General features: G+C 66.0%; 42 protein-coding genes, 1 pseudogene and 1 riboswitch (2 of these 44 only partly in view). Of the genes and pseudogenes, 27 read left to right on the top strand and 16 right to left on the bottom strand.

Annotated features, from left to right (window positions below):
* The 7 genes in view from VGM71_RS13955 to VGM71_RS13925 are tightly spaced (at most 4 nt apart) and all read left to right on the top strand, a layout consistent with a single transcriptional unit that may run on beyond the window.
* A protein-coding gene (locus VGM71_RS13955; RefSeq protein WP_331546163.1) for a polysaccharide biosynthesis tyrosine autokinase crosses the window boundary here: on the top strand, positions 1–758 show its 3' end. The gene continues 1,477 nt to the left of window position 1, outside the view; only the last 758 of its 2,235 coding nucleotides appear in the window; its start codon lies beyond the left edge, outside the window; it ends in the stop codon at positions 756–758.
* A gap of 2 nt (positions 759–760) precedes the next feature.
* Positions 761–2,095, top strand: a complete 1,335-nt coding sequence (locus VGM71_RS13950) for a lipopolysaccharide biosynthesis protein (RefSeq protein WP_331546161.1) — start codon at positions 761–763, stop codon at positions 2,093–2,095.
* Positions 2,092–2,937, top strand: a complete 846-nt coding sequence (locus VGM71_RS13945) for a glycosyltransferase family 2 protein (protein WP_331546159.1) — start codon at positions 2,092–2,094, stop codon at positions 2,935–2,937. The genes VGM71_RS13950 and VGM71_RS13945 overlap by 4 nt, the downstream gene beginning before the upstream one ends.
* The gene (locus tag VGM71_RS13940) at positions 2,934–3,971 is read left to right on the top strand and encodes an EpsG family protein (protein WP_331546157.1); all 1,038 of its coding nucleotides are present in this window, start codon (positions 2,934–2,936) and stop codon (positions 3,969–3,971) included. The genes VGM71_RS13945 and VGM71_RS13940 overlap by 4 nt, the downstream gene beginning before the upstream one ends.
* On the top strand, positions 3,968–5,398 hold the full coding sequence (locus tag VGM71_RS13935; RefSeq protein WP_331546155.1) for an asparagine synthase-related protein: 1,431 nt from the start codon (positions 3,968–3,970) through the stop codon (positions 5,396–5,398). The genes VGM71_RS13940 and VGM71_RS13935 overlap by 4 nt, the downstream gene beginning before the upstream one ends.
* A 4-nt stretch (positions 5,399–5,402) precedes the next feature.
* Complete coding sequence (locus VGM71_RS13930) at positions 5,403–6,470, top strand: right-handed parallel beta-helix repeat-containing protein (RefSeq protein ID WP_331546153.1); 1,068 nt, start codon at positions 5,403–5,405, stop codon at positions 6,468–6,470.
* The gene (locus VGM71_RS13925) at positions 6,467–7,648 is read left to right on the top strand and encodes a glycosyltransferase family 4 protein (RefSeq protein WP_331546151.1); all 1,182 of its coding nucleotides are present in this window, start codon (positions 6,467–6,469) and stop codon (positions 7,646–7,648) included. The genes VGM71_RS13930 and VGM71_RS13925 overlap by 4 nt, the downstream gene beginning before the upstream one ends.
* Here VGM71_RS13925 and VGM71_RS13920 read toward each other — a convergent pair.
* Both VGM71_RS13920 and VGM71_RS13915 read right to left on the bottom strand, forming a co-directional pair.
* Positions 7,614–8,684: an MraY family glycosyltransferase gene (locus VGM71_RS13920; protein ID WP_331546149.1), complete on the bottom strand. Its 1,071-nt coding sequence runs from the start codon at positions 8,682–8,684 to the stop codon at positions 7,614–7,616. The two genes, VGM71_RS13925 and VGM71_RS13920, sit on opposite strands and share 35 nt — an antisense overlap.
* A gap of 156 nt (positions 8,685–8,840) precedes the next feature.
* Positions 8,841–9,662 carry a restriction endonuclease gene (locus VGM71_RS13915; RefSeq protein WP_331546147.1) on the bottom strand — a complete coding sequence of 274 codons (822 nt, stop codon included), beginning with the start codon at positions 9,660–9,662 and terminating at the stop codon, positions 8,841–8,843.
* Between the two features lie 258 nt (positions 9,663–9,920).
* Between VGM71_RS13915 and VGM71_RS13910 the strand changes: the two genes are divergently transcribed.
* Both VGM71_RS13910 and VGM71_RS13905 read left to right on the top strand, forming a co-directional pair.
* Positions 9,921–11,270 carry a hypothetical protein gene (locus VGM71_RS13910; protein WP_331546145.1) on the top strand — a complete coding sequence of 450 codons (1,350 nt, stop codon included), beginning with the start codon at positions 9,921–9,923 and terminating at the stop codon, positions 11,268–11,270.
* A 211-nt stretch (positions 11,271–11,481) separates the two neighbouring features.
* Positions 11,482–16,875 (top strand): autotransporter-associated beta strand repeat-containing protein, encoded by a 5,394-nt coding sequence (locus VGM71_RS13905; protein ID WP_331546143.1) that lies wholly within the window; start codon positions 11,482–11,484, stop codon positions 16,873–16,875.
* 217 nt (positions 16,876–17,092) lie between these two features.
* Here the strand turns inward: VGM71_RS13905 and cycA are convergent, their stop codons facing one another.
* A complete protein-coding gene (gene cycA, locus VGM71_RS13900; RefSeq protein ID WP_331546141.1) occupies positions 17,093–18,466 on the bottom strand; it encodes a D-serine/D-alanine/glycine transporter in 1,374 nt (457 codons plus the stop codon).
* A gap of 111 nt (positions 18,467–18,577) precedes the next feature.
* Between cycA and VGM71_RS13895 the strand changes: the two genes are divergently transcribed.
* Positions 18,578–18,961, top strand: coding sequence for a nuclear transport factor 2 family protein (locus tag VGM71_RS13895; RefSeq protein WP_331546139.1), 384 nt, complete (start codon positions 18,578–18,580; stop codon positions 18,959–18,961).
* Between the two features lie 9 nt (positions 18,962–18,970).
* Here the strand turns inward: VGM71_RS13895 and VGM71_RS13890 are convergent, their stop codons facing one another.
* Positions 18,971–19,264: a response regulator gene (locus VGM71_RS13890; protein WP_331546137.1), complete on the bottom strand. Its 294-nt coding sequence runs from the start codon at positions 19,262–19,264 to the stop codon at positions 18,971–18,973.
* 73 nt (positions 19,265–19,337) lie between these two features.
* Here VGM71_RS13890 and VGM71_RS13885 point away from each other — a divergent pair, with 73 nt between their 5' ends.
* Positions 19,338–19,463 (top strand): hypothetical protein, encoded by a 126-nt coding sequence (locus VGM71_RS13885; RefSeq protein WP_331546135.1) that lies wholly within the window; start codon positions 19,338–19,340, stop codon positions 19,461–19,463.
* Between the two features lie 110 nt (positions 19,464–19,573).
* On the opposite strand, the pseudogene VGM71_RS13880 reads toward VGM71_RS13885, so the two are convergent.
* A pseudogene (locus VGM71_RS13880) lies at positions 19,574–19,708 on the bottom strand (zinc-binding alcohol dehydrogenase family protein); the annotation flags it as partial.
* A gap of 313 nt (positions 19,709–20,021) precedes the next feature.
* Between VGM71_RS13880 and VGM71_RS13875 the strand changes: the two are divergent.
* A complete protein-coding gene (locus tag VGM71_RS13875; protein ID WP_331546133.1) occupies positions 20,022–21,260 on the top strand; it encodes a tetratricopeptide repeat protein in 1,239 nt (412 codons plus the stop codon).
* 41 nt (positions 21,261–21,301) lie between these two features.
* Here the strand turns inward: VGM71_RS13875 and VGM71_RS13870 are convergent, their stop codons facing one another.
* Both VGM71_RS13870 and VGM71_RS13865 read right to left on the bottom strand, forming a co-directional pair.
* Positions 21,302–21,982, bottom strand: a complete 681-nt coding sequence (locus tag VGM71_RS13870; protein ID WP_331546131.1) for a Fe2+-dependent dioxygenase — start codon at positions 21,980–21,982, stop codon at positions 21,302–21,304.
* A gap of 17 nt (positions 21,983–21,999) precedes the next feature.
* The gene (locus VGM71_RS13865; protein ID WP_331546129.1) at positions 22,000–24,339 is read right to left on the bottom strand and encodes a catecholate siderophore receptor Fiu; all 2,340 of its coding nucleotides are present in this window, start codon (positions 24,337–24,339) and stop codon (positions 22,000–22,002) included.
* Between the two features lie 297 nt (positions 24,340–24,636).
* Between VGM71_RS13865 and VGM71_RS13860 the strand changes: the two genes are divergently transcribed.
* Positions 24,637–25,740 (top strand): glycosyltransferase family 9 protein, encoded by a 1,104-nt coding sequence (locus VGM71_RS13860; protein WP_331546127.1) that lies wholly within the window; start codon positions 24,637–24,639, stop codon positions 25,738–25,740.
* A gap of 3 nt (positions 25,741–25,743) precedes the next feature.
* On the opposite strand, the gene katG is transcribed toward VGM71_RS13860, so the two are convergent.
* On the bottom strand, positions 25,744–28,029 hold the full coding sequence (gene katG / locus VGM71_RS13855) for a catalase/peroxidase HPI (RefSeq protein ID WP_331546125.1): 2,286 nt from the start codon (positions 28,027–28,029) through the stop codon (positions 25,744–25,746).
* A gap of 385 nt (positions 28,030–28,414) precedes the next feature.
* Between katG and VGM71_RS13850 the strand changes: the two genes are divergently transcribed.
* The 8 genes from VGM71_RS13850 to VGM71_RS13815 all read left to right on the top strand — a co-directional run bounded on the left by VGM71_RS13850 (position 28,415) and on the right by VGM71_RS13815 (position 38,447).
* The gene (locus tag VGM71_RS13850; RefSeq protein ID WP_331546123.1) at positions 28,415–29,719 is read left to right on the top strand and encodes an MFS transporter; all 1,305 of its coding nucleotides are present in this window, start codon (positions 28,415–28,417) and stop codon (positions 29,717–29,719) included.
* Between the two features lie 173 nt (positions 29,720–29,892).
* A complete protein-coding gene (locus VGM71_RS13845; RefSeq protein WP_331546121.1) occupies positions 29,893–30,342 on the top strand; it encodes an ATP-dependent zinc protease in 450 nt (149 codons plus the stop codon).
* Positions 30,339–31,274, top strand: coding sequence for a 30S ribosomal protein S6--L-glutamate ligase (rimK, locus tag VGM71_RS13840; RefSeq protein WP_331546119.1), 936 nt, complete (start codon positions 30,339–30,341; stop codon positions 31,272–31,274). The genes VGM71_RS13845 and rimK overlap by 4 nt, the downstream gene beginning before the upstream one ends.
* 195 nt (positions 31,275–31,469) lie before the next feature.
* Complete coding sequence (locus VGM71_RS13835; protein ID WP_166699672.1) at positions 31,470–32,156, top strand: response regulator transcription factor; 687 nt, start codon at positions 31,470–31,472, stop codon at positions 32,154–32,156.
* Positions 32,140–33,423 (top strand): HAMP domain-containing sensor histidine kinase, encoded by a 1,284-nt coding sequence (locus VGM71_RS13830; RefSeq protein WP_331546104.1) that lies wholly within the window; start codon positions 32,140–32,142, stop codon positions 33,421–33,423. Before VGM71_RS13835 ends, VGM71_RS13830 begins: the two co-directional genes overlap by 17 nt.
* Before the next feature lie 312 nt (positions 33,424–33,735).
* Positions 33,736–36,048: a TonB-dependent receptor gene (locus tag VGM71_RS13825; protein WP_331546193.1), complete on the top strand. Its 2,313-nt coding sequence runs from the start codon at positions 33,736–33,738 to the stop codon at positions 36,046–36,048.
* Complete coding sequence (locus VGM71_RS13820) at positions 36,048–37,559, top strand: esterase-like activity of phytase family protein (RefSeq protein WP_331546102.1); 1,512 nt, start codon at positions 36,048–36,050, stop codon at positions 37,557–37,559. The genes VGM71_RS13825 and VGM71_RS13820 overlap by 1 nt, the downstream gene beginning before the upstream one ends.
* 12 nt (positions 37,560–37,571) lie before the next feature.
* Positions 37,572–38,447, top strand: a complete 876-nt coding sequence (locus tag VGM71_RS13815; protein WP_331546100.1) for a hypothetical protein — start codon at positions 37,572–37,574, stop codon at positions 38,445–38,447.
* Between the two features lie 35 nt (positions 38,448–38,482).
* Here the strand turns inward: VGM71_RS13815 and VGM71_RS13810 are convergent, their stop codons facing one another.
* The 5 genes from VGM71_RS13810 to ahcY all read right to left on the bottom strand — a co-directional run bounded on the left by VGM71_RS13810 (position 38,483) and on the right by ahcY (position 44,776).
* Positions 38,483–39,400: a branched-chain amino acid transaminase gene (locus VGM71_RS13810; RefSeq protein ID WP_331546098.1), complete on the bottom strand. Its 918-nt coding sequence runs from the start codon at positions 39,398–39,400 to the stop codon at positions 38,483–38,485.
* A 158-nt stretch (positions 39,401–39,558) separates the two neighbouring features.
* Positions 39,559–40,047 carry a DUF4124 domain-containing protein gene (locus tag VGM71_RS13805; RefSeq protein WP_331546096.1) on the bottom strand — a complete coding sequence of 163 codons (489 nt, stop codon included), beginning with the start codon at positions 40,045–40,047 and terminating at the stop codon, positions 39,559–39,561.
* A gap of 71 nt (positions 40,048–40,118) precedes the next feature.
* The gene (gene metF / locus VGM71_RS13800; protein ID WP_331546094.1) at positions 40,119–40,949 is read right to left on the bottom strand and encodes a methylenetetrahydrofolate reductase [NAD(P)H]; all 831 of its coding nucleotides are present in this window, start codon (positions 40,947–40,949) and stop codon (positions 40,119–40,121) included.
* 77 nt (positions 40,950–41,026) lie between these two features.
* On the bottom strand, positions 41,027–43,264 hold the full coding sequence (locus VGM71_RS13795; RefSeq protein ID WP_331546092.1) for a glycoside hydrolase: 2,238 nt from the start codon (positions 43,262–43,264) through the stop codon (positions 41,027–41,029).
* 78 nt (positions 43,265–43,342) lie between these two features.
* The gene (ahcY, locus tag VGM71_RS13790) at positions 43,343–44,776 is read right to left on the bottom strand and encodes an adenosylhomocysteinase (RefSeq protein ID WP_331546090.1); all 1,434 of its coding nucleotides are present in this window, start codon (positions 44,774–44,776) and stop codon (positions 43,343–43,345) included.
* A gap of 18 nt (positions 44,777–44,794) precedes the next feature.
* A riboswitch (S-adenosyl-L-homocysteine riboswitch) is annotated at positions 44,795–44,875 on the bottom strand.
* 95 nt (positions 44,876–44,970) lie between these two features.
* Here ahcY and ppc point away from each other — a divergent pair.
* Positions 44,971–47,676: a phosphoenolpyruvate carboxylase gene (gene ppc / locus VGM71_RS13785; protein ID WP_331546088.1), complete on the top strand. Its 2,706-nt coding sequence runs from the start codon at positions 44,971–44,973 to the stop codon at positions 47,674–47,676.
* Positions 47,677–47,787: 111 nt separating this feature from the next.
* On the opposite strand, the gene VGM71_RS13780 is transcribed toward ppc, so the two are convergent.
* The 3 genes from VGM71_RS13780 to VGM71_RS13770 are packed head-to-tail and all read right to left on the bottom strand — an operon-like array spanning position 47,788 to position 51,920.
* Positions 47,788–49,653 carry an ATP-binding cassette domain-containing protein gene (locus VGM71_RS13780; protein WP_331546086.1) on the bottom strand — a complete coding sequence of 622 codons (1,866 nt, stop codon included), beginning with the start codon at positions 49,651–49,653 and terminating at the stop codon, positions 47,788–47,790.
* A gap of 21 nt (positions 49,654–49,674) precedes the next feature.
* The gene (locus VGM71_RS13775; RefSeq protein WP_331546084.1) at positions 49,675–50,718 is read right to left on the bottom strand and encodes an aldose epimerase family protein; all 1,044 of its coding nucleotides are present in this window, start codon (positions 50,716–50,718) and stop codon (positions 49,675–49,677) included.
* A 23-nt stretch (positions 50,719–50,741) separates the two neighbouring features.
* Entirely contained in the window at positions 50,742–51,920 is a 1,179-nt protein-coding gene (locus VGM71_RS13770; protein WP_331546082.1) for a XylR family transcriptional regulator, read from the bottom strand.
* Positions 51,921–52,073: 153 nt separating this feature from the next.
* On the opposite strand from VGM71_RS13770, the gene xylA reads away from it, so the two are divergent.
* The 5 genes in view from xylA to VGM71_RS13745 are tightly spaced (at most 40 nt apart) and all read left to right on the top strand, a layout consistent with a single transcriptional unit that may run on beyond the window.
* Positions 52,074–53,390 (top strand): xylose isomerase, encoded by a 1,317-nt coding sequence (gene xylA / locus VGM71_RS13765; protein ID WP_331546080.1) that lies wholly within the window; start codon positions 52,074–52,076, stop codon positions 53,388–53,390.
* A 12-nt stretch (positions 53,391–53,402) separates the two neighbouring features.
* Positions 53,403–54,923 carry a xylulokinase gene (xylB, locus tag VGM71_RS13760; RefSeq protein WP_345786175.1) on the top strand — a complete coding sequence of 507 codons (1,521 nt, stop codon included), beginning with the start codon at positions 53,403–53,405 and terminating at the stop codon, positions 54,921–54,923.
* A 16-nt stretch (positions 54,924–54,939) separates the two neighbouring features.
* Positions 54,940–55,953 carry a D-xylose ABC transporter substrate-binding protein gene (gene xylF, locus VGM71_RS13755; protein ID WP_331546078.1) on the top strand — a complete coding sequence of 338 codons (1,014 nt, stop codon included), beginning with the start codon at positions 54,940–54,942 and terminating at the stop codon, positions 55,951–55,953.
* A 10-nt stretch (positions 55,954–55,963) separates the two neighbouring features.
* The gene (locus VGM71_RS13750; RefSeq protein WP_331546076.1) at positions 55,964–57,511 is read left to right on the top strand and encodes a xylose ABC transporter ATP-binding protein; all 1,548 of its coding nucleotides are present in this window, start codon (positions 55,964–55,966) and stop codon (positions 57,509–57,511) included.
* A gap of 40 nt (positions 57,512–57,551) precedes the next feature.
* Positions 57,552–57,671, top strand: the 5' end (the start) of a protein-coding gene (locus tag VGM71_RS13745) for a sugar ABC transporter permease (protein ID WP_331546074.1). Its footprint extends 1,026 nt past the window's final position; the window shows 120 of its 1,146 coding nt (coding positions 1–120); the start codon lies at positions 57,552–57,554; the stop codon falls past the right edge of the window.

The following is a 57,671-nucleotide window of genomic DNA, read 5'->3' as shown; positions in this document are numbered from 1 at the left end:
CGGTGTTCGCCTGCATTCCCTGGAGCCGCGCGGGGCGTGCCGCTCCCTCGCGGCGGCTGGCGCGCGATACCCACGCGCCGGCACTTCTCCTTGCCCATCGCCCGAGGGAGGTGGCGGTGGAAGCGTTGCGGGGCCTTCGTACCTGCCTCGATGCCACGCGGCTGGAGGCGCCGAACAACGTGCTGCTGGTGACCAGCGCCTGGGCGGGCAGCGGCAAGAGTTTCGTGAGCGCGAACCTCGCCACCGTCATCGCCAATGCCGGCCAGGAGGTGCTGCTGGTGGACGGCGACATGCGCGGCGGCGAGTTGCATGCCAGCCTGAGCAGCGGCGTCGGCCCGGGATTGTCGGAACTCATCAAGGGTGACACGACCATCGACGAGGCCGTGCGGGCTGTGCCGGGCGTGGCGCGCTTGATGTTCATTCCGCGTGGCGCGCTGCCGCCCAATCCGTCGGAACTGCTCATGCATGAGCGCTTCGCGGCACTGCTGAAGGCGCTCGGCGATCGTTACGGTACCGTCGTGATCGATGCGCCGCCAGCTCTGGCCTTCACCGACGCCACGCTGATCGGCAAGCATGCCGGCACGACCTTGCTGGTGGTGCGCTATGGCGTCGACCAGCCCCGCGACGTGGCGACGGTGTGGCAGCGACTGGCCCAGGGCAGGGCGACGGTGCGCGGCGCGATCTTCAACGCCGTGGAGCGGCCGCGACGTGCGGACGAGGCGGACGCCCGCTACAGCTATCCCCTGGCGCAGGTCTGATCGTGCGTACCTCGGTCGCGACGCTGCGGGCACAATGGTCCCTGCTGCCATCGGCATGGCGCAGGGCCGCCGTGGGGATTTCATTGCTGTGGATGGCGACGGCGCTGGGTGCCGTCCTGACCTTCCTGGTGCAAGTAGTGCTGGCACGCCGGCTCGGGCCGCACGAGTTCGGACGTTTCACGGTGGCGCTCGCGACCGTCGCGATGGTCGCGCCCGTGGCCGGCTTCGGACTGCCGCAGTTGTGGCTGCGCCTGTACGGCGTGGAGGGCTGGCAGGCCGGTCGCTGGATGCTGCCGTCGCTGCGCTTCGTGGCGTGGACCATGGCGTTCGGGTGCGCCGCGGCCATCGCGTGGTCCGTGTTCGCCGCATCCGGTGGGTCGACCTCGCTCACCTGCCTGCTGCTACCGGTGATCCCTTGCACGCTGGTCGTCGGGCTGGTGTCGAGCAAGCTGCGACTGGAGGAGGACGATCGGGGCCTTGCCATGTGGCAGCTTGCATTGCCGGGTTCGCGCTTCGCCTTCGCGCTTGCGGTGCTGGCGTGGCCCGTCGTGGGCGCCGCGACGGCGGCAGCCGGTTTCGGGTTGGTGGGTGCGGCCGTGGCGGTGGCGGGCATTCCCGCGTTGGTGGCGATGTGGCGGGGCGATTTCGCCCTGCGCGGTCACGCGCCGCGCGACGATCGACTCCACGCGCCGGGAAACGAATCGATGGCCGCGGTCTGGCGGCTGGGATGGGCTTACGGTCTGGCGGCGCTGCTCTACCCGATCTTTTTCCAGGTGGGCACAGTGATGCTCGGCCGGATGGAAGGGCCGCGGGAGGCCGGATTGTTCGGCATCGGCCTGGGCGTCATGACGGCGGTTTACCTGCTGCCGGCCACGGTCTACCAGAAATACCTGGGCTCGCGACTGCATCGATGGTCGGTGCATGAGCCCCAGAAGTTCCGTCGTGTCCACCGCCACGGGGCGTGGATCATGTTGTTGGCAGGTCTGGTCTGCGGCGCTCTCGTGGCGGCAGTCGCGCCTGTCTTCGTGCGGGCGGCGTTCGGCACCGCGTTCGCCGGGGCTACCGCTGTCCTCGTCGTGCTCTCGGCCTGTGCGCCTTTGCGCTTCCTCTCCATCGCCATCGCGTCGGCATTGCTGGACGAGCGGCAGGCCCGCCTTCGCGTGTTGACAATGGGTGGAAGCGTCGCCGCGGTCATCCTTTTCAACCTCGTGCTCATTCCGCGTTACCACGCGCTGGGAACGGCGTTTGCCACGGTCGGTGGCGAGGCGGTGATGCTCGCGTCGTCGTGGCTGGCGGTGCGCTATGCGGTTCCCGTGCTGGCGGGGAGGGACGCATGACCCCCGCCTGCGCCCCCGTCAGCACGATCATCCCGTGCTATCGCTGCGTCGATACGATTGACGCAGCCGTGGCCTCGGTATCCGCGCAGCGTTTGCGGCCGGCGGAAGTCCTGCTGGTGGATGACGGAAGCAGGGATGGAACCCTCGAGTACCTGCATACGGTGGCCAGCCGCCACGAGCCGGGGTGGATTCGTGTGCTGGCCGCCGAGGTGAACGCCGGCCCCGCCGCTGCGCGTAACATCGCATGGCGCCATGCCGCGCAACCATACATCGCTTTCCTGGATGCGGACGACACCTGGCATCCGCAGAAGCTGGCCGTGCAGATGGCGGTGATCGGGGATCAGCCCGGCATCGCGTTGCTGGCCCACCGCATGAACGTGCAGCGGCGCGGCGCGCCACCGCCGCCGCAGCGCTATCCACTGAAGGTACGCGTGGTGCGGCCGCACCTGCTGCAGTGGCGAAGCCCCTTCCAGACGCCTTCGATCGTGTTGCGGCGCGACCTGCCATTCCGCTTCGACGAGCGTTTCCGCCGCTCGGAGGACTTCCTGCTCTGGGCGCAGATACTGTTGTCCGGTTGCGGCTGCGCCAAGATCGAGCACGTGCTGGGATCCCTGCACAAGCCCGCGTTCGGCGCGAGCGGGCTCAGCGGCGACTTGCGGGCCATGTACTCGGCCGGCCGGCGGGCCAGGGCGGAACTGTACCGGCGTGGCTTCCTGGGCTGGTGGCACTACCGGGCGGCCGACGTGCTGGCGGACGCGCGCTATGCGCGCCGGCGCGTGATCACGCGGATGCGCGAGCGGTCGTCGGATCGTGTGATGCGCGAAGCGGGAGATGCGTCGTGAACACCGTGGTGCTTCCGTCGCGGCGGATGGCGGCCGCCAACGCATGGGTGGTGCTGGGTACGGCGGCCCTGGTGATGGCGGGATCGGTGGCGTTATGCGCCGTGGCCTGGCGCGCGCCTTGGCAGGGCACCGATACGCCGATCTACGCCGCCTGGTACCTGTCCCTGCGCAGCGGTGTGGTGGTGACCCGTTTCGAGCCGCTGTTCGTGCTGGCCTCGCGCATGGCGAGCGCCGTGGGGCTCGGCGTGCATGCATGGCAGGGCCTGCTGTTCCTGCTTCTGGCCGGCGGCGGCGCCCTGGCCACGCGCGCCTACGCACGGGATCTCGGTTCCACTCCCGCGAGGCTGTTGCCCGCGGCGACGATGGTCCTGCTGCTCTCGCCCGTGTTCGTCAACGCGGCCATCAACGCGACGCGCCAGGGCCTGGCGGCCTTTCCGATCATCGCCGCGCTGCTGGCCTTCCAGCGGCGGAGCTGGTTCGCCTTCGCCGTCATGTCAGCGGTCGCCACCGGGTTTCATTTTTCGGCGCTGCTTTACATCGCGCTGGCGCCGGTCCTGCTGCTGCCGCCGCGCTGGCTGCGAGTGGTGGCCGCGCTGGGCTTCGCCGCGTACGCGACCGGGCTCACCATGATGGCGGTGCGGATCCTGTCGCCCGCCGCCTTTGCGGTGGTGATGGCCTATGGCACCGATGCCACGTACCGCGCCGGTGTACGGCTGGATTTTGCTGCCTTTTCGCTGTTCTGGTACGGGCTGCCGATGCTCCTGGTGCGCACCGTCCGTGAGCCCTGGGCAGGGCGCATCGTGGACCTGCAGGGCGTTTACCTCGTGCTGATGCTGCCTTTCCTGCTGGTGGGGTGGGGAAACTATTCGAACCGGTTCCTGCTGCCGGCCTGGCTGTATGCCTCCCTCGTGCTGGCGGCCCTGTGCGTGCATTCCCGGCTTCCGTTCCTGCGGCATCCCGTGGTGATCGGCCTGGGACTCCTCCTCAGCGGCGTTGTATTCGCCTTTTACGTGAGCAGTGGGGTGGCGCTATGAGCGTTCCGGCGACGGGCCCGGCGAAACGGGGAGTACAGGTTCGCCTCACTCCCGGCACGCGCCGTCCGGATTTCCGCGAATTGGCACAGGGCACCGGGGCCATCGACATCACGTCCCTGGCGGACCTGCTGCGCAATGCCTTCGTTTATCCGCCGCATTCGATCTATGAGGACGTAAAGGTAGCGATTACCGCCGGCTTCGACGATGCAACGGACCTGCATGGCGACGTTCGCTTCCGTTTTCCCTATCTGGCATTGGCGTCCGCTACGGCGGATGTCGACGACGATGCGTTGGTCTCGCGATACCACGCCCTTCTGGCGGAAGCCGCTGCCATGTCCACGTCGCGCATGGTGTCGCCCTGGTTTCTGCAGAGCGGTGGCAAGGATTCGACGTCCATGGCCATCGCCCTTGCCGACGCCCGGCCCGATGCCACCTGCATCACCTACCGCGGCGGCAACGAGGAAGACGAGCTGGACTCGGCGCGCTTCGTGGCGCGACAACTCGGGTTGCGTCATGAATGCCTGGAGTGCGACGCCGGCAGGGCATACGACCGTTACCTCGCGATGGTTCCGCGCATGCCTCTGCTCACGGCGGATTTCGCCATGTTGTCCTACGCGGACATCGTCACGCACGTGGCATCCCACGGCGGCGACGGCGTGATCGATGCGACGGGTTCGGATTCCTATTTCGGCATGCATGCCCACCTTCGCCATCGCGTGCTGGCCTTGCTGGCGCGCGGCATGCGGGTTCCTCGCGGCATCGCCGACTGGCGGCCGCTCACGCAATGGTTCCGCTTGAGCTACGCGCTGGGCACCTTGCAGATGAATGCGTTCGAGCGGCTGTTTCCTGGCTCGCGTTTCAGCGACGGCGAGGTCGATGGCCTGCTAGGTACCTCAGCTCCCGCGCTGGCGTCGCGCCACCGGCTTGAACTGTTCCGGCCCGAGATCGCCGCCGCGACCCGGTTAGAGAAACGTCGTGGGCTTGCGGCGACGATCGTCGAGGCGGCCAGCTTCGGCAAGGGCATGTTCGTTACCGCGGCGACGGGCATGGACGTTGCCTATCCCTATTGCGATCCTGGCGTATCCGGGTTCGTGTTGCGTGAAGTACCGTCTTCATGGCGCATGGGTCCGAACGGGCAGAACAAGCGGCTGGTGCGTGCCCATATCGCACGGCATTTCGAAAGGCTTCCCTACGTGCAGGCCAAGGGCTGCTTCCGCTTCAACGTCCGGCAGCTTGCCCGCGAACGCTTCGACCAGGTGCACGCGTTGTCGGCCGCGTGCGCGGACGTCGTGCCCGGTGCCACGGCGTGGCTGGAACGCCATCGCCGCCGGCTCGACAATAAATACCATGCGTCGAAGTTTTACCTGCTGGCGGTCGTGCTGCCCTGGGTGCACAGCCGGCTGCACGATGCGGATCGCGAGGACTGAGGCGATGGCGGATACCGGCGAAGGTTTTATCTCCGCGCGCCGCCGCCTCCTGATAGGCGCGGCAGCGGCCGTTGCCTGCGCGGCCATTCCCGTCGCGCGCGCCGCCAGAGACGTCAACGCACGCTCGTTCGGTGCTCGTGGTGACGGGCGCACGGACGATACGGCGGCGCTGCAAGCTGCGCTCGATGCGGTGAGTCCCGGCCTCGTGCTGCGTATTCCCGCGGGTCGCTACGTCATCGACGCCCTCCGATCGCTGCGTCCACGGCCGGGATCGTCGGTCTTCCTCGATGAGGGTGCCGTGTTGCAGGCGGCGCCCGATGATGCCGAACGCTCCGCGATCATCGACCTGACGGACGTCAGCGATGTGACCATCCGCGGCGGCCGGCTCGTCGGGAACCGCGACGGGCATGGCGGCGGGGGCGAATGGGGACATGGGATACGCGTCCTGGCGTCCAACCGCATCGCACTGTCCGACATCGTCATTACCGACTGCTGGGGCGACGGTGTGTACGTCGGGGCACGGGGCAAGGCGGGCGCGGCAACACCGAGCAGGCAGGTTCGCCTGCAACGGATCACGTGCAGCCACAACCGCCGGCAAGGCCTTTCCATCACCGTCGCCAGCGACGTGGTCGTCGACGGGTGCACCTTCGTGGACACCATCGGTACACCACCTTCCTCCGGCATCGACATCGAGCCGCAGCGGCAGGGACCCGCGCGAGGCATCCGCATCCTGCGCAGCACGCTGTCGCGAAACGACGGGTGCGGCATCGAATGCAGTGGCGATGTCCACGACCTCGCCATTGTCGACTGCGTCATCGAAGGCAACCGGACCCACGGCATCCTCGCGCGCGGGGTAACCGGCGTCGTTATCCGGGGCTGCACCATCCGGCGCCAGGGCAGGCAGGGCCTGGTGGTGGCGCGCGACGTGCACGACGCCACGCTGGACGCGAACGATGTCCGCGACAACGGCACGCAGTGGCATGCGGAGCCCAGCGGGAAGAATCCGCGGCCGAACGTGCAGATCGACATTCCCCCTGGTGAACTGCACGGTAGCGGGAGCGGGCAGCAATGAAAATCATGCTCTTCGCCAACACGGCGTGGTACCTGTACAACTTCCGCCTCGGCACGGCGATCCGCCTGCGCGAACTGGGTCACGATGTGCTCCTTGCCTCCCCTTCGGATCCTTACGCTTCGCGATTCGAGCGCCACGGCCTGCGCTGGCGGGAAGTGCCGATGTGTCGCGGCCGCGTCGATCCGTTACGCGAAGCGCGCACGGTGCGGGCGATCGTGGCGGCGCTTCGCGACGAGCGGCCGGATGTGTTGCATAACTTCACGCTCCGCTGCGCGGTTTACGGTGCGTTCGCCGCGCGGGTGGTGGGCATTCCCTCGGTGGTGAATGCCATTACCGGCATGGGCTATGTCTATGCGGGCGACGACTCGCTGGCGCGGGTACTCCGCCCGCTGCTGACCTTCCTGATGCGGCGGACCCTGGACCGCCGCTCGTCGCTGCTGGTCCTGCAGAATCCGGACGACGCCGCGGCGGTGGCGCGTGCGGGTCTCGTGGACCTGCTGCGCATCAGGGTGATCCGTGGCTCCGGTGTCGACACGGAGCGGTTCCACCCGGTGCCCCACGAGGAAGGACGTCTGCGTGTGGTGCTTGCCTCGCGGCTGCTGCGGGAAAAGGGCGTGGAGGAATTCGTCGAGGCGGCGCGGTTGCTTCGGCGCGGCGGGCGCGACATCGACGTCGTGCTTTCGGGCGCGCCCGATCCCGGCAATCCGCATTCCATCGCGCCGGAACGCGTGGCCGCATGGCACGCCGAAGGCATCGTACGCTGCGTCGGTCACGTGGACGACATGGCATCGCTGCTCGCCACGGCCGATGTGATGGTCCTGCCGAGCTACTACGGCGAGGGTGTTCCCCGGTCGTTGATCGAGGGTGCCGCGGCAGGGCTTGCCATCGTCACCACCGACATGCCGGGTTGTCGCGAAGTGGTGGTGCGGGACGGGGTGGATGGCCTGCTCGTGCCCTGCAAGGATGCCGCATCTCTCGCGAACGCGATCGCCCGGCTGGATGCGGACCGCCCCCTGTTGCGCCGCCTGGCGTCGCGTGCCCGTGCCAATGCGGTGGCGCACTTCGACCAGTCGATCGTCATCGACCAGACGTTGCGCCTGTATGCGGAATTGCTGGGGTGCCAGCAGCTCCGTGCCGCCGCGGTCAGTCCGGCTCCAGCGGAAGAACCGGCGCGGTGACGGGACGGCTCATGTGCTTCCGCGCGACCGCGCGCCACGCCCATTTTCTTGCGGCGATGTACGCAGCCGCGACAGTGGCTAGGGTCACGAGGCTGCTACCCGGTGCGAGGTGGCGCAACGCATAGCCAGTGGCCGCGAGCGCGGTGGCCAGCCCGACCAGGACCAGGAGAGTCTGCCGCGGGCTGAAACCCACGGCCAGCAGCAGATGGTGGACGTGGCTGCGGTCCGGCGCGAACGGTGAGCGTCCGCTGCGCATGCGCTGGTAGATGACGGCGAGGGTATCGAGCGCGGGAAGGGCGACGCACCATGCCGCGGCGGGCAGGGAGACATCGCGGGGCGTCGCCTGGCTCACGGCGATGAGCGCCCAGGCGATGAGGTAGCCGATCAGCATGCTGCCCGCGTCGCCCAGGAAGATGCGCTGTCCGAAAAAGCCGAGGTTGGCGAGCAGGAACGGAAGGATGCCCGCGGCGAGCACCAGCAGGATATGGACCATCCCGACGTTGCCGTCCGCATAGACGATCATCGCGCCGATGGCCACGAGGGCCATGGCCGCGGCAAGCCCATCGATGCCATCGAGCATGTTGAACGCGTTCACCAGGCCCACCACCGCGATGATCGTCAATGGCACACCGAGGTCCCCGGTGAGCACGACGGCATCACCGACACGGCCGAGGCAGCCGATGTGCGGCGCGCCAGCGACGATCATCCATGCGGCGGCGCAGATCTCGAGGAAAAGCCGCGCCCTCGCGCCCATGCCGAAACGGTCGTCGACCGCGCCCGCCAGCGCCAGGATCGCGGCCGTGGCCACGAGGTGAAGCTGCAGGCTGAGCGAAATCCCAACGAGCGGTAAACCGGCGAGAAGCCCGGTCAGGATGGCCAGGCCGCCAATGAGGGGAATGTCGCCCGCGTGCTTCTTCCGGCCGCCGGGACGGTCGACCATGCCGCATGGTCCCGCGAGGCGGCACATGATGACGATCATGGAGGCGGTGACCGCGGCGGATACCGCGCACGCCAGCATAAGACGTGGCTCCAGCATCGGGCGGGCTCCTCGGGACGATCTTCCCTGCCTTCCTCTTCAGGAAGTGATGGGTTCGCCGTTGCGCCTGCCGCGCGTAGGGTGTGGTGGTCGAATGCTGCGGCGAGGGTGCCTGCCATGTTGTGCAAGGCCAGTGCACGTCGCGCGTTCAGTCATTCACGGCAAAGGCGGCGTCGTCTTCTCGAGGATCCGCATCGATTCCGCGTTCTGCTTTTCCCATGCGGCGATGTCCGCCTTGTTCACCGGTACGTCGTGCAGGATGGCCGGGTGGCCGTTGAGGCTGCTCATGGGTTTCTGCGAAGCCAGTGCAGGGAGGCTGGCCGGCGTCGTCCGGGCCTGCACCACCTGCATGGCGGCACGCGCAACGGTGACGCGCAGCGCCGCGAGTTGGGCCTCATGAATTTCGCGGATGTAATAGCTATAGAGCATCGACAGTGCAACGGCCATCGTGGCGATGGCGCCGGCCGCCGCGACCAGCGGTGTCCGGTTCGATTTCGCGGGCCGCGGGCGACGTGCCTGGTTCTGCCACGAGGGCATGCCATCGATCGTGGCGTGCGGCATCCGCGGTTCCGCGATGGGTCCCAGCATGGCGCGTACGGCCTTGCCGTCGATCAGACGGATATGCCGGAACTTCGCCGCGGCTTCGATGGCCGCGTTGGTGAACTCGCCCGACGTAATCACGATGGCACTGGTGGCCCCCGCGGTATGCATCACGCCAATCAGCTGGTGGACATCGTTATGCGGCACCTTCCAGCAGTTCCAGTGCTTGCACTGGATGACGATGATTTCCTGCTCCCGGAGGAGCTTCAGGTCGATGCCACCGTCCGTGCGGTTCGTTCCTGCGCCGGTGCCGGTGTGCAGCACCTCGTAGCCAAGGTCACGGTAGTGGTCGGCGATCAGGCACTCGAACGCGTCCCACGAGACGCGGGTCAACGCGTCGTCGTGCCGAAAGTCCACGGGCTTGAAGCCGGTCGTCATCGGACCTGCTCCAGGATGTACGGCTGCTTGTGGCGCCGCAGGGCGCCTTTCAGGACTGCCATGTTTTTCTCCCCCGTCCGTTCCTGGCCCCCCGCCCCCCGGCTGGCCATTCGGAACGGTCGAATATAGCGCACCGTAAGGTGGCGCTTCTGTAGGCCCAGGACTACACGGTATGTGACAGGAGGCGCAGGCCCCCTTCAGCCCCGCTCCCTAGAATGGGCGCGATCGCCGGGATGCCGGCTGGATGGAGGTGGGCTCGTGAGGAAGACGATTCGATGGATGCTGGGAACGCCGCTGGTGCTGGCTTCCGCTTTGGCCTGCGGCGCGGGTTTCGATTGTGGGAAGGCCGCCACACTGGTCGAGAAGGCGATCTGCGCCTCGCCCAAGGTATCCGCACTCGATGGACAACTCGGCGATGCCTTTCGAGCAGCCTTGACGAATCATCCCGGCAAGAGCGGCGCGCTGAAGCTCGATCAATTCCACTGGCTGGCGGACCGGGATGCTGCCATCGCGGACTTCCTGCGCGACAACCCCGGCAAGCCGCTTGCTGCCAGTGTCGGGCAGTATCAGGCGCGGATCGACTTCCTGCGCGGACTCGACGCGAAGGCCCCGAAGCCCCTGGATGCGGTGCAGGGCGGGCTGGTCCGGTTGCCCGCAGGTTCTTACGATGTGCTGGCCGACCTCGGCAAAGTGGGCTTACCCATCACGGTCGCTACCGACGTTTCCCTCGACGACGCGACAGCCTTCCCATACGAACCGGATGCCAGGCTGAGTAAGGCGCTGGGCGAACGGGACGCCTCGTCGGGGTACCGCAAGCTGTCCGGCGCGCCGGTGAGTTCGCTCTTCTCCGTGGGCGGCACGGCGCATTGCTGGACGGAGACGCCGTTCCGTATCGACGGGAAGAAGGCGATCGCGGTCAATGCACCCGACGCCTGGGATGGCGACTGCATGACGATGCATGGAATGGCGCGTGTCGGCGACGATGTCATCGCCACCGTCCTCACCAACCCGTCGGCCGACGAGATGAGCCTGGAAGTCAGCCGGTGGGACGGTAGCAAGTTCGGGCCGGACGCACAGCTGACCCTGCGGTTCGACCATGCGCTGTCCCCGATGGGTAGTGCGTGCGCCCCGAAGCAGTCGCCGTGCGATGACTTCGCCACCACGGCCATGGCATCCGTCGCCCGCTACGACCGCAGTCCTGTACCGGGCACCCTCGATCGCTCGCTGAAGGGTCCTGCGAAAGCGGCCTACGACGCCACGGTTGCCGCAGCGCGGGCGCCCAAGGGCATCGCCCCGGAAGGCGACACGAATTCGTACCCGGACCTTCCCACCTTCGGCACGTCCATCGCGGACGGCGAGATGACCGGCTACGGCCCCGAGGCCACCTTCTTTCCGATCGACTTTCGCGGCGAGACCTTGCTGGGGTTCATCGGCCATGGTCACGTCGGCTGGCGTATTAACGACGACTGGCTGGTTTCCGCCTGGCGGTTGAAGGGCGGGAAGCTGGAGCCAGTGGCCTCGGCTTACGTGGCGGTGAAGCGCGGGGCGTTGCTGCTGTCGTCGGTTGGTTTGTCCAGTCCGGGAAGACATACGCCTTCACGTACGTGAAAATTGTGAAGTCGGTCACAAATTGTCGCACCGCGTCACCTCTTGGAGAGGACGAATATCCCCGCGACCCGCTGTAACACTAGCTTCACATCTGCTGGCACGGCCCTTGCTGAATGCCCATCGCTCTCCAACGGCACCTGTCACCGCAGGCGACAGAGGGGTTGACGAGGAGCATCGACTCTTCAGTGACTAGGGATCAGCAGGGACTCCAATGAATAGAATTTTTCGCATCGTCTGGAACCGGACGCTCGGCCAGCTCGTCGTCGTTTCCGAACATGCCCGCTCCCAGGCCAAGGGTGGCCGTTCGTCCGCGGGCGGTGCGTCCGCCATCGTCGCCGGTTTGAAGCGCGCGGCCCTCGGCGTGGCGCTTGCCGTCTGCGGCATGCCGTTCGCCAGTGCGCATACCATTTCCGTGGGCTACACCAACGGCGGTAGCGGCGGCCTTACGTTCTGGTACGGCACTTACCACGATTCGGACGAGGCCAACCATTTCGAAGGTCAGTTCCAGCTTATCGGCCCCAACGGTTATGAAGAGCTGGTGGACTTCACCCAGCTTGTTTCCTCCCGACCGGACGGACTCGAGGACGGCGTCAACAATTTCTACGCGAGCGGCATGACCGGCACGACGCTCACGCCGACAAACCAGTCTGGTAATCCCGACGCCAAGACGTGGCAGGGCGTTTCCTTCACAGGCCTCCTGCCGGGCGTATACACGTATATCTACGTGCCGTCCGCCACTCCGTCGGATGCCTGGAATCCGTACGAACCGGTGCTCACCAATACGCTGACCATCACGGGCGCGGACCTCAACGGGTTCCCGATGCAGAACGGCAGCACTTACAACCAGGACGCTCCGGAACTCCAGGATCCGAACTCCATCCTGTTCAACGACGGCACCTTCAAGCCGACCCAAGACACGACCACCGATCCGGGCCAGCAGGTCACGGTGCGCGCCGGCGGCGGCACGGTCGACACCACCGGTGGTGATGTGGTCTTCACGGGCGGCGTCGACGGCAACGGCACGCTGACCAAGACGGGCGACGGTACGCTCACGCTCACCGGCCCCAGCACGTATACCGGTGGCACGGTGGTCGACCAGGGCACGCTGAAGGGCGACACCGGTAGCCTCCAGGGCCAGATCGACAATAACGGCACCGTGGCTTTCGACCAGGACGGTAACGGCAACTTCGGCGGCACGATCGACGGGTCGGGCAACGTCGTCAAGGATGGTACCGGCACGGTCACCTTCACCGACGCAAACCATTACGACGGCGCCACGATCGTCAACGACGGCACGGTGGCGCTGTCCGGGGACGGCTCCATCGGCACGGGCGACATCGTAGTCGGCGCCACCGGCACGCTGGACACGACCGACGCGAACCACAGCACGACGGGCACCACGCTCGCCGGCAGCGGTTCGGTGGTGCTGGGCGGGAACGACCTGAACCTCACCGATGCCCACGACACCTTCGACGGCACGATCTCGGGCAGCGGCGGTGTCAACGTCACGGGCGGTACGGAAGTCCTCACCGGCGACAACACCTATGGTGGCGGCACCACCGTGATGAACGGCGGGACCGTGGCCGTCGATCATGACGGCGCCCTCGGTACCAGCGGCGTGACGCTCGACGACGGTACGCTGCATACGACCGGCAACATGGACATGGGCCGCGACATCCTGGTCGTGGGCACGGGTACGGTCGATGTCGACGCAGGCACCACGCTTGGGCACAGCGGCGCGGTGTACGGCAGCGGCGACTACGTGAAGACCGGCAGCGGCACCCTCGATGAGACTGGCGACCTCAGCCAGGACGGCAAGACGATCGTCGATGGCGGCGTGCTGGTGCTGGGTTCGGAGAACAACAGTTATACCGGCAATACCGTGGTCAATAGCGGTGGCACCGTGCAGGTCTCCAGCGATGGCAACCTGGGCGGGGCCTCGAGCGACGTGGAGCTCCATGGCGGTACGCTGCATACGACCGGCGACATGGACACGGGTCGCGACATCTCGGTCACGCTCACCGGTGCGGTCGATGTCGACTCAGGCACCACGCTTGGACACTCCGGCACGGTCACCGGTGACGGCGACTTCGTGAAGAACGGCGCCGGTACGCTCAATCAGAGCGGCACGCTGGACCAGAACGGCGCCACGATCGTCAACGACGGCACGCTGGTCCTCTCGGGTAACAATACCTATACCGGCCCTACCGTGCTCAACGGCGACGGTATCGTGCAGGTGTCCGACGATGCCAACCTGGGCTCTGCCTCCGGCGCCCTGGAATTCAACGGCGGCACGCTGGACGTCACCGGTGACGTCAACTCGGCGCGCAATATCGGTCTCTCGAGCGACAACGGCAATATCTGGACGGACGAGGGCGCCACGTTCGCCACCACCGGAGGCATCAACGGCTCCGGCGGCCTCAATAAAGAGGGTGAGGGCACGCTGCGGATCGACGGCGATGCGAACCAGAACGGTGGCTTCACGGTCGCGGACGGCACGCTGGTGCTTAACGGCAACAACCAATATTCGGGCCCGACGACCGTTGCCAACGGCGCGACCGTGCAGGTGAACAGCGGCGCGGCCCTTGGCTCGACCTCGGGCGCCGGCCTGATCCTCGCCGGGGGTACGTTGGCCACGACGGGTGATGTCGACACGAGCAAGACGGTCACCATTCTCGGAGGCGCAACGTTCGATATCGGTGCCGATACCACCACGACCGCCCATGGCGATATCAGTGGCGGCGGTGACCTGGTCAAGGCCGGCGAAGGTACGCTGGTGCTCGATCAGGCCAATACCTTTGTCGGTGACACGAAGATCGACGACGGCACGGTGCAGATTTCCAGCGACACGAACCTCGGCGCCGGCGGCAACGTGATCTTCAACGGCGGGTCGCTGCACACCACCGGTAACGTGGATTCCTCGCGCGACCTCGTCCTGAATGACGATGCTTCCATCGACGTCAATGCCGGTACGCACATGGCCACCGGCGGCACGGTCTCCGGCTCGGGCGCGCTCGTGAAGGACGGCGAGGGTCGGCTGGTGATCGGCGGCGTGGCCTCCCATACGGGCGGCACGATCGTCAACGACGGCACGCTCGTGCTTACCGCCAACAACACCTATACGGGCGGCAACACGATCAATGGCGGTACGCTGCAGGTGCAGAACGACGCCAACCTCGGCGATGCCTCCAACGGCATCGACTTCGAGGGCGGCTCGCTGCACACCACCGGCAGCTTCACGACGGCGCGTGACCTTTCCCTCACCGGCAGCGGCACGATCGCGACCGATGTGGGCACGACGGTCGTCGCCACGGGCAATGTGGCGGGTGCCTCGGGGCTGGTGAAGGAAGGCAAGGGCACGCTCGATATCTCGGGCGCGCTGTCGCAGGGCGGCGGTACGACGGTGAACACAGGCACACTGATCCTGGGTGGCAACAACACCTACACCGGTGGCACCACGATCAACGGCGGCACGCTTCAGGTTTCGTCCGACGAGAACCTCGGCGACGCGTCGAACGACATCGCTATCGATGGCGGCAACCTGTCCGTCACCAAGACGATGAGCACCGACCGCGACATCCTGATCGGTAGCCATGGCGCGAGCATCACCACGGCCGACGGCGTCACGCTGAACGAGAAGGGCGACATGAGCGGTGCCGGTGGCCTGACCAAGCTCGGCGGCGGCACGCTGGTGGTGTACGGCAACAACACGTTCACTGGCGGCACGCTCATCCAGGGCGGCGTCATCCGCATCAACTCCGGTTCCTCCCTGGGTACGGGCCAGATCCTGCTCCGGGGCGGCACGCTGCAGTCCGATGCATCCCTTGGCACGGGCCAGGAGGTCATCATCAGCGGCGACTCCGGCGTGAATGTGGCCGTCGGGACCACCACGGTGCTCTCGGGCAACCTGATGGCCGCCGAGGGCAACGGTTGCTTCGTGAAGTCGGGCAAGGGCTACCTGAGCCTCACTGGCAACTCGAGCCTCGCCAGCGGCACCTGCGTCCAGGATGGCGTGCTGAGTGCGAACGGAAACCTTGCCAGCAGCTTCGTGCAGGTCGACAGCATCGGCACGCTGCGTGGCACCGGCCTCATCACCGGCCCGGTCAACGTGGAAGGCCGTCTGGCCGCGGGCAACTCACCGGGTACGCTGACGGTGGCAGGTACGGTGACAATGCAGGCCGGCAGCACGATGCAAGTGGACATCGACGGCCTGGGGACGGGTAACGGCGCGGGCAACTATTCGCGCGTGCTGGTGGTCGGCGAAGGCAACCGCTTCGTCGCCAGCGGCACCCTGGCACCGACGCTGCGCGGCATCACGGGCGACGCTTCCAACACCTACACGCCGGCGCTGGGCGATACCTATCGCATCGTCACGGCCGAGGGTGGCGTGGAAGGCCGCTTCACGACGCTCGAGCAGCCGACGGACGGCCTGGCCGCGAACACGCGCTTCCTCGCCTTCTATGGCGCGAACGCCGGTCATAGCATCGACCTGCGCGTGGCGCCGGTGTCGTACGCGGAACTGCTCGGCGCCCATGCGAAGCGCAATGGTCTCTCCGCGGCTGGCGCGCTGGACGACGCGGTGACGGCGCTGGATGCCGGCAACGCCACGGCGGCGCAGAACGGCCTGCTTTATGCGGTGTCCTCGCTTCGTGCCGACGGCGTGACGACGATGGTGAACAGCCTGTCCGGTGAAGTGCATGCCGACCAGGCCGCCGCGGCACGTACTGCCGGCCTCGGCATGCAGCGCGACGTGAGCGATCACCTGGGCACGGACAAGTCCGCCGACGTGGCGCACAACGTATGGGCCAACGTGACCCGCGACGGCAACCGCTCCATCGCCGACGGGCAGGGTAGCGGCTTCGAGACCGGCACCGACCGCACCACGGCGGGTGTCGACCTTTACACGGCCGACGGTACGGTGATCGGCGTGGCCGGCACGCATCACGACACCAACGTGATCGCCCATGGCGGCAGCGGTTCCATCCGCGGCAACTCGGGCATCGTGTACGCGCAGCAGGCCATGGGCAGCTTCGTGCTCGATGGCATGGCGGCCTACGGCACCACCGACTGGACGACGCGCCGCGCCGATCCGATGGGTGGCTCGCAGCTGGAAACCCGGACCTCGGGCAAGGACAGCATGGCCAGCGCCACGCTGCGCATGCCGATGCAGATGGCCGGCGGCTCGCGCATCGAACCTTATGCCAGCGTCGTGTGGCAGAAGGTGGAGCGTGACGCGGTGAGCGAGCACGGCTCGGTGGCGGCACTGTCGGTGGACGCGTTGTCGGAGAAGGGCACGCGTGTGCTCGCCGGCGTGACCATGGGCTCGAAGGCGGCCGATCCGCTGGCGTCGACGCTCACCTGGCGCGCAGGCATCGCGGTGGGTGCCGATACCGGCGATCTCCTCGACCCGACCGTGCACGACACCCTGGCCGGCCAGCGTTTCGACACTGCCGCTCCGGGCGTCGGCCGCGGCTTCGTCCAGGTGAACGCGAACGGCACGATGCGCCTCGGCAAGAGCACCTACCTCTACGGCGGACTCACCGCCGAGGAAGGCTCGAGCCGCTCGGCTTACGGTGTCACCGCGGGTGTACGCGTGGCGTTCTGAGGCAGGTAACTGCTAAAGGCCCGCTCTCAAAGGCTCGCCCTCAAAGGCGAGCCTTTTTTGTTGGTGCACCCAGGGTCGTAGGATCGCGCCCTGCGCGCGACATCTTTTGAGGCCATGCCACAGAGCTGGCGCGCAACCTTGGAAACAGAGGCGAAAGGCTGTCGCGCGCAGGCGCGCTCCTACATGTTTTTGCCGGTGGCGAGGCGGGCGCCCCTCTTTACGCTTTCCTGCGGCGCAGGGCGTAGCCGATGCCCAGGATCGCGAACCACACCGGACTGGCGATCAGCGCTTGCCGCGTATCGCTTTCCAGGGCCAGCAACACGAGTACGAACGCGAAGAACACCAGGCATGCCCAGCACATGAAGACGCCGCCAGGCATCTTGTAACTGGACACCGCATGCAGCTCGGGGCGGTTCTTCCGGTAAGCCATATAGGCCACCAGGATCAGCGACCAGACGAACATGAAAAGGATGGCCGCCAGCGTGGTCACGAGCGTGAACGCCGTGACGAGGTTGGGAATCACGTACACCAGCATCGCGCCGCCCAGCAGGCAGATGCACGAGAACAGCAGGCCACGCGACGGTACGGCCGCCTTCGACAGGTGGTGGAAGGTCCTCGGCGCATGGTCTTCCTCGGCCAGGCCGAACAGCATGCGGCTGGTGGAGAAGATGCCGCTGTTGGCCGACGACGTGGCCGAGGTGAGTACCACGAAATTGATCAGGCTGGCCGCGGCGGGAATGCCCGCAAGCACGAACAGTTCCACGAACGGGCTCTTGCCCGGCAGTACCTGGCGCCACGGCGTCACCGACATGATCACCACGAGCGACAGGACATAGAACAGGATGATGCGCACGGGGATCGAATTGATCGCTTTGGGCAGGTTGCGCTCCGGGTCTGCCGTCTCCGCTGCCGTGGTGCCGACCAGTTCGATACCGACGAACGCGAACACGGCGATCTGGAAACCCGCGAAGAAGCCGCCGATGCCCATCGGGAACATGCCGCCGTCGTTCCACAGGTTGGCCAGCGAGGCCACGTTTCCGCCCGGCGATCGGAAAGCCCAGGCCACCATGCCGAAGCCAGTGACGATGAGCGCGCAGATGGCGACGATCTTGATGAGGGCGAACCAGAATTCCAGTTCGCCGAACAGGCGCACCGTGGTGAGGTTCAGCGCCAGCAGCAGGAGGACGCAGAGAACGGCCGGTATCCATGGCGCGAGCCCGGGGAACCAGAACTGCGCATACGACGCGATGGCGATCACGTCCGCGATGGCGGTGATGATCCAGCAGAACCAGTACGTCCAACCGCAGAAGAAGCCGGCCCACGGCCCGAGCAGATCGGTGGAGAAGTCGATGAACGATTTGTAGTTGAGGTTGGAGAGCAGCAGCTCGCCCATCGCCCGCATCACGAAGAACAGCATCACGCCGATGATCAGGTACACCAGCAGGATGGACGGCCCGGCGAGGCTGATCGTCTTGCCCGATCCCATGAACAGACCGGTACCGATGGCACCGCCGATGGCGATCAGCTGCAGGTGGCGGTTCGACAGGCTACGCCTGAGATGTTCGGGGGACTGCTCCTGCGGATGCGACATCGGGATGCTCGGTCGGGACGGAAGCCGGAACCATACGGGTCGCTCGAGGTGGCGGCAAGGCCAGGAGCGTACTATCGAACGCTCTGCCGTAGCCGCACCATGGAGCCCCGCATGATCGACCCTCTTCGCCAGGCAGTTATCGAGGCCTATATCGACGCATACAACCGCTTCGACATCGAGGGCATGCTCGTCACCCTGTCGGACGACGTGCGCTTCGAGCACCACTCGGGTGGGCAGCTGAGCGTGGCGACGGACGGCAAGGGCGATTTTGAGCGGCTGGCCCGCGTGGGAGCCGCCATGTTCGCCTCGCGGCATCAGTCCGTGGTGGCGCTGGACGAGGCAGGCGACACCGTGCTGGCCACGATCGACTTCCACGGGGAGATCGCCGAGGACATCCCGGATGGGCCGGGTGCGGGCACGGTGATCGAGATGCGGGGCACCTCGGCTTTCGGCTTCTCGAGCGGGAAAATCTGCCGCGTGGTGGACAAAGCCTGAGGCAGGCCCTCAGGCGATCGCCCGGCCCACGGCGGCGAGCAGGGTCTTCCGGTCGTAGGGCTTGGGCAGGTAGTCCATGCCTTCCGCCAGCCAGGGGTGCTGTTCACGCAACTCGCCGGACGTCACCAGCACATACATGTCGGCGTGGCGGAGGGCTAGTTGCTCGCCCGATACCCGGCCGGGCATGCGCACGTCGGTGAACAGTACGTCCGCCGTTCCTGTTTCCAGCCACCGTTCCGCGGTATCGCCGTCGGGCATGGCATGGACTTCGTGGCCGGCGTCCGAATGGAGCGAAGCGCGCACCCTTCCTGGAGCGCCCTTCGCGCAGCCGCGCGCTGCAGGGCCTGGATTCGCAGAGCACCGCATCATCAGCGGCGTGCGCCCGCAGATCACCCAAACCATCGTAGAACGGTCGCGATTCCTGGGGCGGGGTATGGACATGATCGCGAAGCCGTTCGAGATCGACGTGTTGCTTGGCCGGGTGCGGGCCATGCTGGATTAACCAGTTCCGGGCTCGTCGTAGGAGCGCGCCTTGCGCGCGACAGTTTTTCGCGAGACGCAGCAGGTCCTGATGCTCACGGCCTCAAGAGCTGTCGCGCGCAAGGCGCGCTCCTACGCGAAGCCTTCCAGCACGATCTTGCCCTTCGCCGTATGGCTTTCGATGAGCTTATGCGCCCGCCGCAGGTTCTCCGCGGTAATCCGCCCGAAGTGCTCACCCAGCGTCGTGCGCAACGTACCGTCGTCGATGGCTTTCATGGGAGGGGTCCGGGTTGCGATACCGGAATCGTCCTCCGTTCGGGCGTGTCTGGAAACCGTCCGGGGACGGGATCAGTTTCCCCACCCGTTGAAAATCCCGTGTAGGAGCGCGCCCTGCGCGCGACAGGTTTTTAGGCCGTGAGCGGCAGGGCCTGTTGCTCTTCGCGAAAAGATGTCGCGCGCAGGGCGGGCTCCTACCCCAAGGACGTGCTTTTCGGGAGCCCTCCAAATTGCCGATATCTTCCGGCTTGGCTTACGCCTATGATCCGGCCCCACGATCGGCAGGCGTTTGCAGGGGAACGGGATGTCGCAGGGGAGATCGGGCGCACTCGGCGACCATCGGTTCGTCGCGGAGATGGACGCGCTGCAGAAATTCGGCCGCCTCGAGAAGGCCGCTCAGCTGGGCGACGTGCGCGCGCAGTTCCAGGTGGCGCACATGTACGCCGAAGGCGAGCACGTGGCGCAGGACCGTTTCCGTGCCGCGCAATGGTTTCGCCGCGCGGCGGAGCAGGGTCATCTTGAAAGCCAGTGCCGCCTCGCCGCCCATCATGCGGAAGGGCTTGGCGTGCCCCGCGATCCGTTCGAAGCCGCTGGCTGGTACCGGCGCGCGGCCGAGGCGGGTTCGGCCGATGCGCAGTGTGCACTGGGCACCCTCCACGCCCGCGGCCATGGCATCGCCACCGACCGGCAGGAAGCCCTGCGCTGGTGGACCCTCGCAGCCGACCAGGGCCACGTGCAGGCTTGCGTGAACCTGGGCGTGTCGCATTACTTCGGCCGCGGCGTGCCTCGCGATGCGGAACTCGCTTTCACTTATTACGGAAGGGCCGTGGAACGCGGCCAGCCCGACGCGCCCGGATACGCCGATGCGCATTGCAGCCTGGCGCACATGTATTGCGACGGAATTGGCGTGCCCAGGGACACCGTGGCGGGCGAGCACCATTACCGGCGTGCCGCCGAACTGGGTAATGGCACGGCCCAGTTCGTGCTGGGCAAGCTGCACCTCGAAGCGAGTGCGCTGCCGGAGGATCGCGCGCAGGCGCGCTACTGGTTCGGCCTTGCGGCAGCGCAGGGGGATAGCGAGGCACGCAGGCATCTGGCCGCGCTCGAGGCCGCGCCCGATCCGGAGGAACCGCTATCCGGGCGCGAGACCCGGTCAGGACCGCAGGATGCCGCCGGGCAGTTCCTGCTCGGCCAGCGCCTGGCGTCCGGCGACAGTGTGTCCCGCAACGATCGTGAAGCCGTGCGCTGGCTGTCGCTGGCGGCGGAGCGGGCGCACGCTCCCGCCCAGTACGCCCTGGCACGGATGATCGACGAGGGTCGGGGCCAGCCACGCAATGTGCTCGAGGTGGTGCGTCTGCTGAGGCATGCGGCCAGCGCAGGCCATGCCGATGCACAGTTCGAACTGGGGCTGTTCCACGAGCGGGGCGAAGGCGCGCCGCGGAACCTGTCGATCGCCCGGGCCTGGTTTCGGAAGGCGGCCGCGAGGGGTCACCTGAAGGCCTTGCGCAAGCTGGAAAAGCGCACTTGGTGGCGGGTCTGGTAGGAGCGCGCCTGTGTCCTGGCGCCCGGTTCGCCGGGTGCGGGTCAGGTCTCTGCCCAGCGCCGCAGCAGGTTATGGTAGACGCCGGTCAGTTGCAGGATCGATGCCTGCTCCGCGCCGTTCGCCGACAGGTTGCGAATGGCCGTGTCCAACTCCAGCAGCAGGCGCCGTGCGCCGTCGTCGCGAACCATGCTTTGCACCCAGAAGAACGAGGCGCTGCGGGCGCCCCGGATCACCGCCGTGACGCGGTGCAGGCTGGACGAGGGATAGACGATGGCATCGCCGGCGGGCAGCTTCACCTCGTGCTCCCCGTAGGTGTCGCTGACGATCAGTTCGCCGCCGTCGTATTCGTCGGGTTCACTTAAGAAAAGCGTGCACGAGACGTCGCTGCGGATGTGCGTGTCGGCATCGCCGGTGGTCATCACCGCGCCGTCGATATGGAAGCCGTATTCGCCGCCGCCCTCGTAACGGTTGAAGCGTGGCGACAGCGTGCGCAGCGGCAGCACCGCGGCGTGGTAGAGCGGATGGTGGGCGAGCGCCGCGACGACGATCGACCCCAGCTCCTGGCGCAGCACCGAAGACTCGGGCAGCTGCAGGTTGCGCTTCACTTTCGCACCCTGCGGACCGACCGTCTGCCGGCCGTCGGTCCACTCGGCGCCGTCCATGACCCTGCGCATGCCTGCCACCTGTTCCTTGCTCAGGACGTCGGGAATGTGCAGGAGCATGGGCGTGCCTCGCAGGGTCAGAAGCGGATGTTCGCCGTGACCATCGCCGAACGCGGCGTGCCCGGGGTATACCGGAAGCCGCTCTTGTTGATGGCCGCGACGTATTCCTTGTCGAACAGATTGTAGACGTTGAGCTGCAGGTCGACGTTGCGGTTGAGCGGATAGCTCGCCATCGCGTCGAAGACCCAGTATGCCTCCGTGTACTTCGGCGTGCCCACCTGGCCGTCGCTGCCACGCTTCAATTCGCCGTTGTAGCGCGCGCCGCCACCGATCGTGAGGCCGAAGGGCAGATGGTAAGTGGTCCATGCCGTGAACGCGTTCTTCGGCGTGTAGGCAAGGTCGTCCGAGCCGTCGCTGGTCACCGCGGCACCTTTCTCGACCTTGGTGTCGGCGGTGGTAAAGCCCGCGCTGACGGCCCAGTCGTCGGTGATCTTGCCGACGGCGGAAACCTCAACGCCCTGCACGCGCTTGCGGCCCACCTGGTAATACTGCAGGTCGGTCGGATCCTGCACCACGTCGTTGGTCACCGTGGTGCGGTACAGCGCGGCGGTGAACAGGAGCTTCTCGCCGAGCACGTCCCACTTGGTGCCGACTTCGGTGGTGCGTGCCTTCTGCGGATCGAAGATCGGATTGTCGGCGCTGTTGGCCGCACTGGAGAGGGCCAGCGAATTGCCGCCCGGAGGATTCTGCGATATGGCGAAGTTGGCGTAGATGCTGCCGTTCGCCGTCGGCTTGTAGAGCACCCCGAGCTTGTAGTTCTTGAGGTTGTCGCTCTTCTTTGCGTCGACGCCCGGTACCACGGTGCCCGTGGACAGGGGGCCGCACGCGGGACCGCTGCGGCCACCGCAGGCGACGAGGCTGGTGAAGTCGGTCTTGTAGTGGTCCAGCCGCACGCCGGCGTTCACCTGCCAGTGTTCGCCGAACTTCAGCGTGTCGAAGACATACGCCGCGGCGGTGTTCGTCTTGCCCGAGCTGTTCGCGCCGTTCTCGCCATAGACCAGGCCGCCGACGTGGGAATACGGATGGTAGAGGTTGGCCGCGGGCCACGCGCTGCCGTTGAGCGCCACGATGCCCAGCGCGTCCACGCGCTCCTGGGTGACCTCGACACCGGCGCTGATGTCCTGGGTGAAGCCACCGTCGCCGATGTGCGCGGTGAGGTTGGTCTGGTTGGTGGCGATGCGGTTGTTCTGGTGCTTGAACGTAGGCAGGCTGCGCGCGATCGTCCAGGTCGACGGATCGGCCGGGTCGGGCGTGGATAGCGTGGGCGCCGGGGACGTCGACGAAGGCGCACCCGCCTGGAACGAGGTAAGCAGGTAATCCTGCGTGGTGCGCGCCCAGCGCGTGATGTTGTGCAGGGCCAGGTTTTCCGAGAAATCGTGCTCGACGATGACGGTGAACATGTCCTGCGTGTTGTTCTCGTGGTCCTGGTCGGTGCCGTAGAAGTTGTTCGGATCGACCTTGCGCGCGCCGGCAAGGAAGGCGCGGCCGTCGGGCGCCTGGTAACCCGGCAGGCCGATGGTCGACACGCCGCCGTCGGGACGGTTGTTCTGTTTGATATGCAGGTAGTCGAGGTAGACGCGGGTGGGCGTGCCCAGGCCGAAGGCCAGCGACGGGGCGATACCCCAGCGATCGTTCTTCACGCGGTCGCGGCCGTACGCGCCGCTATCCTGGCCCATCACATTGAGACGAAAAGCCTTGTCGCCGTCCAGGGCCTGGTTCCAGTCGGCGGTGGCGCGCTGGCGCTGGCCGCTGCCGTACTGCACGGAGCCCGACACGCCGTTGCCCAGCACCGGCTGCTTGCTCACCATGTTGATCGCACCGGTGGGTGCGGTGCGGCCGTACTCGGTACCGTCCGGGCCTTTGGTGACTTCCACCTGCTCGATATTGAAGATGTCGCGCGATACCGCGCCGGTGTCGCGGGCGCCGTCGACGAAGATGCTGTTCGAGGTATCGAAGCCGCGCATGTAGATGGCGTCGCCGGTGCTGGTCGCGCCGTTCTCGCCGACGTAGAACGTGCCCACGCCCGGGCTGTTGCGCAGCGCCTCGGTGAGGTTGCTGGCGCCCTGCTGCTGGATGAGCTCTTTGCTGATCACCTGGATGGTCTGCGTGGTGTCGAGCAGGGGCTGGGTGAATTTCGGCGAGGAGACCTTGTCCACGCGGTAATCGGCGGAGCGGGCGGCTTCGATCTTCATTCCGGGCAGCGCCTGCGCGTCGTTCACCCTGGCCTGCTGCGGAGGCGCGGCGATGTCGGCCGGCACATCGGTGGCGGCGGCGCCGTGCGCAAGGGTGAGGAGGACGGCGGCGCCAACGGTGCGCGCGGCGGGAACGGCATGCTTGCGGCTCTTGATACAGGCCATGGGGAATTCCTTGTGCTGTCTGGACGAATGAAGGGACGGCCTTCGTTCGCGCATGCGCCGTCCTTCACGCGTCACCGGGGCGGCGCGAGCAAGAAGATCCTGTTGGTCCCTGGCAGGGGGCGTGCGCGGGTACGGGACCCGTCGGGACCACCATCGTAAAATTAATGAGAACGATTTGCAATCGTATCCATACCTAAGGCGTTCCTAAGCGCGCGGTAGGCGAATCGTCATCCTACGGACAGCAAGAAATAAGCTTGTAATGGCATGGTTGTGGCACGTCTTCAGAGCGCTTCCTTCATGTCTCCTGTGTTGCCGCTTTCGCACGGTTCGTCGACTGCTCCTGCCCGTCAACCCCTGCATGGAAGCGCGGCAACCTGGCGAAGGCGTGCCTCGGCCTGGCTAGCCCGGCGCCTGCTGGCGCCACAGAAGAACCTCGTCGGCGCGGGCGGGCTGCCCGCGTTCGGCATCCAGCGCATCCTCGTGTGTCGCCCTAATCACCGGCTCGGCAATACCTTGTTGCTGACGCCGCTGCTGGTGGAGATCGAACGGCGATTTCCCGGCGCGGAGGTGGACCTGTTGTCGGCGGGACCGGCGGCACCGTCCATCTTTCGCGGGTTCGATATCGTGGGCGACTGCGTGACGCTCGATCGCCGCGCGGCGCGACGTCCGCTGGCTACATTCGCGGCCCTGCGCATGCTGCGTTCGCGCCGGTACGATCTGGTGATCGATGCCGCATCGGGCTCGTCGTCGGGACGCATCGCAAGTGCGATGGTGAAGGCGCGCTTCCAGTTGCGGGTGGATTCGAGGCCCGACGGCGAAGCGGTCGCACATCTTGCGGCGAGGCCCGTGCATGCCTTGCGCTGGGCGCTCGGCGTGCAGGGCGATGCGATGGTGCCGCCGCTGGACTTGCGCCTGACCGATGCCGAACGCCGTTGCGGACGCGAGGCGCTGTCACGTGTCCTTGGCGACGGCGGTGAAAACGCGCCGCCCGTGCTGGCGATCTTCCCGAACGCCACGGGCTCCAAGCGCCTTGCTCCTGAGTGGTGGAGCGAATTCACGCTCGAACTCGCCGCGCGATACGGTGAAGCGCGCATCGTGGAACTGGTATCGGCCGACGGGCTGTCGCGGCTTGGTGGCGTCTATCCGACGTACTACACGAGTGACCCGCGCAAGCTCGCCGCCTTCATCGAAGCCGCCGGCACCTATCTGAGCGCCGACTGCGGCGTGATGCACCTGGCCGCGGCCACGACGGCGACGACGGTAGGTCTTTTCGGCCGTACCGACCCCGCGCGCTACGCTCCTTATGGCCGGAAAAACATCGCCGTGGCGTGCGACGACGGCTGCCCTCGCCGCGCCGCCGTCCGGGTCGCCGCGCATCTGTGGCGACCCGTTCAGGCGTGAACGCTACGCCGCTTCGAGCTTCCGGGCAGGAGCCCTTTGCTTCTTGAGGTCGTAGCGATCCAGGTTCATCACCTTCGCCCATGCCGCGACGAAATCCTTGACGAACTTGTCTTCCGCATCCGCGCTGCCGTAAACCTCGGCCAGCGCGCGCAGCACCGAGTTCGAACCGAACACGAGGTCGACGCGGCTCGCAATCCACTTCAGCTTTCCGCTGCCGCGCTCGCTGCCCTCGAACGATTCCCTGGCGGGCGAGGTCGGCTTCCACTCCGTGCGCATGTCGAGCAGGTTGCGGAAGAAGTCGTTGGTCAGCTTGCCGGGCCGGTCGGTGAGGACACCCTGGTTGCTGCCGTCGACGTTCGTACCGAGCACGCGCATACCGCCGACGAGCACGGTCATTTCCGGCGCCGTCAGGGTCAGCAGTTGCGCCTTGTCGATCAACAGGGCTTCGGCCGGCACGCTGTACGCTGCCTTGAGGTAGTTGCGGAAGCCATCGGCTGCCGGTTCCAGCGGCGTGAAGGAGTCGACGTCGGTCTGTTCCTGCGAGGCATCCGTACGACCCGGCGAGAAGGGCACGGTCACAGGATGGCCCGCTTCCCTGGCGGCTTTCTCGATCGCCGCGCCGCCGGCCAGTACGATCAGGTCGGCGAGCGAGACTTTCTTGCCGCCCGTCTGGGCGAGGTTGAACTCGGCGCGAATGCCTTCCAGCCGGTCCAGTACCTTCGCCAGCTGTTCCGGCTGGTTCGACTTCCAGTCCTTCTGCGGTGCAAGGCGGATGCGCGCGCCGTTGCCGCCGCCACGCTTGTCGCCACCGCGGAACGTGGAAGCGGACGACCAGGCGGTGGAGACCAGTTCGGCGACGGTGAGGCCTGAGGCCAGCACCTTGTCTTTCAATGCCTGGATCTCGTTCTCACCCACCAGCGGATGATCGACCCTGGGCACAGGGTCCTGCCAGATGAGTTCTTCGTCCGGTACTTCCGGGCCGAGGTAACGGGCGCGCGGACCCATGTCGCGATGGGTCAGCTTGAACCAGGCGCGGGCGAACGCGTCGGCGAACGCATCCGGGTGTTCGAGGAAGTGTCGCGAGATCTTCTCGTACGCGGGATCGAGGCGCAGCGACAGGTCTGTCGTCAGCATGGTGGGCCGGCGGCTGGCGCCGCCATGCGCATCGGGTATGACCGCGTCGCTGTCCTTTGCCACCCACTGGTTCGCGCCGGCGGGGCTCTTTGTGAGTTCCCACTCGTGCCTGAACAGGTTCTCGAAGAAAAAGTGGCTCCACTGCGCGGGCGTCTGCGTCCAGGTGACTTCAAGGCCGCTGGTGATCGTGTCGGCACCGACGCCGCTACCGTGCGCGTTTCGCCAGCCGAGGCCTTGCTGCTCCAGGTCGCCCGCTTCCGGTTCGACCGCGACGTTCGCCGCGTCCGCCGCGCCGTGGGTCTTGCCGAATGTGTGGCCACCGGCGATCAGCGCAACGGTCTCCTCGTCATTCATTGCCATGCGCGCGAAGGTCTCGCGAATATCGCGCGCGGCGGCGATCGGGTCCGGATGGCCTTCCGGCCCTTCCGGATTCACGTAGATGAGGCCCATCTGCACGGCCGCCAGCGGGTTTTCCAGATCGCGGCCGTGATCGGTGCGGTCCTGTTCCTCGCCATGCAGGTGTGGATCCGCGACGAGCACGCCCTCGTCATCGGATTGCACCTTGCCGTAGCGATGATCGCCGCCCAGCCATTCGGCCTCCTTGCCCCAGTAGACGTCCTCGTCCGGCTCCCACGTGTCCTCGCGCCCGCCGGCGAAACCGAACGTCTTGAAGCCCATGGTCTCGAGGGCGACGTGGCCCGAAAGGATCAGGAGGTCGGCCCAGGAGATGCTGCTGCCGTACTTCTGCTTGATGGGCCAGAGCAGGCGACGCGCCTTGTCCAGGCTGACGTTGTCGGGCCAGCTGTTCAGCGGTGCGAAGCGCTGCTGTCCGCGCCCGCCGCCACCGCGGCCATCGCCGATGCGATAGGTGCCTGCGCTATGCCACGCCATGCGGATGAAGAGCGGCCCGTAGTGACCGAAGTCGGCGGGCCACCAGTCCTGCGAATCCGTCATGAGGGCGGCCAGGTCTTTCTTCACCGCGGCGAGGTCCAGCTTCTCGAACGCGTCGGCGTAGTCGAAGTCGGGCGCCAGCGGATTCGATCGCGAGGAGTGTTGCGTGAGCAAGTCGACGCGCAAGCGCTTCGGCCACCAGTCCTTGTTGGTCGTGCCGCCGCCGGCGGTATGTTTGAACGGGCACTTTGCTTCGGTCGACATGGCGCATCTCCTCTGGGAACTCCTCCACCGATCATAGGCCTGCGCGGGGCATTGCCATAATTGATTGATTCGATGATGACAAGAGGCTACGCCTATCGCGCGGCCCGCCACCGTCCGCAGGGGGGCGCTCGAGTTCCACCGCGCGCATGAGCATGGCCGCAAACGTCTTGACGCATTCCACCGAATCCACCGAGGCGGTGGCCGAAAGCGTGGGATGCCAGTTCGTGACGGCCTTCCGCCATGTTTTACACAGGCCATCGGCATGGCGCCGGCAGCATGGCGGCGTCAATTTCGTCCAAATATCGCCGCGTGACTTGACCGTACGCTGTCCATGGCAGCTAATAATCGTTTGGCCCAGCCCTTTCTCCCCTTGCCAAGGGTATCCATGAGCGCCATCGCCGACACCGATATCACCGACAGCCGTCCGCTCAACCGCAACGACGCCAAGACCCTGGTCCTCTCCGCGCTCGGTGGTGCGCTGGAGTTCTACGACTTCGTCATCTTCGCGTACTTTGCGAAGACACTCGGGCACCTGTTCTTTCCGCCCGGCACGTCGGACTGGGTGGCCCAGCTGCAAGCCTTCAGCATCTTTGCCGTCGGTTACCTCGCGCGGCCGCTCGGCGGTCTGGTCGTGGCGCATTTCGGCGATCGCGTGGGGCGCAAGCGCATGTTCACGCTCAGCGTGTTCCTGATGGCCGTGCCCACCCTGATCATCGGCGTGCTGCCGACGTACGCGAGCATCGGCGTATTCGCACCCGTGTTGCTTACGTTGTTGCGCGTCGTGCAAGGCATCGCCATCGGTGGCGAAGTGCCGGGAGCATGGGTGTTCGTTGCCGAGCACGTCCCGCGCCATCGCGTGGGCCTGGCCTGCGGTAGCCTCAGCGCGGGCCTCACCGTCGGCATTCTCATCGGTTCGCTGCTGGCCGCCGGCCTGAACGCCCACCTGTCGGAAGCGGAGATGCTTGACCATGGCTGGCGCATCGCCTTCCTGCTGGGCGGCGTGTTCGGTTTCTTCGCGGTGTACCTGCGCCGCTGGCTCAGTGAGACCCCGGTGTTCGCACGCATGCGCGAACGCAAGGAACTCACGATGGAGTTGCCGGCCTGGGTGGTGCTGCGCGATCACCTGCCGGCCGTGCTGCTCTCGATGGTCGTCACCTGGGTGCTCACCGCGGCGATCGTTGTCGTGATCCTGATGACACCGACCCTGATGCAGACGGCGTTCCATGTCGAGCCGGCGCGCGCGTTCACCGGAGGCAGCCTCGCCGCGCTGGCGCTTTGCGTCGGCTGCGTACTCGGCGGCCTGCTGGTGGACTGGCAAGGCAAGGCCCGCGCGATGCTGGCCGCTTCCATCGGCCTGGCCATCAGCACCTATGCGTTGTACCTCGACCTCAGGGCGGGCGGCGAGAACCTGTTCGTGCTGTATTCGCTCGCGGGGCTCTTTGCCGGCGTGGCGGGCATCGTGCCTTCCGTCCTCGTCACCGCCTTTCCGCCCGCGATCCGCTTTTCCGGCATCTCGCTGTCTTACAACATCGCGTATGCCATCGGCGGCGCGGCCACACCGGTGGTGGTGGGATACCTGGCGAAGACGGCCGGCGGGCTCGGCCCCGCACACTACGTGGGGGGCGTCGCGCTGGTCGGCATCGGCAGCGCCATCTACATGATGCGTGGGCGAAAGCTGCCGCCCGCGTAACGCGGCGGCTTCACGCTCTTTTCATAGGCGTGACGGGCAGCGGTACGGGTCCCTTCGCGACAGTTGCGCCGGCTCCGCGCGTTGGGCATCCTTTTCCCATCGCGGCGATGCCGCCGCGCACACCGGGTCGTTCCCCTCGACCCACCGTCGTCCTCACACCGTCGCTCCAGACCATGACTGACGTCATCACCCTCGGCTGGCGCGAACGGCTTGCACTTCCGTCGCTCGGCGTTTCCGTCCTCAAGGCGAAGCTCGACACGGGCGCTCGCTCGTCGTCGCTGCACGTCGAATGGCTGGAGGTGGACGAACGCGCGGACGGCACCTGGCTGCGCTTCCAGATCCGCACCACGCGCAAGGGCGGCCTGTCGGCGCCGTGCGAGTCGCGGGCGACAGGGCGACGTTCGGTGACCGATTCGGGCGGGCATACGACGACGCGCTGGTTCATCCAGACCGAGGTCGAACTGGCGGGGCGCCACTTCATCGCGGAAGTGAACCTGACCGACCGGCGGCACATGCTGTTTCCCCTTCTTCTCGGCCGGACCGCCCTCGACGGGCGCTTCGTGGTCGATCCTTCGCTCTCCTACTCGCAGACGCCGCGCCGCGCCGTCCGGGACCCCTCATGAAGATCGCCATCCTGTCGCGCAACGCGCGGCTGTATTCCACCCAGCGGCTGGTGGAAGCCGCGCGCAAGCGCAAGCACACCGTGCGCGTCATCGATCCGCTGCGCTGTTACATGAGCATCGCGCCGCAATCGTTCGCCATCCATTTCAAGGGCAAACCCCTGGGGCCCGTGGACTGCGTCATTCCCCGCATCGGGGCGTCCAGCACCTTCTACGGCACCGCCGTGCTCCGCCAGCTGGAACTGATGGGCGTGTTAACCCCTAACCCCTCCGACGCCGTGCTTCGCGCGCGGGACAAGCTGCGCTGCCTGCAACTGCTCGCGGCCCGCGGAGTGGACATGCCCCTGACCGCCTTTGGCGACAACCCCGACGACACCTCCGACCTCATGGCGATGCTGGGTGACCCGCCCCACGTCATCAAGCTGAACGAGGGTACCCAGGGCGCCGGTGTGGTGCTGGCGGAGAAACGTTCGGCCTCGCAGAGCGTCATCGAGGCCTTCCGCGGCCTCTATGCCAATTTCCTGGTCCAGGAGTTCATCCGCGAGGCCAACGGTCAGGACCTGCGCTGCTTCGTGGTCGGCGACCAGGTGGTGGCATCCATGCAGCGCTCGTCCGCCCCGGGTGAGTTCCGCGCGAACCTGCATCGCGGCGGTACCGCGGCCGCCGTCCAGCTGTCGGAGGACGAGCGCCGGGTGGCCGTGGAGGCCGCCTCGGCCCTCGGCCTGGAGGTGGCCGGCGTCGACTTGCTGCGTTCCTCGCGCGGACCGTTGCTCCTCGAGGTCAATGCCTCCCCGGGGTTGGAGGGCATCGAGGGCAGTACGGGCGTGGATGTCGCCGCCGCCATCGTGGCCCATTGCGAGGCCCGCCTGGCCGCCCGCCCGGCCGTCGCCAAGGCCCGCAAGACGCGGTCTGCGAAGGGGTTAACAGCGATTTAAAGGACGGTCCCCTATAAAGGTCGCACTGTGATTCCGCGATGCGGGGTGACGGTATCGGGGCAGTAGTTCTTTCGGCCCGGGCGGGTTCCCCCCGTCCGGGCCTCTCTTTTAGCGCTGTCCGCTTCACGAATTCCCCGTTAAGCTTGCAGTCGCAATACTCATAAGACTTAAAGCGACCGCACAACGGAGTGCCGCATGCGCGTTCTGGTCATCGAAGACAACACCGACATCGCGACCAACATCGGGGATTACCTCGAGGATCGCGGCCATGTCGTCGATTTCGCCGGCGACGGCGTCACTGGCCTCCATCTGGCCGTGGTGCACGACTTCGACGTGATCGTGCTCGACCTTACCCTTCCGGGCATGGACGGCCTCGACGTGGCGAAGAAGCTCCGCCACGAAGCGCACAAGCAGACGCCGGTGCTGATGCTGACCGCCCGCGACTCGCTGGAGCACAAGCTCACCGGCTTCGAGTCCGGCGCCGACGACTACATGACCAAGCCCTTCGCCTTGCAGGAATTGGCGGCGCGCCTGGAAGTACTGGCACGGCGCGGCAAGGGTCCGCAGAGCCGCGTGCTGAAGGTGGGCGGCCTTACCTATAACCTCGACACCCTCACGGTCACCCGTGAAGGCAAATCGATCCAGCTGAACCCCATCGGCCTGAAGCTCCTTCAGGCGCTGATGGAGGCCAGCCCGTCGGTCGTCACCCGCCAGGACCTGGAACAGCGTGTGTGGGGCGAAGAGCTTCCCGATTCCGACTCGCTGCGCGTGCACATCCACGGGCTGCGCGCGGCTATCGACAAACCGTTCGAGAAGCCACTGATCCACACGCGTCACGGTATCGGATACCGCATGGTCGATCCGGATGCGGTCCAGGCGTAAGCTTCGTTTCCGGCTGATCGTTACCTTCACGTTGTTCGGATTCGGGCTGAGCGCGCTGTTCGCGTACGCTGCGCTCAATATTCGAGAGCGCGTCGAAGAGCAACTGATCAACTCCGCCTTGCAGGACGAAGTCGATTCGCTCAACGCGAAAGTGCGGGCGAATCCGAACGAACGTCCCCAGTTCGAGATAGTGAAGGGCGCCACCTTCAGCGACCGGACCATCTACAAGGCGCCGCTCAACTGGCAGCCGCTCGGTACGGGCGTGCACGATCTCTACGAGACGGACAAGGATGAGAAAAGCCACCACTACAAGGTGGCGGTGCGCCGCGAAGGGGGCATCATCAGCTTCCTGCAGTTCGACGTGTCGCGCGACGAGCTCGGCAAACGCCAGCTCATCACCAGCGTCATCGCCGCCGTTTTCCTGTTCGGCCTGATGTCGCTGGTGATCGGCGTGTGGTTGTCCTCGCGCGTGCTGCGTCCGGTCACGGACCTCGCCCGCCGCCTGCGCGACTTCCGCCGCATGGGCAAGGCGGAGGCACTGGCGCCGCATTTCGCAGACGACGAGGTCGGCGAACTGGCGGTGGCCCTCGACGAATACGCGATGCGCCTCACCTCGGTGGTGGAGCGTGACCGAGAGTTCAATTCCGACGTCAGCCATGAACTGCGCACGCCTCTCGCTGTCATCGCGAGCACCACGGAACTGCTCCAGGGCTCGCCAGACCTCACCGACAAGCTGCGCGAACGGCTGAAGCGTATCGAGCGTGCTTCACGCCAGGCCACGGAACTCATCGAGGCCCTGTTGCTGCTCTCGCGTGCCGAACGGCGCGGTCCGACACGCGGCGAAACCACGGATGTCGCCAAGGTCGCTGCCGATGTCATCGAAAGCCAGCGCCCACAGATGGGAGGCAAGCCGATCGAGATCGAGCTGCTTTCCGATGGCTCGGTGACGGTCAATGCCCCCGCTTCGGTGCTATCCGTTGCCCTGACCAACCTGATCGGCAATGCGATCAAGTACACGATGGAAGGCATGGTCACCGTGCGCGTGCTCGACGGCCGCATCGACGTCATCGACACCGGCCCCGGCATCAAGCCTGAGGATGCCGAAAAGCTTTTCCAGCGCGGCATTCGCGGTGAGAGCGCCACCGGCGGCGGCGCGGGGCTCGGCCTGGCCATCGTGCGCCGCCTGTGCGAGCTCTACGGCTGGGATGTCTCCCTGCGCCCGCGCCCCGAAATGTCCGGCGCGATCTCGACGATCGACTTCCGCTAAGAAGCATGTAGGAGCGCGCCTTGCGCGCGACATCTTTTCGCGAAGCGCAACAGGCCCTGATGCTCTTCGCGAAAAGATGTCGCGCGCAGGCGCGCTCCTACATGGCCTTCTGTCTGGTCGCAGGAAATCACGAACGACTATTCGAGAGTCCTGTCATCTCGTTTGTCATCAGACTTTCATTCGGACGTCCGAACATGCGTCGCTTCCCCGACGCGTACCGGGCTGCCTCTGGAGAGGAGGGCTGCGGCGTGTCAACACAAGGAAGGACACCGCCTCTTGTTCAAACAGACCGTTCTGGCCGTCGCCCTGGGCATGGCCTTCGCCTCCGTCGCGTCCGCGACCGACACTCCTGCCACCACCACCGTCGATACCGATAGCGCCGTAGCCAACCGCGAGAAGGCGCAGGATCTCGATGCCGTTTCCGTCATCGGTACGGGTGAAACGCGGCAGGTGCAGCGCCTGCGTCCTTCGGATCAGAAGGTGCTGCCGCCGGGCACGAGCCTGCAGAAGGTGCTGAACACCTTGCCGGGCGTAAATGCGCAGTCGGTCGACGCATTGGGCAGCAACGAACAGTCCATGACGCTGAGCCTGCGAGGCTTCAGCGGTACGCGACTCGGCTACACGCTGGACGGCATGCCGCTCGGCGACAGCGCCTACAACAACTACAACGGCCTCACGATCAACCGCGCCCTGATCTCCGAGAACTTCGCGGGGGCCGAGCTTTCGGAAGGTATCGGCAACCTCGGTACGCCGTCCACCAGCAACCTGGGCGGCACCATCGCCTATGCGTCGGGCGATCCCGCGAAGACGATGGGCGGTCGCGTCGTGCAGAGCTTCGGCAGCGACCAGAACCGCCGCACCTTCGCTCGCTTCGACACCGGCGAGTACCACGGCTTCTCGATGTATCTGTCGGGCGCGCGCACCACGTCCGACCTGTTCAACAACCAGGACGCGTACAACGGTTCGACCACCAGGCAGTTCAACGGCAAGGCCGTATGGGACTTCGATGGGGGCCGCCTGACCGGCTTCGCCGATACCTCGCGTACCTCGCAGGCGGATGACTTCTACCTCTCCAAGAGCGAACTGGCCCGCGGCCTCGGCTGGGACTGGGGTGGCTACGCGCCGAACTGGCAGCGTGCCGTCGGCAAGGCGTACTGCAACGCAGGCACCTTCAACGCGAATCTCTGCGACAGCAGCGGTGCGGACAAGGACGCGGACGGTGCCTTCACCGCTGGCCAGATCCTGCGCAGCGACGATCTCTACTACCTCGCCGGCGATTTTTTCCCCAGCGACTCGGTGACGATCCACGCGCAGGTGTACCACCACGAGGACGCAGGCGAAGGCCATAACTGGAACAGCGGTACGTACTCCTACCCAGGCACGCCGCAGCAGTTGCCGATCATCTTCCGCAACACGCTGTACACGATCAATCGTTCGGGCGCGATCCTGTCCGCCTCGTGGGACATCGCCAACCAGCACATCGAAGGCGGTGTCTGGTACGAGCACAACATTTCCAGCGCCTCGCGCTATAGCGGCTACGTATCGGGCCCGCGCGACCTCAGCGGTCCGATCGACGACACACCGGATCTCGGCGTCTTCGATCAGCGCACGGTGTGGAATACGCGCCAGGCGTTCCTGCAGGATACGATCCGCTTCCTCGATGACGCCCTCACCGTCGACGTGGGCGTGAAGAGCCCGCACGTCACGTCGCAGGCCACGGCCCTGCCGGGCGATGCCGTGCAGCCGATCAAGCCGACCTCGAACAACCAGTTCGCCAGCGGCAAGCTTAGCGCGAGCAAGGCGCTGTTGCCGCAGTTCGGCGTACGCTACCGCGTCGCCGAGGGTCAGGAAGTGTTTGCCAGCTTCGCGAAGAACATCGCCATGTTCCAGGGCGGCTTCAAGCTCGGCCCGCAGGCGGTCAGCCAGTCCATCTGGGATGCCCAGGGTGATCTCAAGCCCGAGAAGTCGCGCAGCCTCGAAGCCGGCTATCGCATCGAGACCGGACCGGTAGCCGCGTCCCTCGCGGCGTACAACGTGCGCTTCGATAACCGCCTGCTGCAGTACAACCCGTGCGATTCGCGCCAGCCGGTGGGCCCGGCCTGCGGCAACCGTTTCTATAACGTGGGCGGTGTCGACAGCCGCGGCGTCGAACTCACCTTCGTCTGGTCGCCCACCGACCACCTGCGTTGGTACAACTCGGCCTCGTACAACCGCTCCACCTATGCGAGCGACTATGTGCAGGCCGGCGTGGTCCAGGACACCAAGGGCAAGATCCAGACGGATACGCCCACGAAGCTGTTCGCTACGCAGATCGACTGGTCGGAAGGCCCGTGGTTCGCGTCGCTGCGCGGCAAATACACCGGCAAGCGCTTCTACACGTATACCAATGACCAGGGCTTCGGTGGCTTCACGGTGTGGGACCTGTCGGGCGGTTACGACCTCGGTCCCATCTCCGTGGCGAAGGACGTGCGCCTGTCGTTCAACGTGACCAACCTCGGCGACAAGCGCTACGCCAGCAACCTCGATTCGAGCGCCTTCGTGCCGAGCGATCCGTCCGGCACCGCCTACGTGTTCCACGCGTCGGCCCCGCGCCAGTACTTCGCCACGCTCGACGCCCGCTTCTGATGTTGCGCCCTCTCGCCGGCCTCGCGATCGTTTTCCTGCTGGGGAGCGCGGCCGCGCGTAAAGGCGAAGTGCTCGTGCCGGATTTCGCCATCCTGCCCCTGCCGCGCGCGGTCGAGGTGGGTGGCGATACCTACGTGGACAAAGGTCTCGTCGCCGCCGGCTCCCTGCCGGCGGGGACGATCGATTTCCTCGGCGACACGCTGGGCTCGTTCTCGTCCCTGATGATCGAGCCCGGTAGCTGGAAGCGGGAAGGCGATACCTATACCGGCGTGTTGTGGACGTTGCCGGATCGTGGCCGCAATGATCCGGAGCACGGAATCTTCTTCGACTACCGGGCACGGTTGCATCGGTTCCGCTTCCGCTTAACAGCCCCTGCAGGAGCCGCCACGGCGGCGAGCGTCACCCTCACCCCAGACGGCGGCCGCGAACTCCGTGACTTCGATGGCAAACCCTTCACCGGTGCCGAACCCGGTAAGGGCACCCGTACCGAGAAAGGCATCGTCCTGCCGTCGCCAGGGAAAGACACCGGCGCAGGCAAGGTGTCGCTCGATGCCGAATCGCTGCAGTTCACCGGCGACGGCGGTTTCTACATCGGCGACGAGTACGCGGCCAACGTCTATCGCTTCGATGCGAAAGGCGAACTGGCTGGTGTCATCGTGCCTCCGCGCGCAGTGCAGCCGCTGGATGCGAAGGGCAATCCGGACTTCACCTCGCTGCGTCCGCCGGCGAGCGGTCGACGCAACAACCAGGGCGTCGAAGGCATGGCCCTGTCGCCCGACGGCAAGCGGCTGTTCGTGATGCTGCAGAGCGCGCTCGTGCAGGACAGCGCACCGGGCGATGCCTCGGGTCGCACGTTGACTCGCGTCATGATCTACGACGTGAGCCGAACGGCCGTGCCGCCGCACCCGCTGGCGCACTATGTCGTCCGGCTTCCCGCGTACGACGACGGCGGCAAGGGTGGCAAGCCCAACCGCACGGCCGCACAGAGCGAAATCCGCGTCCTCGACGACCATCGCTTCCTCATGCTCGCGCGCGACGGCAGCGGTTACGGCGCGGAAGGCGACAAGCCGATCGTCTTCAAGAACGTGCTGCTTGTCGACACATCGGGTGCGACCAATCTCGCGGGCGCCATGTACGAAACCGCGACGACGCCGCTCACAGGCGAGGGCGGTGACCTGCGCGCGGACATCCATCCTGCGAGCTGGCAACCGCTGGTCAACCTGCTCGATCCGGCCGATCTCGCGCGCTTCGGCCTGACACTCGATCGCGAGGCTACAAGCATGGCGATGCTCTCGGAGAAGTGGGAGGCTATGGACCTCGTGCCCGCGCTCGATCCTGCGTATCCCCATGACTGGTTCCTGCTCGTGGGCAACGACAACGACTTCATCGCGAAGCATTGCGTCATGGACGGCCAGCGCTGCGATTCCGGCATCGATAACGACAACCGCATCCTCGTGTACCGGCTGAGCCTGCCGGACACGCGTTCCACCGACGCCTCCCACCACCACTGAAGGGTTACGCGCATGATGAAACGTACGGTTCTTTCCCTGCTGTCCGCCACGCTGCTGCTGGGTGCGACTGTCAGCCACGCGAATTCACCGGCCTATGTGGACAGCAAGGAATACAAGGCGCTGCTGGATGCCTCGCGTTTCGCGGGCAATCCGTCCAGTGCCGCCGCGACGCTGCTGCACGACGTGTCGGCGCGATTGAGCACGCTAGGCTTCGACAAGTCCATCGACGGCAGCTTCAGCGCAGGCGACCGCGACACGCTGGCGTACTACGACACACCGCACAGCTGCTCGCTGATGAATCGCGGTTACTCCGTGCGCACGCGCGCCGGCGATCATTCGGACATCCAGTTCAAGTTCCGCCATCCGGACGAAGAGCTTTCCTACTGGACAGACGTGTCCGGTGCGGGAAAGAACAAGGACACCAAGCTCGAGACCGACGTGACGCCGGGTAACCTCGTGCTGGCGCACTCCACGGAGCAGGACGCGACCACGACGCCGACCACGGTGTCCGCGCTGATCAAGCAGTTCCCGGGAGCATCGGTGCTTTCCGACATTTCCAGCGCCGGCCTGTTGCCGGTGGCGGGTGTGACGGTGACCCAGCAGGAATACGACGGTCCCGAGTCGGATATCGGCGAATCGGTGGCCGGGTTCACGCTCACCCTGTGGTATGTCAACGGTGCTTCCACACCGGCTCTGGCCGAACTCTCGTTCCGCGTCGAGGCGGACTCGGACAATTACTTCACCACGCCGGTGATGACGCGCTCGCAGCTACTGAACACCGCCATCGGTTCGATCGGCAACGGCTGGAACATCGCCAACGACGGCGGCAAGACGAGTTGGCTCTACGCATACCGTTCGTCCGCCTACCCGAACGGCTTCTGCAACTAGGCGGTTATTGTAGGAGCGCGCCTGCATGTTCGGATTTACAGCGGCTCGAGCCAGCCCCAGCGATCGGCCGTCTTGCCATTGAACAGGCCGAAGTACAGCTCCTGCAGGCGGCGCGTGATCGGGCCACCCTGGCCACTGCCGATCTTCTTGCCGTCCACCGAGCGGATCGGCGTCACTTCCGCCGCCGTGCCGCACATCAGGATCTCGTCCGCGAGATACAGGTACTCGCGTGGCAGATCGCGTTCGACCACGTCGATGCCTTCCTCGCGGGCGAGGGTCATCAACGTGTGGCGGGTAATTCCGGTGAGGATGGAGGCGCTGGCCGGCGGCGTGTGCAGCACGCCGTCGAACACCAGGAACAGGTTCTCGCCGGCACCTTCGCTGAGCAGGCCTGTGGAGGCCAGCGCGATGCCTTCGCCGAAGCCGAGGCGGCGCGCCTCGCGCGCGATCAACTGCCCGGAAAGATAGTTGCCGCCCGCCTTCGCACCCGCCGGGATGGTGTTCGGCGCGAAGCGCTGCCAGCTGGATACGCAGGCATCGATGCCGTTCTCGAGCGCCTCGGGCCCAAGGTATGGCCCCATCGGCCAGCTCGCCACGGCTACGTCGGTCGGGCATTCGGCGGACAGGCCGAAACCGCCCAGGCCACGGAACGCCACGGGGCGCAGGTAAGCTGCCTTGAGGTCGTTTTTCTTCACCACCGCATGGCAAGCCTCGGTCAGCTCATCCACCGTATAGGGGATCTCGATGTCGTAGATCTTGGCGGACAGGTAAAGTCGCTTCAGGTGGTCCGTGAGGCGGAAGATCGCTGCCCCATCGGGCGTTTTGTAGCTGCGAATGCCTTCGAACACCGACGAACCGTAATGCAGCGCATGCGCCATCACGTGGACGGTGCCATCGCGCCACGGCTTGATCTGGCCGTTCTGCCAGATCCATTCGGGGTAGTTCTGCGACATGGGAGCGCTCCGGAGGGGGCCGCGCATGATAACGGGTGGCGCCACCGCTCACATGGCGCAACGCGTCAGTGCGCCGGCGAATGGCCCACCGCGGGCCTTCCCTCCCTCGTGGAAGCCGGCTACGCCGGCGATCCCGCGGCCGCAGCGGGCCAGTCACTTCACCCCGGCGGCCTTAACCATAGGCAACCCGAATCGCGAACGACAGAGAAGTGCGCCCGCCGGGTCTCCCCATCACCCCCAGACACCGAGGTCACGGCATCGATACCGGCACCCTCGCTACCTTCCAGCGATACCAGCGGCCGCCGAACCAGGGACTCCATCGCCCGAAGATTGTCCACGGCCCCGGCGCTGCCGTAACCGTTCCACAGGATCAGTCCGCCCACGCGGTTGGCGCTGCGCGCGGCGAAGGCCTGGGCAAGCCCGTCGCGAAGCTCCAACATGTCCTTTGCGCAAAGCAGTCCCGCCGTCGGTCCCGCGGAGGTGCTGGAAGCCGAAGGTGGCAGAAGCGAGATGGCCCCTACGCTCATGCAGGGCTGGTCACTGAAGACAGGACTTCCATCGCCGCCGACGCAGCGATGGATCACTGTCTGCGCGGCGGCGGGCAGGGCGGCGAACAGCAGGACAAGCAGGAGAATGGAGCGGATCACGGAGCTGACGCTGTGGCGACGGTGGCTCATCATCCACGTCGCCGCCTCTGCGAAGGGTGATGGCGCGCACGTTACCGCGCTGGGAGACGCTCCAGCACCGAGGTGGTCGCCCGGGCCCGGTTGATCGTATAGAAGTGCAGCCCTGGTGCACCACCCTCAAGCAGCCGGCGGCACAGGTCCGCCACCACGTCGGCACCGAGCTCGCGCACGGCGGCCGCGTCATCGCCATGGGCCTGCATCCGCTTGACGATCCAGCGCGGGATCTCCGCACCGCACTGCTCGGAGAACCGGCGAAGCTGGCTGAAATTGGCGATAGGCATGATGCCCGGCACGATCGGCACCTGCACGCCGAGCTTCGCCACGTCGTCCACGAAGCGGAAATAGGCGTCCGGATTGAAGAAGTACTGGGTGATGGCGCCGTTGGCACCCGCGTCCACCTTGGCCTTGAAGTGGCGAAGGTCGGTAAGGGCGTTCTCCGCCTGCGGGTGCGTCTCGGGATAGGCGGCCACCTCGATATGGAAGTAGTCGCCGCTGTGTTCGCGGATGAAGGCGACCAGTTCCGCCGCATAACGGAAATCCCCGGGGGTGGCCATGCCCGAGGGAAGATCGCCGCGCAGCGCGACGATGCGGCGGCAGCCCGTGGTCTTGTACGCATCCAGCAAGGCAGCGATTTCCGCCCGCGTGCCACCCATGCAGGACAGGTGCGGCGCCACCGCGAGCCCGTGTTCCGCACGCAAGCGTCGCACCGTGTCGTCCGTGTAGCTCAATGTCGAGCCGCCGGCGCCGAAGGTGACCGAGACGTACTCCGGGGCATGGGCCTTGAGGCGCCCTACCGCGGTATCGAGCTGCGCGCGCTGCTCGTCGGTCTTGGGCGGGAAGAATTCGAAGCTGATGGCGGGCATGCTGTACTCGTCCGGAAACCTGGCCAGAGTATATATCTTCTCATCCTGATGAAAAGATAGATTTAACCATGACTTCCTCAGCGACTCGAAAACCGGCTAGTCGTCCCGTCTGCTCCGATGGCAGTGACGCTGCGTGGCGGAAAGGTGGTTTCTCCGACGGTGCGCGCTTCTCCGCTGAAGTTCGCGACGAGGCGGGTTCCGTCGGCGAAGGTGGTGCGCTGAACCTGACGGTCCGCCGAAAGCCATTCGAAGCGGGTCAATGCCTGGGTGGCCAGGCGGCGGTGCAACGGCGCGAAAAAGGCATCCTGGCGCAGGATGGCCGGCAACCTGTCGGTGAGCGTGCCTTCGCTCAGGTGGTAGAGGCCGGGGACGTTGTAGAGGAGCTGGGTCAACTCGCGCTCGATGCGAACATCCGTGAACTTGAGGTTGTCGTATAGCCAGTGGTGCGTCGCGATCACGGAGTCGTGGAAAACCGCCTGGTAAAGCGGAAGGCGATAACGCGGATCGACGTGAACGGTGCGATAGATCTCCTTCAAAGGCACGGCCTTGAAGAAGATGGCGGCTTCGTTCGCCGGATACCATGCGCCGACGAAGTAACGGGAGTGCGGGTTTTTGTTTTTCGACTGGCCCATGTCCGGGTCGCTCCAGCCGATCACCGGCGTCAGCATGCCGTGCGCAAAGGCCAGGCCACCCGCCGCGAAGGCATTGCCGCCTTCCGACCCGGTGGGAAGGCGCTGCGCATCCTGCATCCAGCGCATATTGGCTACCGCACCGGCCACGTTCTCGCGACGGGTCATCGTCGCGCCTTCCCGGTAGCTTTCGAACGACATGCCCGTGGCATAGGCGTCGAGGAACCAGCTGTTGTACGGCACGCGCGCACGAATTGCCTCGACGCGCGAGCGCATCGTGGGGTTCATGCAGCGTGGGTCGGTATAGCGCCCCTTGCCGAGGAAGCCTGTCTGCGGTTTTCCTCCGCGCCCGAGGATGCCGCAACGGTCGAAAGCCCGCCTGCCGAGGTGTGCGGTGCTCCAGCTGGGATCGACGTCCGGCGTCAGCGCGGTCTCGTACGAATCGTACGGTGCGATGAGGTAGCCGGCCGCCACCGCGGCCGATACCGCCTCCGGGTGCCATAGTCCCGGTTCCCAGCCCTGGCCGTGGCCGAGCCAGAGGCGGCGCAGGCCTGCGTCGCGCAACCGGTCGATCATGCCTGCCCAGCCGCCCCAGCGCGCTGCGTCGAGGTGCACGGCACCCGTGAACAACTCCGCCACGTGTTGCCGGATCGTTGCATAGGTCGAAGACAGTCTTTCCATGTCCGGCATGTCGCCCATCCACCGGCGCCTCGCGTGGCTGGCCAGGGCTTCGTTGAGCGCATCGAGCAGGAACCGCTTCGCATGCGCGGGTGAATCGTCGGACAGGGGCAGGCGAGACAATGCCTCTTCGCCCATGCCCTTGCGAAGCATCGAAGCGAGCGCCGAATCGCCTTGCAAGGCACGGCTGAATGCCTGCCAGTTGGTGACATCGGCGGTGGACAGAAGGCCGCCCCATAAATAGATGTGCGTCGCCCCGTGCAAGCCTTGCATGTCCGGGACACGTTCGAGTTTGTCCGCCATGGGCTCGAATCGCCCGTTGTCCACCAACCAGCGGCGGTATCGCCTGGCTCCCGCCAGCAGGTCGGATTCATCGCGGTCGAGGTGCAGGATCAGCGTGACGGGATCGTGGACGGTCAGCGGCGTGAAGCGATGACTGAGAGCGACCGTGACGGCGTCTCCGTTCGCGGCAAAGTCCAGGCGATTGTCGAATGAGTCCGGCAGTATCCAGGTAAGCGAATGGCTGCCATGGATATTGCCCCAAAGAGGAAGGCTCAGTTCTTCCACGGTGTCCATCGTCGGCTGGTGATTCGTCAGGAACCGCTGCCACGTCGCCTGCCCCCTTGGCACGTAATGGCCCTCGGCGAATGGCAGGATGAGTCCCTGGCCCATGGCCTCGGCCGGCTGCCTGACGATCATCAGCTCGCCTTCCGATGTCGCCCGGATGGTGAGAATCAGATCGTCGCCGTCGATGTTCGCAGAAAATTCGTAGGCGCCTTCGTCCCAGGTCCACTCCGCTCGCGTGGCCATCGTCGTCGCCGCCGCGGCATGGGCGCTGCCGCCCGTCGAAACAGTCATGCGGGTTTTGCCATCGACCATGGCGGTCAGGGCGAGCGTGGACGGGTCGATCGATGCCTGCCATCGATCGTTGCGCAGCACGATGTCCGTGCCGGACGCAGACATGGCGAACAGGGCATGCAGCCCGAAAAAAATGGCGTTCCTGACCATGGACCTTCCTTCTTGCGTACGGAAAAAAAGAAGGCGCCCTGGGGCGCCTTCTGTCAATACCGCACGATGAACGTTTGCTCAGTAACGGTAGTGGTCAGCCTTGTACGGCCCTTCCACCGGCACGCCGATGTAGTCGGCCTGGTCCTTCGTCAGCACGGTCAGCTTCACGCCGATCTGCTCAAGGTGCAGGCGGGCGACTTCCTCGTCCAGCTTCTTCGGCAGGCGGTACACCGTCTTCTCGTAGGTGTCCTTGTTCTTCCACAGGTCGATCTGTGCAAGCGTCTGGTTCGAGAAGCTGTTGGACATGACGAAGCTCGGATGGCCATGGGCGCAGCCGAGGTTCACCAGGCGGCCTTCCGCCAGCATGTAGATGCTGCGGCCTGTCGCGCCGAAGGTGTAGCGGTCGACCTGTGGCTTGATGGTCTCGCGGGTGACTTCCTTCGCCGCGTTCAGGCGATCCATCTGGATCTCGTTGTCGAAGTGGCCGATGTTGCAGACCAGGGCGTTGTTCTTCATCTTCGCCATGTGTTCCAGCGTGATGATGTCCTTGTTGCCCGTGGTGGTGACGTAGATGTCGCCGAGGCCCAGCGTGTCTTCGATGGTGGTGACCTGGAAGCCTTCCATCGCGGCCTGCAGGGCGTTGATCGGATCGATCTCGGTGACGATGACGCGCGCGCCGAAGCCCTTGAGCGAATGCGCACAGCCCTTGCCCACGTCGCCGTAGCCGCAGACGACCGCGACCTTGCCGGCGACCATCAGGTCGGTGGCGCGCTTGATGCCGTCGGCCAGCGATTCGCGGCAGCCGTAGAGGTTGTCGAACTTGCTCTTGGTCACCGAGTCGTTGACGTTGATCGCCGGAACGAGCAGCTTGCCGGCTTCCGCGAGCTGGTAAAGACGATGCACGCCGGTGGTGGTCTCTTCGGAAACACCGCGCCATTCGGCGGCGATCTTCTTGAACCAGCCCGGACGGGCGGCGGCCGTCTTCTTCACGAGATTCTTGATGACCTGTTCTTCGTGGTTGCCGCTGGGGGTGTTGACCCAGTCGCTTCCGTCTTCGAGCTCGACGCCCTTGTGGATGAAGAGGGTGGCATCGCCACCGTCGTCGACGATGAGCTGCGGGCCCAGTTCGCCGGGATGGGTCAGCATGTCGAGCGTGCAGTCCCAATACTCTTCAAGCGATTCGCCCTTCCAGGCGAACACCGGGAGACCACCGGCGGCCAGTGCCGCGGCCACGTCGTCCTGGGTGGAGAAGATGTTGCAGGAAGCCCAGCGCACCGAGGCGCCCAGTTCGCGCAGGGTCTCGGCAAGCACCGCGGTTTCCTTGGTGACGTGCAGCGAGCCCGAGAGGCGCACACCCTTGAGCGGCTTTTCGACGGCGTAGCTGGCGCGGATCTGCATCAGGCCGGGCATTTCCTCTTCCGCCATGCGGATGCGGCGGCGCCCGAGGTCGGCTTGCGAAATATCGCGGACCTTGAAGTCCTGGAACGAGGTGTCTTTGGTAACGGCGTTCATCTGGCGTATCTCCGGAGATTCACGGGGGCGCCGTTCGGTGGGACGCCGCGCCGAGCCTGGCCTATGGGTGATCCCATGGTCGCAGCGCCCCTCGGCGGGCAAAACGGTCCGTAGATTGTATCGCGGAATCCGGATGCAGGGATGAACACTCAATTTCGGTACTCTCAGGGCTCCGATGCCGAATTGAGAGTCCGATGGAAGCCGCACGCGACCCCGAATTCCTGCCCCACGACGGCCCCCTGCGCGAGGACGTACGCCGTCTTGGCGCCCTGGTCGGCCAGATGCTCGCGGAGCAGGGCGGACAGGCTTTCTTCGAACGGGTGGAACATGTACGTACCGGAGCCATCCACCGGCGCCGCAGCGGCGCGTCTGTCGACGCGCTGGCCGACTCCCTGACGGGCCTGGACGCTGCCGACGCCGAGGCCCTGGCCCGTGCCTTCGCCACCTACTTCCAGGCGGTGAATACGGCGGAGCGCGTGCACCGTATCCGCCGTCGCCGCGACTACCAGCGCGAGGGCGGCGCGCCGCAACCCGAATCGCTGGCAGCCGTGCTGGCGCTGCTGAAGAACGAAGGAGTGGACCGCGACGAGCTGACCCTTTTGCTCGGGCACCTCGACGTGGAGCCCGTCTTCACCGCGCATCCGACCGAGGCCGTGCGCCGCTCGCTGCTGGAGAAGGAACAGGAGATCGTTCGCGCGCTGGTCGACGAGTTCGATCCGAGTCGCACGCCCCAGGAACGCCGCGACGACGATGCGCGCATCCTCATGGCGCTGTCGGCTGGCTGGCAGACCGCCGAGGCGTCGCCGGTGCGGCCGAGCGTGCAGGACGAGTTCGAGCACGTGGGTTTCTATATCGCCCAGCCGCTGTATCGCGTGCTGCCCGCACTGTACGAATCGCTGCAGCAGGCGCTCGCCGATACGTATGGCGATGGCATCGCCATACCGCGCCTCCTGCGTTTCGCCACCTGGGTGGGCGGCGACATGGATGGGAATCCGAACGTCAATGCCGAGACCGTCGCGGCGACGCTCTCGGCGCAGCGCTCGCTTGTGCTGGAGCGCTATCTGGAAGACGTCGCCGTGCTGGGCCGCCTGCTCAGCCAGACGGACGATCGCGTCACGCTGGACGACGGGTTGAGGGAACGCATCGACGCCTATCGGGAGAGGTTCGCCGAGGCTGCGGCGCGCATCCGGCCCCGTCACGCGGACATGCCTTACCGCGCTTTTCTCACCTTCGTCGCCGCGCGTCTCGAAGCGACCCTGCGCGATAACGACGGCCGGTACGCCTCCGCGGACGAGTTCATCGACGACATCGCGCTGGTGGAGAACAGCCTTCTCGCGCATGGCGGGAAGCACGCCGGTGCCTATGCCGTGGGCCGTCTGCTCTGGCGCGCGCGCACGTTCGGTTTCCACCTGGCGCGGCTAGACGTTCGTCAGGACGCCCGTCTGCACGACGAAGCGCTTGCCGCCTTGCTCGGCGACAGCGAATGGGCCAACCGCGACGCCGCAGCGCGCGCCGGCAGCCTGCGCCCCTATGCGTCGGGCGAGCGCCGCTTCGACACCGGCGTGGACGACGAAAACGCGACGATGCTGCGCGATGTTTTCGCCACGCTGGCCGATTCGCGGAAGCGCTACGGTCCCGAGGCCACGGGCCTGTACATCATCAGCATGGCCGAAACGGCCGCGGACGTGCTCGCTGTCCTGGCGCTCGCGCGCCATGGTGGTTTGTTGCATGAAGGTGGCGTACCGCTGGATGTCGCCCCGTTGTTCGAGACCATCGACGATCTCGCCGGTGGCGCGGAAACCTTGCGCACGCTGCTCGACGATCCGGTGTACCGCGCGCACCTGAAGGCCCGTGGCGATCGCCAGTGGGTGATGCTCGGTTATTCCGACAGCGGCAAGGATGGCGGCACCGTCGCCTCGAAGTGGAGCCTGCAACGGGCACAGGTGGATTTGCTGGAGGTGGCGGCAAAGGCAGGCATCCGCGTGGCGTTCTTCCATGGTCGCGGCGGTTCCGCGAGCCGCGGCGGCTCTCGCATCACGCCGGCCCTGATGGCGTCGCCCCGTGGTTCGGTAGGCGGCGTGTTGCGCGTGACCGAGCAGGGCGAGGTCATCCACCGGAAATACGGTATCCGCGCGCTGGCGGTGCGCAACCTCGAACAAACGCTGGGTGCGGTGATGCGTGCCTCGCTGAGGCCCCGCGACAGCGAAGCCCGCGAGCCGGCCTGGAAAGACACCATGGCGCGCCTGTCGGACGAGAGTCGCAAGGCTTACCGTGCCTTTGTCGACACCGAAGGTTTCGTGGACTATTTCCGCGGCGCCACGCCGATCGACGTCATCGAGCGCATGACGCTCGGCTCGCGCCCCGCGCGCCGGCGCAGCATGAAAGGCGTGGAAGACCTGCGCGCCATCCCGTGGGTGTTCTCGTGGACGCAATGCCGTGCCGTGCTCACGGGATGGTACGGGCTTGGCTCGGCACTCGATGCCGTCGCAAAGGATGGTGGCGAGCAACCCCTCGTCCAGATGGCTCGGGACTGGCCGTTCTTCTCCACGATGCTCGACGACGTGGAGATGGTCCTTGCCAAGGCCGACATCGACATCGCGGAGGCCTTCTCGAAACTGGCGGGGCCGCTACACGATCGATTCTTTCCGATGTTGCGCGACGAGTTCGGGCGGACCGTTCGCTGGGTCTTGAAACTCAAGGGTGAGAGTGAATTGCTGGCGGGCGATCCACGGCTGGCGACCTCGATCCGCCTGCGTAATCCGTATGTGGACCCGATGAGCCTGCTGCAGGTGGACCTGCTGCGCCGCTGGCGCGCGACAGGCGGCAAGGACGACGCGTTGCTCAATGCGCTGGTGGCTTGCGTGAACGGCGTTTCTCAAGGATTGCAGAACACGGGCTAGGCCAAGCACCTGTAGGAGCGCGCCTTGCGCGCGACAGCCTTTCGCAAAGAGCAACAGGCCCTGCGGCTCCCCGCTCCAAAATATGTCGCGCGCAGGGCGCGCTCCTACGGATCAGCCTTCCAGTTCTTCCCACCGCGCAAACGCAACGTCCAGCTCCGCCTGCACTTTCGCCAGATCTTCATTGCTGCGCGCGATGGCGGCGGCATCCTGCTGGAAATACTTCGGATCGTTCATTGCCGCCGTGCGGCGCGCGATCTCGGCCTCGAGTTCTTCCAGCTTCGCGGGCAACAACTCGAGTTCACGCTGTTCCTTGAACGATAGCTTCTTCTTCGGAGCAGCCGGGGTCGCTGCCGCCGGAGCGGGCGCGAGCGCGGCTTTCGCCGCCCCCTTCGCGGCCTGCGCCACGGGGCGCTGGCGCAGCCAGTCGCTATAACCGCCGATGTACTCGCCGACGATGCCGTCGCCTTCCAGCACCAGCGTACTGGTGACGACGTTGTCGATGAAATCGCGATCGTGCGAGACCAGCAGCAGGGTGCCGGTGTATTCGTTGAGCAGCTCCTCGAGCAACTCGAGCGTCTCGACGTCGAGATCGTTCGTCGGTTCGTCCATTACCAGCAGGTTGGACGGTTGGGCGAACAGCTTCGCCAGCAGGAGGCGATTGCGCTCGCCACCCGAAAGACGCGTGATCGGCGCGCGGGCACGCTCGGGGGAAAACAGGAAATCCTGCAGGTACCCGATGATGTGCTTGCGCTGGCCGTTGAGCTCGATGTATTCGCGGCCTTGGGCCACGTTGTCCAGCGCGTTCATGCGGTCGTCGAGGATCGAGCGGTGCTGGTCGAAGTAGGCCACTTCCAGGCCGGTACCCAGCGTGACTTCGCCTTCCTGCGGCTTCAGCTCGTTCAGCAGGATCTTCAGCAGCGTGGATTTGCCCGCGCCGTTGGGCCCCATGATGCCCACGCGGTCGCCGCGCATGATCGTCGTGGACAGATCGTGCAGCAGCGTACGCCCGCCATAGGCCTGGGTGACGTGCTTCGCCTCGATCACCTTGCGGCCCGACGCCTGGGCCGTGGCAAGCGTGATGCGCGCATTGCCGGACTGCTCGCGGCGATCGGCGCGATCGCGGCGCATGGCCTTCAGGGCGCGAACGCGGCCTTCGTTACGCGTGCGCCGGGCCTTGATGCCCTGGCGGATCCACACTTCTTCCTGGGCCAGCTTGCGATCGAAATGCGCATTCGCCTGGGCCTCGGCGTGCAGGCGTTCCTCACGGCGGCGCAGATAGTTGTCGTAATCGCCCGGCCAGCTGGTGACCGAGCCGCGGTCGATCTCGACAATGCGTGTCGCCAGCGAACGCAGGAAGCTGCGGTCATGGGTGATGAAGACGATGCTGCCGGCGAAGCCCTTGAGGAAGCCTTCCAGCCAGGCGATCGCCTCGATGTCGAGATGATTGGTCGGCTCGTCGAGCAGGAGCAGGTTCGGATCGCGTACCAGCGCCTGGCCCAGTAGCACGCGGCGTTTCATGCCGCCGGACAGCTCGGAGAAATCGGTATGGGCCGGCAGTTCCAGGCGTTCGATCACCTGCTGCACGCGCGAGTCCAGGTCCCAGGCGTTGTGTGCCTCGATCTGCGCCTGCACGTCGCCCAGGCCGTCCATGTCGCCCTCGTCGAGAAGGTGGTGGTAGCGCGCGAGGAGGTGGCCGAGTTCGCCCAGGCCGTCGGCGACCACGTCGAAGACGCTGCCTTCCGTGTCCTGCGGCACTTCCTGGGTCAGCCTCGCGATGCGCGTTCCGCCCTGCAAGCGGATCTCGCCGTCGTCGGGATGCAGTTCGCCCGCGATGAGCTTCAGCAGGGTGGATTTGCCCGCGCCGTTGCGCCCGACGATGCATACGCGCTCGCCGGTATCGAGGGAGAGATCGACCTGTTCGAGCAGGAGCGGGCCGCCGACGCTGTAGTCGACGTTGAGGAGTTGGATGAGGGACATCCAGCTATTGTACCCGGGGTCCTACGCCGTATCGATGCGGTAGCGCGTGTGCTGCCGCCAGACGGCGCCCGGCCGCAGGATCGCGGCTTCCGCCTCCGGCCCGTTCACCTGGTCCGGAAAGGCCTGGGTCTCCAGTGCGAAGCCTGCAAACGGGCCGTAAACGTCCGCGTGCCGTCCCGGCTGCCCCGTCAGCTTCTGGCCGCTATAGAACTGCAGCCCAGGCCGATCCGTCTCTACGGTGAGCCGGCGCCCGCTGGAGGGCTCGAAAACCGCGGCCACGGTGCGTGGCGCCACTCCCGGCGTGCCAAGCGGGACATAACAATGATCGAACCCGCCGACCAGCCGAAGCTGGGGGTCCGGCCAGTGCAGGCGCGAGCCGATCGGCGCCGCCTCGCGGAAATCGAACGCGGTACCCGCAACGCCCTGGCGCCCGACGGGAATAGCCGCCGCATCCACGGCGAGGAACTCGTCGGCCTCAATGCGAACCAGGTGGTCGCGGATGTCCGGGCGCCGGTCGTTGAGGTTGAAGTAGGGGTGGACGGTGAGGCTGAGGGGCGTGGGCGCGTCGGCGGTCGCGGCATAGAGAAGGTCCAGCGTGCCGTCGTCCTCGAGCCGCAGGCGCAGCTCCACCCGTACCTCGCCCGGATACCCGCCCTCGCCTTCGGCCGAGACGAGTCGCAGGATAAGTCCCTCGCCTTCTGCCTCCACGTCCCAGCGCTGCCGGTGGAAGCCGTCGTTACCGCCGTGCAGGTGGTTGCCGCCATCATTGCGGTCCACCTTGTAATCGATGCCGTCGAGCCGGAACCGGCCGCCACGGATGCGGTTGGCCCAGCGGCCCACGACGCCGCCCATGTAGGCGTTGGAATCCAGGTACTGCTGCGCATCGGCGTGCCCGAGCAACACGTCGCCCACACGGCCCTGGCGATCCGGGGCCTGCCATGACAACAAGGTGGCGCCGAGGTCGCTGATTTCCACCTGCGCGCCGCCGGCGTTGCGCAGCGTCCAGCGGTGCAGCGGTCGGCCGTCGGGGAGTTGGCCCCATGCGGTGGCGGTAGATACGGGCATGGCACGTTCCGGACGGGCAGCGATCAGGTCGCCCCCGTCGTCCGATGAAGGTCGAGGTACTGGCGTGGCGTGCAATCGTACTCGCGCCGGAACACCGCGTACATGTACTGCAGGGAGGTGAAGCCACAACGCAGTGCGATATCCGCCAGCGGCGTGGCGGAATGCGCGATCAGGTCGCAGGCGGTGTCGAGTTTGTGCTTCAGGATCACCTGGTGCACCGTCTGCTTCAGCTCGCGCTTGAAGTGTTCTTCGAGCACGGTGCGCGACACGCCCACATAGTCGGCCACCTGCTCGGTCTTGATGCCGAGGCATCCATACTGGCGAATGTAATGGCTCGCCCGCATCACATGCGGACTGCGCATCGGGTGATAGCGGCTGGACGCCTGCACGTTGATGCCCACCGGCGGCACCAGCACCCGGGTGCCGGAACAATCCACGCCGCGAAGCATCTGGTGCAGGAGGTGTGCCGCCGTGCGACCCATTTCCTCAGCACCCTGGATCACCGAGGTGAGGGGGATGCGCGTGAGCAACTGCGCCATCGGATCGTTGTCGATGCCGACGATGGCGATCTGTTCGGGTACCGCGATGTCGCCGATCACGCAGGCCTGGAGGACCTGGCGCGCACGCGCATCGGTGGTCGCGATGATGCCGACGGGCTTGGGCAGCTCGCCCAGCCACGCGACCAGTTGCTCCACGGCTTCTCCCCAACCACCTGCGCTGGTGGGCAATCCCTCGTACACCGTGGCCTCCACCGCCTCTTCGTCCGCGATGGCGCGGAAGGCCTGCTCGCGCTCCTGCGCCCAGCGACTGCCTGGGTGGGGCGGAAGACCATAGAACGCGAAGCGGCCCAGCCCCTGTTCGATGAGGTGGTCGTAGGCGAGGCGCACAAGGCGCGCGTTGTCCGTGGCGATATACGGCACGCCGGTGGGATAGGCGGAAGGATCGCGGTACGACCCGCCGACCGCCACCACGGGGATGTGCAGGTCGCGCAATGCATCGGGCGCTTCGGGATCGTCGAAGTCGGCGATGACGCCGTCGCCCTTGAACTGGCGGATGTCGCGCATGCGGCTGCGAAAATCCTCCTCCATGAAGAGGTCCCACTCCACCCGCGTGCTGTTCAGATAGTGACCGATGCCAGCGACGACCTGTCGGTCGTACACCTTGTTGGCATTGAATAGCAGGGCGATGCGGTGGGGAGTCATGGCTTCCTCACGCTAGCAGGCTTCAGCCTTCCGACCATGACGCAGCGCGGCATCGAAAAAGACCTTCCGCCCGCCGGAAATCGCAATTGCGTGTGGGAGGGCCTGCTGGTCACGATCATTGGAATACATCTCCGCGTTCATCAAGGAACAGCTATGTCGTACTTTTCCATGGTCCCGAAGATTCGCTACGAAGGCCCAGGCAGCGACAACCCGCTCGCCTTCCACCACTACGACCCGGACAAGCGGGTGCTGGGCAAGCGCATGGCCGACCATCTTCGCCTGGCGACCTGCTACTGGCATACCTTCGTCTGGCCGGGGTCCGACGTGTTCGGGGCGGGTACCTTCACACGCCCCTGGCAGCAGCCGGGCGATCCGATGACCAGGGCCCGCGAGAAGACGGAGGCTGCGTTCGATTTCTTCTCGCGGCTCGGCACACCGTTCTATACGTTCCACGACACCGACGTGGCGCCCGAAGGCGATGGCCTTGCGGATTACAAGAACAACTTCGCCGCCATGGTCGACATGCTGGAAAAGAAGCAGGCCGACACCGGCATGAAGTTGTTGTGGGGCACGGCCAACCTGTTCAGCCATCCGCGTTACGCCGCCGGTGCCGCGACCAATCCGCAGCCGGAAGTGTTCGCCTATGCCGCCACCCAGGTGCGCTACGCCATGGAGGCCACGCAGCGCCTCGGCGGCGCCAACTACGTGCTATGGGGTGGCCGCGAGGGTTACGACACCCTGCTAAATACCGACCTGAAGCGGGAGCGCAGCCAGCTCGGCCGTTTCTTCCAGATGGTGATCGAGCACAAGCACAAGATCGGTTTCAAGGGCACGATCCTCATCGAGCCGAAGCCGCAGGAGCCAACGAAACACCAGTACGACTACGACGCGGCCACCGTCTACGGCTTCCTGAAAGAGTTTGGCCTGGAGAATGAGGTGAGGACGAACCTCGAGGCCAACCACGCCACGCTTGCCGGCCACTCCTTCCACCATGAGGTGGCGACGTCGATAGCGCTGGGCGTCTTCGGCTCGATCGACGCCAACCGCGGCGATCCGCAGAACGGCTGGGACACCGACCAGTTCCCGAACAGCGTGGAAGAATTGACGCTGGTCACTTACGAGATCCTGAAGGCGGGCGGTTTCACCACGGGTGGCTTCAACTTCGATACCAAGGTACGCCGCCAGAGCAGTGCACCCGAAGACCTCTTCCACGGCCATATCGGCGCGATCGACGCGCTGGCTCTAAGCCTGGAGCGCGCGGCGAAGATGATCGAGCGCGACGCGCTGGCCGATTTCAAGGCGAAGCGTTACGCCGGCTGGGAGGGCGATTTCGGCGGCAGGATTCTACAAGGCGGCTACACGCTGGCCTCGCTTGCGGACGATGCCGTGGCGCACGATTTCCGTCCCCGGCACGTTTCGGGTGGACAGGAGTTGCTCGAGAACATCGTCAACCGCTATATCTACGGGTGAATGAGATACGACATGGAAGCACCGGCGCGCCTGTACCTCGGCATCGACCTGGGCACATCTTCGGTGAAAGCGGTCGTCATGGACGAGGCGGGCGCCGTGCGCGCCAACGCCTCCAGCCCGCTCGAAGTCTCCCACCCACGGCCACGCTGGTCGGAGCAGGACCCGGCCACGTGGTGGGCGGCGACGCAGGCCGCCGTAGAGAAAATCCTCAAGGAAGTAGAGGCGCGCCGCATCGTGGCCATCGGCCTTTCGGGGCAGATGCACGGAGCCACGCTGCTCGATAAGTCCGGCAACGTCCTGCGCCCGGCCATCCTGTGGAACGACGGGCGCTCGGATGTCGAATGCGCCGAACTGGAACGCGTTCCCGGATTCCGCGCAATCACGGGCAACCTGGCCATGCCGGGATTCACGGCGCCGAAGCTCGCATGGGTACGCAGGCATGAGCGCGAGGTTTTCGATCGCGTCGCGAAAGTGCTCCTGCCGAAGGATTACCTTCGTTTGTGCCTCACCGGCGAATACATGACCGACGCCTCGGACGCCGCGGGCACGCTGTGGCTGGATGTGAACAGCCGCCAGTGGAGCGACGGGATGCTCGCCGCGACCGGACTCGACCGCTCGCACATGCCGCAGGTGCTCGAGGGGACCCAGCCGGCCGGGCGCCTGCGCGGTGAGCTGGCGGTGCGCTGGGGCATGGATGAGGTGCCGGTGGCGGCAGGCGGTGGCGACAATGCGGCCGGCGCCGTCGGCGTGGGCATCGTGCGCGACGGCCAGGCCATGTTGTCCCTGGGTACTTCGGGCGTGTATTTCGCGGTATCCGATGGTTTTCGCGCGAGTCCCGAGCAGGCCGTGCATGCGTTCTGCCATGCCTTGCCGGATACCTGGCACCTGATGTCGGTAATGCTCAACGCGGCCAGTTGCCTCGATTTTACGGCACGGCTCACCGGGCTGGGTGACGTGCCGGGCTTGCTCAAGGAGGCCGAAGCCCGGGGCCTCGCGATGCATGGCCCGCTGTTCCTGCCTTACCTCACGGGCGAGCGTACGCCGCACAACAACCCGCACGCACGCGGGTCGTTCACGCAACTTGGCCCCGACACCGACCGCGCCGACCTTGCCAACGCGACGCTCGAAGGCGTCGGCCTTGGTCTTCTGGATGGCTTGCTGGCGGTGGAATCCACGGGACTCGTCGCCGACGAGATCACCGTGATCGGGGGCGGCTCACGCAGTGCCTACTGGACGCAGATGCTCGCCGACATCCTCGGCAAGCGCCTTGTCCTGCGCAGTGGCGGCGAGGTCGGGCCCGCCCTGGGCGCGGCCCGCCTCGGCCGGCTGGCCGCCGAACCCGATGCTTCGCTGGACGAGGTTTGTCCGATGCCGCCGGTCACGGCCGCGTTCGAGCCCGATGCGGCGCGTCATGCTTATTTCCTGCAATCGCGTCACCCTTTGTTCCGTCGCTCCTACGAGCAACTGAAACCCCTGTATGTCGACGCCGCCGCGGGCGACGTCCTTCGTCCCTCCCTGAGGGCGATGCCATGACCCGATGGAGAAGCACATGAAACAGAAGTCCCTGCATACCCTGCTAGCCGTATCCATGGCCGCCGCCGGTGTCTTCGCCACGCCGCAGGCGCATGCGAGCAAGGACAAGCCGGTGATCGGCTTCTCCATCGACGATCTGCGCGTCGAGCGCTGGACGCGTGACCGCGACTACTTCAAGGCGGCGGCCGAGGCCAAGGGCGCCACCGTTTCCGTGCAGTCCGCCGATGCCAACGAACAGAAGCAGATCCAGCAGATCGAAAACCTCATTTCGCGCAAGGTCGACGTGATCGTCATCGTGCCGTTCAACGCCAAGACGCTCACCACGGTGGTGGCCGAGGCGAAGCGCGCGGGCATCAAGGTGATCTCGTACGATCGCCTGATCCTCAACGCCGACGTGGACGCGTACATCTCCTTCGACAACGACAAGGTCGGCCAGATGCAGGCGCAAGGTGTCATGAACGCCGCGCCCAAGGGCAATTACTTCCTGCTCGGCGGCGCGCCCACCGACAACAACGCGAAGATCCTCCGCGAGGGCCAGATGAAGGTCCTGAAGCCACTGGTCGACAAGGGCGACATCAAGATCGTGGGCCAGCAGTGGACCAACGAGTGGCTGGCGTCCAACGCGCAGTCGATCATCGAGAACGCCCTCACCGCGAACAAGAACAACATCCAGGGCATCGTCGCCTCCAACGACGGCACGGCCGGCGGCGCCGTCGCTGCCTTGAACGGCCAGAAGCTGGCCGGCAAGGTAGCGGTCTCGGGCCAGGATGCCGACCTCGCGGCCATCAAGCGGATCAAGGCCGGCACCCAGACGATGACCGTGTACAAGCCGATCAAGACCATCGCCACCGATGCCGCGAACCTTGCCGTGGAGATGGCGAAGGGCGGCACGCCAACTTTCACGTCGACGATGAACAACGGCAGGAAGGATGTGAACACGATCCTGCTCGCACCCACCGCCCTGACGAAACAGAACGTCGATCTCGTGGTGAAGGACGGCTTCTACACGCAAGCCCAGGTAGGCCCCTGATCCCGTCGTCATGAGCGAATACCTGTTCGAGATGCGCCGCATCGTCAAGGAATTCTCCGGCGTGCGCGCGCTCAACGGCATCGACCTGGCCGTTCGGCCGGGCGAATGCGTGGGCCTCTGCGGCGAGAACGGCGCAGGCAAGTCCACCCTCATGAAGGTGCTGTCGGGCGTGTATCCCTATGGCACCTGGGAGGGCGAGATCCTCTTCGACGGCAAGCCGCTGAAGGCGTACACGGTGCGCGACAGCGAAGACACCGGCATCGTCATCATCCATCAGGAGCTGATGCTGGTGCCGCAGCTCTCCGTGGCGGAGAACATCTTCCTTGGCAACGAGATCCGCCGGTTCGGCGGGCTCATGGACTACGACGCGATGTATGCCAAGGCGGACGCGCTGCTGGCCCGCCTGAAGCTGAAGGACGTGAACGTGGCCGCGCCGGTGATGAACTACGGTGGCGGCTACCAGCAGCTGTTCGAGATCGCCAAGGCCCTGGCGAAGAACGCGCGCCTGCTGATCCTCGACGAGCCGTCGTCGTCGCTTACCTCGTCCGAAACGAACATCTTGCTGTCGATCATCGAGGACCTGAAGCGTGACGGCGTGGCCTGCGTCTATATCTCGCACAAGCTCGAGGAAGTGGCGCGGGTCTGCGACACCGTCACCGTCATCCGCGACGGCAAGCACATCCTCACCAAGCCGATGGCCGAGATGACCACGCATTCGATCATCACGGCGATGGTCGGCCGCGACATCGAGAACTTGTTTCCGAAAGTGGAACACGACATCGGCGAGGTGGTTTTCGAGGCGCGGCATGTCACCTGTTGGGACGTCGCCAATCCGAACCGCAAGCGGGTGGACGATATTTCGTTCCAGGTCCGCCGTGGTGAGATCCTCGGCATCGCCGGTCTCGTCGGTGCCGGTCGCACCGAGCTTGTGTCGGCGATCTTCGGTGCGTATCCGGGGCGCTACGAGGCGGAACTGATCCTCGAGGGCAAGCCAATCAAGGTGCGCACGCCGGAGCAGGCGATCAAGGCGGGCCTGTCGCTCGTGCCCGAGGACCGCAAGCGGCAGGGCATCGTTCCCCTGCTCGGTGTCGGCGACAACATCACGCTCGCCACGCTGACGCATTACGCACACGCCGGCCAGATCGACCGGCAGGCGGAAATGCGGACGGTCGAGGCCGAGATCAAGCGCCTGCGCGTCAAGACAGCGAGTCCCGAGCTACCGATCGTCGGGTTGTCCGGCGGTAACCAGCAGAAGGCGGTGCTGACGAAGATGCTGCTGCCCGAACCGAAGGTGCTGATCCTCGACGAGCCCACCCGCGGCGTCGACGTCGGCTCCAAGTACGACATCTACAAGCTGATGTTCGAGCTGGCTTCCAAGGGCGTGGCGATCATCATGGTCTCGTCGGAGATGCCCGAGGTGCTCGGCGTCAGCGATCGCGTGCTCGTGGTGGGCGAGGGCAGGCTGCGTGGCGATTTCCCCAGCCTGGGTCTGACCCAGGAGCAGGTGCTCGCCGCCGCCATCTCGCACGCCGCGGAAGGGCCCGCCCACGCCGCCTGATCCAACGATCCGTTCACAGCGTTACCAGGGAAAGCCTTCCATGCAGGCACAGAAAGTCCAGCAACTGTTCGTCCGCTACAAGATCCTCGCGCTGCTCATCGCGGTCGCGATCATCTGGGTGTTCTTCCACCTGAAGACCGAGTCGGCCTTCATCACGCCC

This window comes from Luteibacter sp. (genome assembly GCF_036499525.1).
GTDB lineage: Bacteria > Pseudomonadota > Gammaproteobacteria > Xanthomonadales > Rhodanobacteraceae > Luteibacter.
Note: the sequence above shows the minus strand (reverse complement) of the source record. Positions and strands in the feature narration are given on the sequence as shown.

Excerpts from the sequence above, each read along its gene's own strand:
- VGM71_RS13945 (WP_331546159.1), top strand. The coding sequence starts at position 2,092 with ATGACCCCCGCCTGCGCCCCCGTCAGCACGATCATCCCGTGCTATCGC.
- VGM71_RS13935 (WP_331546155.1), top strand. The coding sequence starts at position 3,968 with ATGAGCGTTCCGGCGACGGGCCCGGCGAAACGGGGAGTACAGGTTCGC.
- VGM71_RS13930 (WP_331546153.1), top strand. The coding sequence starts at position 5,403 with ATGGCGGATACCGGCGAAGGTTTTATCTCCGCGCGCCGCCGCCTCCTG.
- VGM71_RS13925 (WP_331546151.1), top strand. The coding sequence starts at position 6,467 with ATGAAAATCATGCTCTTCGCCAACACGGCGTGGTACCTGTACAACTTC.
- VGM71_RS13920 (WP_331546149.1), bottom strand. The coding sequence starts at position 8,684 with ATGCTGGAGCCACGTCTTATGCTGGCGTGCGCGGTATCCGCCGCGGTC.
- VGM71_RS13915 (WP_331546147.1), bottom strand. The coding sequence starts at position 9,662 with ATGACGACCGGCTTCAAGCCCGTGGACTTTCGGCACGACGACGCGTTG.
- VGM71_RS13905 (WP_331546143.1), top strand. The coding sequence starts at position 11,482 with ATGAATAGAATTTTTCGCATCGTCTGGAACCGGACGCTCGGCCAGCTC.
- cycA (WP_331546141.1), bottom strand. The coding sequence starts at position 18,466 with ATGTCGCATCCGCAGGAGCAGTCCCCCGAACATCTCAGGCGTAGCCTG.
- VGM71_RS13895 (WP_331546139.1), top strand. The coding sequence starts at position 18,578 with ATGATCGACCCTCTTCGCCAGGCAGTTATCGAGGCCTATATCGACGCA.
- VGM71_RS13875 (WP_331546133.1), top strand. The coding sequence starts at position 20,022 with ATGTCGCAGGGGAGATCGGGCGCACTCGGCGACCATCGGTTCGTCGCG.
- VGM71_RS13870 (WP_331546131.1), bottom strand. The coding sequence starts at position 21,982 with ATGCTCCTGCACATTCCCGACGTCCTGAGCAAGGAACAGGTGGCAGGC.
- VGM71_RS13865 (WP_331546129.1), bottom strand. The coding sequence starts at position 24,339 with ATGGCCTGTATCAAGAGCCGCAAGCATGCCGTTCCCGCCGCGCGCACC.
- VGM71_RS13860 (WP_331546127.1), top strand. The coding sequence starts at position 24,637 with ATGTCTCCTGTGTTGCCGCTTTCGCACGGTTCGTCGACTGCTCCTGCC.
- katG (WP_331546125.1), bottom strand. The coding sequence starts at position 28,029 with ATGTCGACCGAAGCAAAGTGCCCGTTCAAACATACCGCCGGCGGCGGC.
- VGM71_RS13850 (WP_331546123.1), top strand. The coding sequence starts at position 28,415 with ATGAGCGCCATCGCCGACACCGATATCACCGACAGCCGTCCGCTCAAC.
- VGM71_RS13845 (WP_331546121.1), top strand. The coding sequence starts at position 29,893 with ATGACTGACGTCATCACCCTCGGCTGGCGCGAACGGCTTGCACTTCCG.
- rimK (WP_331546119.1), top strand. The coding sequence starts at position 30,339 with ATGAAGATCGCCATCCTGTCGCGCAACGCGCGGCTGTATTCCACCCAG.
- VGM71_RS13835 (WP_166699672.1), top strand. The coding sequence starts at position 31,470 with ATGCGCGTTCTGGTCATCGAAGACAACACCGACATCGCGACCAACATC.
- VGM71_RS13830 (WP_331546104.1), top strand. The coding sequence starts at position 32,140 with ATGCGGTCCAGGCGTAAGCTTCGTTTCCGGCTGATCGTTACCTTCACG.
- VGM71_RS13825 (WP_331546193.1), top strand. The coding sequence starts at position 33,736 with ATGGCCTTCGCCTCCGTCGCGTCCGCGACCGACACTCCTGCCACCACC.
- VGM71_RS13820 (WP_331546102.1), top strand. The coding sequence starts at position 36,048 with ATGTTGCGCCCTCTCGCCGGCCTCGCGATCGTTTTCCTGCTGGGGAGC.
- VGM71_RS13815 (WP_331546100.1), top strand. The coding sequence starts at position 37,572 with ATGATGAAACGTACGGTTCTTTCCCTGCTGTCCGCCACGCTGCTGCTG.
- VGM71_RS13810 (WP_331546098.1), bottom strand. The coding sequence starts at position 39,400 with ATGTCGCAGAACTACCCCGAATGGATCTGGCAGAACGGCCAGATCAAG.
- metF (WP_331546094.1), bottom strand. The coding sequence starts at position 40,949 with ATGCCCGCCATCAGCTTCGAATTCTTCCCGCCCAAGACCGACGAGCAG.
- VGM71_RS13795 (WP_331546092.1), bottom strand. The coding sequence starts at position 43,264 with ATGGTCAGGAACGCCATTTTTTTCGGGCTGCATGCCCTGTTCGCCATG.
- ahcY (WP_331546090.1), bottom strand. The coding sequence starts at position 44,776 with ATGAACGCCGTTACCAAAGACACCTCGTTCCAGGACTTCAAGGTCCGC.
- ppc (WP_331546088.1), top strand. The coding sequence starts at position 44,971 with ATGGAAGCCGCACGCGACCCCGAATTCCTGCCCCACGACGGCCCCCTG.
- VGM71_RS13780 (WP_331546086.1), bottom strand. The coding sequence starts at position 49,653 with ATGTCCCTCATCCAACTCCTCAACGTCGACTACAGCGTCGGCGGCCCG.
- VGM71_RS13775 (WP_331546084.1), bottom strand. The coding sequence starts at position 50,718 with ATGCCCGTATCTACCGCCACCGCATGGGGCCAACTCCCCGACGGCCGA.
- VGM71_RS13770 (WP_331546082.1), bottom strand. The coding sequence starts at position 51,920 with ATGACTCCCCACCGCATCGCCCTGCTATTCAATGCCAACAAGGTGTAC.
- xylA (WP_331546080.1), top strand. The coding sequence starts at position 52,074 with ATGTCGTACTTTTCCATGGTCCCGAAGATTCGCTACGAAGGCCCAGGC.
- xylB (WP_345786175.1), top strand. The coding sequence starts at position 53,403 with ATGGAAGCACCGGCGCGCCTGTACCTCGGCATCGACCTGGGCACATCT.
- xylF (WP_331546078.1), top strand. The coding sequence starts at position 54,940 with ATGAAACAGAAGTCCCTGCATACCCTGCTAGCCGTATCCATGGCCGCC.
- VGM71_RS13750 (WP_331546076.1), top strand. The coding sequence starts at position 55,964 with ATGAGCGAATACCTGTTCGAGATGCGCCGCATCGTCAAGGAATTCTCC.